Here is a 56,204-nt window from a genome sequence, read left to right as displayed (position 1 = left end):
CCGAACGCACCCCACATGCTTTTCAGCGCGGCGGGCGAATTGGCCACGGCCTTGAACATGTTGGGCGTGGCGCCGAAGGCGCCGTGGATTTGGGTCAGCAGCGCAGCGCGGTCGGGGGTGGTGCTGCTGGGATCGATCAGGGATACGCGGGTCATGGTCATTACTCCTGTTTGGGTAGGGGACGCCGCCGGGTAGTGGCGGGTTAAGGGAATCGTACGTACAATTCCTGGATGTATCGATCAATTATGTCCATAAAACATGTCCTGTAGTCCAAGCCATGAATGCTCCCATCCTTCCTCCTGTCGACCGCCTGTCCGCCTTGCTGGACCGCTTCCGCGTGCGCGCCAGCCTGTTCCACACGGGCGCGCTGTGCGGTATCCAGACCTTCGAGGCGCAACCGGGCAGGGGCTTTCTGCATGTGCTGCGTCAGGGCGAAATGGAAGTGCGGCATCTGCCAGGCGGGGTCGGCCCGCAGCGCATGGTGCTGACCGAACCGACGCTGCTGTTCTATCCCCGCGCCATGCACCACGAGTTCATCAATCCGCCCGTCGCCGGGTCGGACTTCACCTGCGCGGCGCTGGATTTCGACGGGGGCGAGCGCAACCCCCTTGTGCAGTCCTTGCCGCCGGTGCTGCGGGTGCCATTGAACGCAGTCGAGGGGCTGCGGCCCGCGTTGGATCTGCTGTTTGCCGAAGCCGACAACGTGCGTTGCGGTTCGCGCCTGCTGGCCGACCGGCTATTTGAAGTGGTGCTGATCCAGTTGCTGCGTTGGATACTGGATCACCCCGCGCAGGCCGGCGTCAGCGGGGGGCTGGTGATGGGGCTGGCGGACCCGAAGCTGGCCCGCGCGCTGGTGGCCTTGCATCAGGCGCCGCGCGAGCAATGGCCGCTGGAGAAGATGGCCGCCATCGCCGGCATGTCGCGCAGCGCGTTCGCAGCCGCCTTCAAGGACGCCACGGGCACCACCCCGGCCGCCTACCTGACCGATTGGCGCTTGAGCTTGGCGGCGTCGATGATGCGGTCAGGCCGCCCTGTGAAGCTGATTGCGGACGAACTGGGCTTTGCCAGCGCGTCGTCCTTGTCCAAGGCCTTCAGGCAACGGATGGGTGCCTCGCCGCGGGAATGGCTGGTGGCGAACCGCTAGGCCGCGTCATTTGCCAGACGGAACTGAACTCGCCGCAGGTTTATGCGCTGCCGGCTCTGAACTGCTTCCGGTAAGCGGACGGTGAAATCGCAAACGCGTGCGTGAAGTGCTGGCGAAATGACACCGACGACCCGAAGCCGACGGTTTCGGCGATCAGGTCCACGGCTTGTCCGCTGGTCTCCAGCAGCCGTTGCGCCGCAGCCAGGCGGTGGTTCAGCACCCAGCCGGTCACGGTGGCGCCGGTCTTCGCCTTGAACCGCCGCGTGAAGTTCCGCCGGCTCATGCCGGCCTTGTCGGCCAGCAGGTCCAGCGTCAGGGGCTGCCGCAGGTTTTCGATGGCCCAGTCGAGCGCGGCGCTGAGCATGTCCGCACCCTGCCGTTCAGGCAACGGTTGTTCGATGTACTGGGCCTGGCCGCCGTGCCGATGCGGCGCCACGACCATGCGGCGGGCGACGCGGTTGGCGATCTCGGCGCCGTGGTCGCGGCGCAGCAGGTGCAGGCAGCAATCGATGGCGGCGGCCGTACCGGCGGACGTGAGGATGTCGCCGTCATCGATGTACAGGGATTTGCGGTCCAGCCGGACCTTCGGATGGCGGCGTTGGAAGTCGTCGCCCCAGACCCAGTGCGTGGCGGCGGTGCGGCCGTCCAGCAGGCCCGCCTCGGCCAGCACGAACGTGCCCAGGCAAAGCCCGGCGATGCGGGCGCCCCGGGCGTGCCCTGCCCGCAACGCATCCAGCAAGGCGGGGGACGCGGAGGCTTCGGGGTCGTGCCAGGCGGGCATGATGATGGTGTGGGCCCGGGCCAGCGCCGACAGGTCGTGCTCGACCTCGATCTTGAAGCCCGACATCGTAGGGAGCAGCCCCTTGCGTTCCCCGCAGATCAGCAATTCATAGCGCGGCACGCCCAGCCGGGCCAGGTCGTCGCCGAAGACCATGCAGGGCACGGACAGGTGGAAAGGGCTGATGCCTTCAAAGGCGATGACGGCGACGGTATGCATGGCGGGCCACGGTAGGCGGATGGATTTGGCCCGATTCTAGCAATTGTTGTCCATCGGGCCACTATCGCGAAAGCGGGCCAAGCGAGACACTGGGGCTTCTTCCACTACCTGTTTCAAGAGGGCAAGCCGTGAACCATCCCACTATCCGCACCCTGGCCGGCGCCACCGCGCCGGCATCCATCGACGCATCCAGCACCGCATTGCTGGTGATCGATTTCCAGAACGAATATTTCAGCGGCAAGCTGCCCATTCCGGCCGGCAAGGCGGCCTTGGGCAACGCGCAACGCCTGATCGCGCACGCGGATCAGGCCGGCATGCCCGTCTACCACGTCCAGCACGTCACGCCCGCAGGCAGCCCGGTCTTCGCCGACCAAAGCCCGGCCGGCGACTTCCATGCCGAGCTGCAGCCGGGGCCGGGCCACCATGTCGTGCGCAAATCTTCGGTCAGCGTGTTTCCCACGACCGACCTGGACCAGCAATTGAAGGCGGCCGGCGTGAAGACACTGGTGATCACGGGCCTGATGACGCACGCTTGCGTCGCCGGCGCCGCGCGCGACGCCGTGCCGTTGGGCTATGGCGTGATCGTGGCGGCGGATGCCTGCGCGACCCGCGACCTGGACCGCGCCGATGGCAGCGTGGTCAGCCACGACAACCTGCACCGCGCCGCCCTGGTCAGCATCGAGGACACGTTCGGGGATGTCTTGACGACGGAACAGGTGTTGCAGCTGCCCGTGGCGTGATGGAAGGGATCAGCGGGGCGTGGCAGCCGCCGCAGGCTGGCCCTGGCCGGGATTCTTGCGGACCAGGACGATGCCCATGATCGTCAACACCAGGCCTCCGCCGATATAAGGCAGGCCAAAGATCAGCGCCCAGAAAAACAGGGCGGTGTTCGCGTCGCTGGCGGCGCGCGCGCCTGCGGTGGCGGCATCGTGCGCCGCGGGGTCCATCATCAGCAGGTTGACGGGTATGGTCAGCAACAGCGAGACGCCCAGCAGGGCGCAGCCCCAGCCGATCAGGCGTCGCATATTGGGAATGCGCACCAGCGCGGCCGCCGCCGCGACCGTCACCAGCAACGTGATGATCGCGCCTACTATCTGCATCTTTTCCACGGCCGCGGAGGTGTCGAGGTCCGCCGCTGGCCCGTTCAGGCCGAACGCGAGGATCAAGAGCGGATTGAACACGCTGTAGGCGGTTCTGCCGATCAGCAGGCCAAATGCAATGCTGGCAAGCCACTTGATCGCGGTTGGGGGCATCGAGGAATCCGGGTCGAGGGTTGGGCGCGGGGCACAAGGCGGGCACCGATTCCCCGAGGCGGAACCGGTGCCCGCGGCTTAGTAATAGATATCCACGTAATCGGTCAGGCGGCCGCAGCTTTCCATCTGCTGCAGGCGCCAGTACTTGCGCTTGCCGGTCGCCCGGAATTCATAGTCGCCCGTGCGCTCGCAGCGCCGGCCTTTATCCGGCGCGTCCAGGATCAGGATGGTGCCGCGGAAGGTGAAACGGTCGCTGTCGATTGAGACGATTTCACCGTTGATCTTCAACGTGCCTTCGAAGTTGGACTGCGTGCCGTCGATGCGGACCACGTCGTTCACGTCCTTCGCGGTCAGATGCCCGCGTTCCGCGGACCAGAGCCATTGCACGCTGACGCCGCTGTTGTTCAGCAGGCGCTCGTAGGCGGCCTGGTTCTTGATCTCGGTCTTGGATACCGGGGCAAGGGCCGTGGCGCTGTTTTGCTGGACGGGGGCGTTCTGCTTGACGGCGGGGGCGGTGCTTTGCTGCGCGGGGCCGTGGGCCCGGACCGCGCCGTCGTTTTGCGCCGCAATAATGGGGGATGCTGCGGCCAGGGCAAGGCCCAGCGCCAGAGGAATCAGCCGGGAAATCCGCTTGGTTCTCTTGGCAATCGTCAGGTCGCGATCAGGCGTCGTGTGCATGGTCATGAATTAGGTGGCAAAGGACAGCGCCGCCTTCGGTCGAGGGCGGCTACGGGCGCCTAAATTAGCATGCGAATTGCGTCTAATAATTGCCGGATTTTCGAGTTGTGTATCTATTGGTTAAGTTCGCCTGATGCAGCAGCCGGACCTGTTCGGCCAATTCCGGCTCCGGCCCGTCGACGTCGATGCCGACGACCACCTCATTGATCGCCAGGGGCCGCACGCGGGACGCCGGCGCGCCCCATTCGCGCATCCACTGCGAATACTGGGCGGACGAACTGGCATACACGATGCGGCCCAGGCCCACCCAGCCATGTGCCGCCGAACACATCGGGCAGTGTTCGCCCGAGGTATAGACGATGCACGAGGCGCGTTCGGAGGCCGGCACGTGATTGGCGGCCCAGCGGGCGATCTCGAATTCCGGGTGCTGCGTGTGGTCGCCGCCGGCCACATGGTTATGGTCTTCAAACAGCACCTTGCCGTCGGCGGAAACCAGGAGGGAACCAAAAGGCTCGTCGCCTGAATCCAGCGCTTGTTTCGCCAGCGCCACGCACCGCGCAAGGTGCTTTTTGTCCTGTTCGGTAATCACGGAAATCTCCTTGTCATGGAACGCGGCGTCGGCCGGGGCAGGGCTTCAAGGATATCGCGGTGCCGGCAGAGCAGGGTAGAGTGACGGGGTTATCAAGCAGACACGTCCAACCGGGAAATCCTCATGCTGATCGTCCATCATCTGGGAAAGTCGCAGTCCGAGCGCATCGTATGGCTGTGCGAGGAACTCGCCATCCCCTACGAACTGAAAGTCTACGACCGCGACCCGGTCACGCGCCTGGCGCCGCCTGAATACAAGGCCCTGCATCAGCTGGGCACCGCACCGATCATCACCGACGGCGATACCGTCCTGGCCGAATCCACCGCCATCGTCGAGTACCTGCTGGCCAAGTCCGGCACCGGCGGATTGACGGCGGCGCCCACCGACGCGAACTTCGCGGACTATCTCTATTGGTTCCACTTCGCCAACGGATCGCTGCAGCCCGCCCTGATGCGTTGCATGGTCCTGGCGCGCGCCGAGGTGCCGGCCGACAAGCCCGTGGCGCAGTTCGCCGATGCCCGGCGCAAACAGGCCTTGAGCCTGATCGACAAGCGGTTGGGCGCGAACGACTATCTGGCGGGCAACAAGTTGACCGCCGCGGACATCATTGCAGTGTTTTCGTTGACGACGATGCGGCTGTTCTATCCGTTCGACCTGTCGCCGTATCCGAACATTCTGGCCTATCTGCAGCGCATCGGCGCACGCGAGGCGTATCGCCGCGCCATGCAGAAGGGCGATCCGGACATGGCCCCGATGCTGGCCTGAGCGCGCATTACAGGGGCGGCGGCGGGCCCGCTGCCGCCCCGATCGGGTTACAGCAGCAGCGGCGAAATCTTGCTGCCGTCGACCGACACGCCGGCCATCAGGCCGCCGTTGTTCATGACGAACCCCACGATGGGCTGCTGGACGGTATTGGAATCGATGTTGCCGTTGGCGCCCACGTTCGCCACGGCGACGGTCGCGTCCGCCCCGATCGTCCAGCCGCTGCTGGCGCGGAACTTGGCCAGCGCGTCGTCCGTCATGAACAGCACCACCATGGCTTTGGATTGCGCGCCCGCTTGCAGGCCGATCGAACCGCCCGTGATGCTGTAGTAGCCGCTGTCCTGGCCGTTGACCCGGAGCTCGCCGGTTCCGTGTTGCGCGCCCACGATGAAGCTGGCGCTCAGCACGGCCGGAAACACCAGCACGCCGCGGGCTCGCGCGACCAGTTGCTTGGACTGCGGCGCGGCCTCGTAAAGCTTGGACAAGGTGGCGGTCGTGGCGGTATTCAGTTCCTGGCGCTTCTCGGCGGCGGTCGGCGACGCCTGCGGGCCGTTCATGGTGCAACCGGCAAGGAACACGCTGGCCACGCCTAGCGTCAGCGCGGCGACGCCAGTCTTACGCAATTTCGAAAATGAGTTGAGCATGTAGGCTTCCTTTGAGTTGCAAGCGTCCGGTTGCGTCAAGGATGACGCTACGGTGAAGATTACTCCCGCCCGTTGCCTTCGCACACGGTTTCGATCGCGGCGTGAAGAAAAATTCGTGCCCGCCATCGGTTTAACATCGCGCCATGCTTATCTACATCCTTCTCGTTTGGATCGGATTGTCCGTGGCGGTCGGCGTCGTGGCGGCCGGGCGGGGGCGCAAGGCAGTCGGCTGGACGATCCTTGCGTGCCTGATCAGCCCGGTCGTGGCGGGCATCTTCCTGATGGTCATCGACAACCGTTCGCCCCGAGCCGGGCAGCCTGTCGTGGCGGCGCATATCGATTGTCCGGGATGCGGCAAGCGCATCTTGCGCGACGCGCGCATCTGCCGGCATTGCGGCGGCACGGTGGCGGCCATGGCGGAACATAGCGAAGCGCAGCGGATCGCGGCACTGCGGCAGCTTGGGGTGTCTGCGCCGCTGGTGCAGCTGTCATCCGGCCATTGCGTGCACGAGGCGTTCCGCGGTACCTGCCTGGGGCCGCCGAACCGCGCCTACCCGCGGGCTGGCGCGGCCGATGGCCCGGCGTGGCTGGCGCTTTGGGACCAGGACGGCATGGTCTACGCCGCTCTGGAAGACGAAGACGGCCTGGAGTTCAACCGCTACAGTATCGAACGCCCGCGCGATATCGACGTGATCGCCCGCACCGAGCAAGGGTTCTGGCTGCACCGCTTTGATTTCCTGTACGAACGCGACATGCCGGACGACACGCTGCGGCAAGCCGCAAAGGCGGTCGGCTTCCGGTACCTGGACCGGTACCTGCACGAAAGGCGCGCCGCGGAAGCGCAGCTGGGCACATTCGCCAAGCATCGGGCATGGCTTCAAAACCTGATCGCGATGATCGACGGCGATGCCGGGCCCGGCGGATGAGTCGTTTGACGATATGATGACGGCGGCGTCGTGGCGTCGTCCGCGCGCCCGTCTACCCGTGCAGCGTTCACAAGGGCCTTCCGATGCGTCTGAACCAGTGCCAGAACTTCCACGACTTCCGCCGCATGGCGCACCAGCGGTTGCCCGGCCCGATATTCAACTACATCGACGGCGCCGCCGACGACGAAACCACCTACCGGCGCAACACCGACGCGTTCGAAGCCTGCGACCTGGTACCTGACGTATTGCGCGGCGTGGCCCAAGTGGACATGTCCGTGACCGTGATGGGCCAGAAGCTGGCGATGCCGGTCTATTGTTCCCCGACGGCCCTGCAGCGCCTGTTCCATCACGACGGCGAACGGGCGGTTGCAGCCGCCGCCGGCAAGTTCGGCACGATGTTCGGCGTGTCGTCGCTGGGCACGGTCAGCCTGGAAGAAGCCCGCAAGATCAGCGGCGGCCCCCAGGTCTACCAGTTTTACTTCCACAAAGACCGCGGCCTGAACCGCGACATGATGGCGCGCGCCAAAGCGGCCGGCGTGCAGGTCATGATGTTGACCGTGGACAGCATCACCGGCGGCAACCGCGAACGCGACAAGCGCACGGGCTTCGCCATCCCGTTCCGGCTCAACCTGGCCGGCATCGCCCAATTCGCCGCCAAGCCGGCCTGGGCGCTGAACTATGTCACGCACGAACGCTTCCGGCTGCCGCAGCTGGACGGTCACGTCGACATGGGCGGCGGCGCGATGTCGATCAGCCGCTATTTCACCGAAATGCTGGACCCGGCGATGACCTGGGACGACGTCGCCGACATGGTGCGGCAATGGGGCGGCCAGTTCTGCCTGAAAGGCGTCATGTCGGTGGAAGACGCCAAGCGGGCGGTCGACATCGGCTGCACCGGCATCGTGCTGTCGAACCACGGCGGCCGCCAGTTGGATGGTTCGCGCAGCGCGTTCGATCAGCTCGCTGAAATCGTCGACGCCGTGGGCGACCGGATCGACGTGATGATGGACGGCGGCGTGCAGCGCGGCACGCATGTGCTCAAGGCGCTGGCGTTGGGCGCCAAGGCGGTGGGCCTGGGCCGCTACTACCTGTTCCCGCTGGGGGCCGCCGGCCAACCCGGCGTGGAGCGGGCGCTGGATTTGATGCGTATCGAAATCGAGCGCGCCATGAAGCTGATGGGGTGCCGGACCGTCGCTGACCTTCAGCGGCGGCATTTGCGGTTCCGTTGAACGGTTGCGTTGCCGGCCGCCGCGGCATGCGCGGTGTCCGGCTTGCCGCGACAACGGGCAGTGACTCTACACGGGCGTGACGGCGCCGCGGCCAGAGAAGTGGCCCTCGATGTTCTCCATGAAAACCGTGAATTGCGCGTCGATGGACTCGGGCGACCAGCCCGCCAGGTGCGGCGTCAGGATCAGGTTATCCAGGCCGATCAGTTCGGCGGGCGGTTTGGGTTCGCTTTCGTAGACATCAATGCCCGCGCCCGCGATAACTCCTGCTGCCAAGGCAGACGCCAGCGCCGGCGTGTCCACAATGCTGCCCCGGCCCACGTTGACCAGAAAGCCGTCGGCGCCCAGCGCCTGCAATGCCGCCGCATTGATCACATGGTGGGTGGACGCGCCGCCCGGGGCGGCGCAGACCAGCACATCGCTCCATTCGGCCAGCGCCAGCAGGCTGTCGAAGTATTGGTAAGGCGAACCCGCCTTGGGATTGCGGTTGTGGTAGCCGATCGGCATGCGGAACGCGCTGGCGCGCGTGGCCAGCTTTTCGCCGATTGCGCCCATGCCGAAGATGCCCAGCCGCTTGCCCGACACGTTGGGAGGCGGCGTGATCGCCGTGCGCCATACCCCGTCACGGCAAAGCTGATCCAGCTTGCGGAAATTGCGCATGCAGGCAATCACCAGTCCCATCGCGTGGTCGGCAACGCACTCGTCGTTCGCGCCGCGGCCATTGGTGACGACGATCCCGCGTGCGCGGGCGGCGTCTACGTCCACGGTCTCGTGGCCGACGCCCATGCACGACACCAGTTCCAGCGTCGGCATGGCGGCGATTTCGGCGGCGGTCAGCCCGATGGTGCCGATGGTCAGCACGGCCTGAAAGCGCGAGGCGTGCGCGGCGACGGCGGCTTGCCGTTCTTCAGGCGTGGGCGCATAGGTGACGTCGTAGCGCTGCTTCAGGCTTTCCAGATTGGCGGGCACCACGGGGCATAGGACAAGCAGGGATGTCTTCATTTCCGGTCTGCAAAAAAGGCAAGGCCGGGCGGTGCCCGGCGGAAGGTTTGGCTAGGGGAAAAACTATATGCCTTTTCGCACGGCCTGTCCGCGTGGTTCGCCTTCAGCGTCAAGGCGCGGCCAATTCCGCCTCGCGCGGCAGCTTGGGCGCCGTCCAGCCCCGCAGGCTTTCGCGCAACAGCGACACCGCGGCCCGGCCGCTTTCGTTCAGCCGCGTTGACGCATACATGCCGAACTGCGCGCTCAGGGTTGACGCGCCGTCAGTCCCTAGCGAGATCACGCGCATGGTGTCGGGCCGCAGGCATTCGGTCGTCAGCACCGCCACGCCCAAGCCGTTTTCCACCGCCGCGATGGTGGCGCCCACGTTGTGGCTGGTCAGCGAGACCCGGAAGTCGCGTCCCGCCGCGGTCAACGCGTCAAACACCAGCCGGCGCCATGAACACGGCTCGGCGTACACGATCAGGTCCAGCGGCTGATCCGGGGCCGGCGCGTCGTCGATGCCGCACACCCAATGCAGATCCACCGACCACGTCTCGACGGGCTCGTCCACAAAGGCGGCGCAGACGCCTATCGCCACATCCAGCGTGCCCTCTTGCCAGCGCGTGGCCAGTCTTTCGCCGTCGTCCACCACGATCTCCAGATGCAGCTGGGGGCACGAACGCTTCAACCGGCCCAGCGCGGCGGGCAGGGCGGCTACCGCCACGTCTTCCGACAGGCCGATCCGGACGCTGCCGGCGACGGCGCGTTCCCGTAGCCGGGCCGACGCCGCTTCGCCCAGCGCCAGGATGCGGTTGGCATAGCTAAGCAGCAACTCGCCTTCGGTCGTGGGCGACATGCCGCGGCCCGTGCGGTGCAACAGCCGCTTGCCCACCATGTCTTCCAGCCGCCGGATTTGGGTGCTTAGCGCCGACTGCGCCCGCCCGGCCTGGTCCGCGGCGCGGCTCAGGCTGCCATAGCGGCAAACGGCCACAAAGGTACGCAACAGGGCAGGGTCGAAGTCGCCTGACATTATCAATCCGTTAAGTCTGAATTATGAGAATTCAGTCTACCTTTATCTCTTGCGGATGCCTAGGATCGAGTTGTCGCTAAACCGGCTAACCCGAATCACGGAGATTCCCCATGTCTGAACCCCGAAACCTGCGCGTCGTCCTCGCCTCCCGCCCCGTAGGGCGCCCCAAAACCAGCGACTTCCGCTTTGAACATGCGCCAATCCCCGAACCTGGCGATGGGCAGGTCTTGCTGGAGACCCTGACCCTGTCTCTGGACCCCTACATGCGCTGGCGCATCAGCGCAGCCAAATCGTACGCGCCGCCCATCGATATCGGCGACGTCATCGTGGGCGGCACGGTCGCCCGGGTCAAGGCGTCCCGCCACGCCCACTGGCGCGAAGGGGATATCGTGCTGTCCGAATCCGGCTGGCAACGCTACGCGCTATCCGACGGCAGCGGCCTGCGCCGCCTCGACCCCGCGCTGGCGCCGCCGTCCACCGCCTTGGGCGTATTGGGGATGCCGGGAATCACCGCATACACGGGTCTTCTCAACATCGGCCAACCCAAACCCGGTGAAACCGTCGTCGTCGCCGCCGCCAGCGGCGCGGTCGGCTCAGTCGTGGGCCAGATCGCCCGCATCAAGGGCGCGCGCGCCGTGGGCATTGCCGGCGGCCCTGAGAAATGCGCCTTCGTGAAAAATGAACTGGGCTTTGACGCGGTCGTTGACCACCAGGCGCCCGACTTTGCGGAAAAGCTGGCGCAAGCCTGCCCGGACGGCATCGACGTCTACTTCGAGAACGTCAGCGGCCAGGTATGGGACGCGGTGGTGCCGCTGCTGAACGATTTCGCCCGCGTGCCGGTGTGCGGCCTGATCGCGAACTACAACGACGACCCGTCGGCATCCAGCGGCCCCGACCGCTTGCCCGCCACAATGCGCCAGATTCTGGCCAAGAGCATCACGCTGCGCGGGTTCATCGTGTATGAGTTCATGGCCGCGCAGCAGGAGGAATTCCTGCGCCAGGCGGGGCAGTGGATCCAGGAAGGGAAGCTGCGCTGGCGCGAAGACGTGGTTGACGGGTTGGAGCAGGCGCCGGAGGCGTTCATCGGCCTTCTGGAAGGGCGCAACTTCGGCAAGCTGGTCGTGCGGGTGGCGCACTAGCGTCAACCGGCGTCATCGCCGGTCCGCCACGGCTTGCGGCGCCGCGCTTTCGGTTTAGGGACGACCCCGAACCGAGGGTCGCGCGCCAGCGCCAGCGCGACCAGCTGCGCCGCGGTTCCCTCGAAGGCTTCGTCGTCCTGTGGCAGGTATAGCCATTTTCCCAATTCCGGATGCGGAACCAGGTTTGGTAAATCCGCGATCAGCGCGGCCTGGCGTTCGTGCGAGGTGCAAACCATGACGCCGTTCCAGGGGGCTTCGCGGTCGGCCACTACTAGATACAGCAGCCCGTCCAGATACGCCGCATCGCAACCGAACATCTTCCGGCGCGTGTACTCGGCGTCCCGCTCCAGCGGTTCAAGGATCCACAGCAGGGAGTTCTGGCGCACAGGGCGCTGTTTCTTGGGCGGGGCGAAAGGGTCGGGATTGCGCATGGGGAAACTGTTTGTTGACTCAGCCTTGGCGGCCGGGATCCGCTTGCACCAGGTGCTGCCACGGGAAAACGTTCTGGGCGAAATGGCTGACGTAGCCGCCTTGCGTCGCCTGCATCACCATGAATTGCAGCGAGGGCCGCATGGCGCCCAGCGCCTGCAGTTCTTCCAGGCTAAGGCAGGTGTTGCGCAGACGCAGCGAATGCACGGGGTCAAGCGCGGGGCTGGCGAACAGCCTTTCATAGGCGGCGAAGGGCGTCACCGCGTCGGCGGGACGTGAATGCGCCCAGGTGAATTGCAGCTCGGTAGATTCCGTGAAATCCAGCAACCCCAGCGCAGGCAAATTGCGGGAGGCGGCCAGATTGTCGATGAACCCTTGAGTATCGGACCCGCCGCCGATCCGCAGCATCGACAGTTGCGGAAGCGGCACCTGAAAGAACGCGGCATCCGGCGCATTCGGCACGACCAGATCGGTCAGGTAGGGCGCTTTGGCGGCAAACCGCGCGATCTCGCCGCCTTCTTCCATGATGCTGCCGGCCTGCACGATCAAGGACGTGTTGTGGTCTTCCGGCGCAGTGGGGCGGATCGACAGGAACCGCAAGCGCGGAAACTGCACCCCGCTATCCAAGAGGGGCGTGAATTCCCACTCGCGCGTGCCGTTCGCGCCTTCGTCTGGGCCGGTGAACGCCAGGGACACCAGAGTGTCGGCCACGTCCTGCCGGGCCAGGCACGCCAGCGTCCATTCGAAGGGTTCGCTCCAGATATCGCCAAAGAACTCCACATGCAGGCCGCCGTGCAGCGGCGCAATCGCCAAGTACTGATACACGCTGGTCCATAGCGGCAGATCCGGCCGGTCGATGTCCCCGTCCAACTCGGCTGCCGCGTCGACGGTAAATGCGTGGATTCGGCGTTGCAGCGCCATCAGGGCCAGATAGCCGGGCGTGGAGAACAGGTGTGTCATCAAGGGCTTGGCGGATAGGAGGGGGGCGGGGCATGCGATGCCGGCAAGCGGCCAGTTTAGCGGCCTTGCTCCCCCTGTAACGGGGTCCGATCACCGCACTGCCTATAATTCCCCCAATCCCCGCTTTTTGACGGCAACCCTGCCGTGCCTCATGTCCACCTCGCCTGTACGCGTGCTGTCGGTCATCCCGCCGATGACGCAGTTGAATACCCCTTACCCGTCCACCGCCTACCTGACGGGCTTCCTGCGCTCGCGCGATGTCACAGCCTTCCAGGAAGACCTGGCGCTGGCGCTGGTTCTGCGCCTGCTGTCCACCGACGGCCTGCGCGCCGTGGCGGCGCGCATCGAGGCGATGCCGATCGCCAAGCACACGCCCCCCATCCAGGCGTTCGTGGCGATGCAGTCACGCTACTTGTCCACCATCGGCCCCACGATCGCCTTCCTGCAAGGCCGGGATTCCACCCTGGCGCACCGCATCGTCGGCCGCCATTTCCTGCCCGAAGGTCCCCGGTTCAGCTCATTGGACGTCTACCTGGACGAAGAGGGCGGCGACCCCTTGGGTTGGGCATTCGGCGCGCTGGGCTTGCACGACCGCGCCAAGCACCTGGCCACCCTGTACCTGAACGATTTGGCCGACGTGCTGCGGGACGCCATCGACCCCCGCTTCGAATTCGTGCGCTACGCCGAATCCCTGGCGGGCAGCCAGCCCACCTTCGACCCCCTGGCCAACGCCCTGGCGTCCCCGCCCACGCTGGTGGACGACACGCTGCGCGAACTGACGCTTGACGCGCTGGCCCGCCACACGCCGACCATGGTGCTGCTGTCGGTGCCGTTCCCCGGCGCCGTCTACGCCGCGTTCCGCATCGCCCAAACCATCAAGGCGCAAGACCCCAGCATCATCACCGTGCTGGGCGGCGGCTTCGTCAACACCGAACTGCGCGAACTGAAAGACCCGCGCGTCTTCGACTACTTCGACTTCGTCTGCCTGGATGCGGGCGAACGCCCCTTGCTGGCCCTGCTGGAACACGTGCAAGGCAAACGCTCACGCCAGCGCCTGGTGCGCACCTTCGTGCGAGACAAGGACTCGGGCGAGGTCAAGTACGTGAACCTGGTCGAACCCGACGTGGCGTTTGCCGAAGTGGGCACGCCCACCTGGGACGGCCTGCCGCTGGACCGCTACCTGTCGCTGCTGGACATGCTGAACCCCATGAATCGCCTGTGGAGCGACGGCCGCTGGAACAAGCTGACCGTGGCGCACGGCTGCTACTGGAAGAAATGCAGCTTCTGTGACGTCAGCCTGGACTACATCGGCCGCTACGAAGGCGCATCGGCCTCCGTGCTGGCCGACCGCATCGAAGCCATCGTCCGCGAAACCGGGCAGACCGGTTTCCACTTCGTCGACGAAGCCGCACCGCCCAAATCGCTGAAGGCGCTGGCCACCGAACTGATCGACCGCAACGCCGGGATTTCGTGGTGGGGCAACATCCGATTCGAAAAGACCTTCAGCCCGGAGCTATGCGAACTGCTGGCCGACAGCGGCTGCATCGCCGTATCAGGCGGCCTGGAAGTCGCGTCGGACCGGTTGCTGACCTTGATGAAGAAGGGCGTGTCCGTGGACCAGGTGGCCCGCGTCACACGCGCCTTCACCGACGCCGGCATCCTGGTGCACGCGTATTTGATGTACGGCTTTCCCACGCAAACGGTGCAAGACACCGTGGACGCGCTGGAATATGTACGGCAGCTGTTCGAAAACGGCTGTATTCAAAGCGGCTTCTTCCACCGCTTCGCCTGTACGGTGCACTCGCCGGTGGGGAAGAATCCCGAGGAATACGGGGTGACGCTACAGCCGCTGCCCGACGTGACATTCGCCAAGAACGATATCGGTTTTCATGATCCGACCGGGGTGGATCATGATGCATTGGGTAAAGCGCTGAAGAAGGCGATCTACAACTACATGCACGGCATCGGGCTGGAAGAAGACGTGCGGACGTGGTTCCCGTTCAAGGTGCCGAAGACGACGGTGTCGCGCAACCGGATCGCCCGGGCGTTGAGCCAGCAGGGGTAGGGCGGCGCGCTAATACCGGATTCGCACGGCAGCCGCGCTGCGTTCGGACGCTCCGCGGAACACCGCTTCAATATTGTTGCCGTCCGGGTCCAGCACAAACGCAGCGTAATAGCCCGGGTGGTAAGACCGTTCGCCCGGGGCTCCGTTGTCCCGGCCGCCTTGCGCCATCGCCGCGCGGTAGAACGCATCCACCATGGCCCGATCCTGCGCCTGGAATGCCAGGTGTATGCGGCCGGTCAGGTGGCCTTCCACCTCGTCGCTGTCGGACGTCGAGATAAACAGCTCATCCGCCCACAGATTGCGCTCGTCCGAGCCGCCAATGGGGATATTCAGCGCTTTGAAGACGGCGGTGTAGAAGGCCTTACTGGCGGCAAAATCGCGAACGACCAATCCGATATGGTCGATCAAGCGGCCGCGATATCGTTCCCGGTTCAGCATGCAACGCTCCTGGTCAATGAGACGGGGGGATGCGCTGATCGCCGCGGCCGATGCCGATATGGGGCGCGCTGGGGATGGAGTCCGGCGGCGGATTCAGCGAGGTTGAAATTGTAGATCCAGAGCGGCCATCTTTAGCATATTTAGTTAACAGGTCGCAGGCCGCCCATACCGCATCGCACGGTATCATCCCCAGCTGTTTCGAAGCCCCGCTGGTCCAACGGCAAGAAGGTTCACCAATGAAAAAAAGCCTCCCGCTCCTGCTTGGCATTTCCGTCCTGTTGACGGCGTGTGGCCCCAACAAGATCATCGTCGATCTGCCGTCGCCCAACGGGAAGTATCACGTCGAAGTCCGCAAATGCCCGCAATCCGGGTCTCTGACTTGGACCGAGAAAGCACAGGTTTCCGTTCTGGAGTCAGGCGTCTCGGAAGCATGCCAATCCGCCGTGAAAGCCCTGGTGCAATTCGACGCCCCTACGCCGGAAGAACAATTGCAGCTTGAGTGGTTGTCGGACACCGAGCTACGGGCCTGGCACCCATCGTTCAATCCGGAATACGGTCCGCAGTCCACGACGGATAAGCCCGGGATACCGATCAAGGTGCGCTTCGCGCCGAAAAAATGATCGGCTTACAGACCCTGCGCAAGCCCATTGGCGGTCTCCTCGACCGATTTGCCGTCATTGACCGCGTCTTTCAGTTCAGTGATGAACCAGGGCAGGACCAGCTTTGTGCTGCTATCTGACAGGCCAATACGCAGCCTTTCTTGCGAGGCGGAAACTGGGCTGGCGGTCGGGTCGGTGTCCTGGGCAGCCACAGGCTTGGTGGGCGCGCGTGCCGGGGCGGGCGGGACAGGCGCGGCCGTAGCAGCCGCCATGGCACTTAGCAGCACAGCGGCTGCCATCGGATGCATTCGGTGAAAGGTCGGCATGATGCATATCCTGTGAAGGCTAAAGATTCATCCCTCGACGCCCTGCAAACTTGTGATTACGCGGCGATGGAGAGGGACGCCACGCATTGTGCGACTGGGCCCGACGATTGCGTACCGCAGGGTTGTGATCGAGTGTGAAGATCTGTGGGAAGCCCCGGCCTTGAACCGCTCGTCGCCCTGTGCTTGGCGGTGGCTAAAAAATTAGCGCGGCGTGCGTTCAGAGCGTGACGGCTACGTCGATGGCTTAGCCCCGTCGCAATGGTCCCTGAACGCCTTCTCGCCCGCATCAGATATCTCTACCCACTTCTGATCCGGCGGCGCGTCCGCGACATAGCTGTCGTGCCAGTTCCACCATTTATAGGTCTGGGTTTGGGGATAGCCTTCAGGGGAATCCTCCCAGACCTCTTGCCGGCCTAGCGGCGTGATGTCCAGATAATTCCACGTCCCGCCCATCTGCTCGTCGCCGCGATTATTCAGAAAGTACGTGCGAAACACGCGAGTGCCATCGCGGAAGAACACGTTCGTCCCGTGCCATTCATCCACCCCGAAGTCTTGATCGAAACTATCGGTCAGCGTGAACCACGGCATCGTCCAGCCCATGCTGGCCTTCAAGCGGGCGATGTCGGCTTGCGGGGCCCGCGACACAAAGACCAGAGTCGTGTCGCGGGCATTCAAGTGGGCCAGGTGTGCGACCTGATCCGCCACCATCGAGCAGCCACGGCACGCATGTTCTGGCCAGCCATAGACCCCGGGTTCGAAGAAGGCGCGGTAGACGATGAGCTGTCGGCGGTTGTCGAAGAGGTCGTGCAGGGTGACGGAACCGTCAGGGCCCTCGAAGACATATTCGCGGTCGACGGGCGTCCAAGGCATGCGGCGGCGTTGCGCCGCCAACGCGTCACGGGCACGAGTTTGGGCTTTCTCTTTGAGTAGGAGCTGCTGCCGGGCGGATTCCCATTCGTCGGGGGTGACGATGGGGGGCGTCTGTATAGCGGGCCGGCTGGATTGGCCGGTAGCTTGGGTAGGCGTGGTCATGGCTGAAAACCCTCCGAAGTGCGGTGATGTAAAGACAGTTTTGCACCATCGGGGGGCGCCAGGGAGTAACAAATGTGGCGCTATTTCAGGGGCTTAGGCTGACAGAGGAGGGCGTCTGCTAGTCGTTTTGCGCGTCGAATTCGCTGCGGTTGAAAAGATCGAAGTACAACGTGTCGGACCACTCCAACCCCAACGGGTGCTCCGTTGTGCCCGCGTGCGTGCTGTCGAATTCATTGTCCAAATGCAAGCCGAAAAAGGCATCCAGCGGCGGCGTGCCGGTTTGCCGGGTCACCAATATCAGTTGTTGCGCTGCCTGTTGGACGTCTGCCGGAAGCGCATCCAGGGCAGCCCCTGCCTGTACGCATCGCATGATTTCCTGTTCCACGCATGCCTTCAACGGGGCTTCTTCAGATTCGGACATGGTGTCCAGTTCGACTGTTTCCAACAGCAGATACGTGTCGCGGTGGGCTTCCAGAAACGCGATCGTCTCGTCGAGACTGGAGAGCAGTTCGTCGATCGCCGGAGGGGGCGTGGTCGCCTGCGCCGTGTCTATTGATGCGTCTCGGCCTGGCGCAAACATCTGCTTCAGCCGGCTGATCAAGGACAATGATTGCGGCGGGACGGCAGGTTGCAGCCCATCTATCGATGGGTGCGCCGCCATAGCCCGGACAATCTCCGCGAAGCGCTTGACCCGTTCGAAGCCGGCATCGAAGCGGCTGCTGATGGCGTAGAGCCGCGTCTTTTCTTCGGACTCATCGCTATCGAATCCGTCGGCGATAAGCGATGCGCAAAGCTGCGGATCTCCCGACACGAGCAGGCGGTACATGAATGGCACGTCGTAAGGCCATTCGGACAGCCCGGAAATCGTCTCCGGTCGGTCCGAGTAGGAGCTGGGACGGTTGCTCAAGCTGTAGAGATAGGAACGATTGGCCATGGACGGAGTGAGAGAAGATGAAACCGTGGATAATAAATATGGTGTCAGACTGCAATTCTGCATTCGGCTGAAATAAATATGGTGTCAGACTGCAATTCTGCATTCGGCTGGAACCTGCTCCAGTTGAATAGCGGGGACCTGGCGGCCCATTTGCCAAACAAACGATACGTGCGTCGTTCTCTGCAACGGCAAGGAAATGCTGGCGAATCGCGCTTCGATGCGATCCCGCTCCCGTGCATCGATGCGTTCCCCAAGCACCAATGGCAGCCGCCGGCAACGGGCGAGTGCGTCGCCGACGCCAATCTGGAGCAGTTCAGCCGTCGCACGAGCCGCAGCAGCGATGCGGTCCGCAGGGCTCGTCATCAGTTGTAGATCGTACTCGGCGTAAAGATCACGGGAAAGTCCAGGCAATGACTTCGGTTCGTCACCACCGCTATAAAACTCCCCGCGGTCCAAAAATGCATCCTGCTCAGCATAGTGCTCAAGCGCAACCGCATAATCTTCAAGCTGTGAAGGCGGCTGTTGCCGCTTCTGCACGCTCAGCACGTCTGCGAAGGTGGCGGCCTCGAGGTAATTGATTAGCCCATGCTCGACGGCAAATGCGGGATGTTCCTCGCCTTCTTCATTGAGCACGAGTTCCGTCTCGTCTTCGCTGGAAGACAAATAGATCTGCGCGTCAACGAGCGGAACGCCATCGGTCGTGTAGACCCATGAATAGCGGTCCCATACATCCCTATCGTCGTGACAGGCAGCGATGGCTTCGATGCTGTCGAGAAGGCTTAAAAGCTTGGCCATGGAAAATCTATCTGTCGAAAGGAACGATGATGCCAGATCACGGTTCCGCTAACCCCGACCCTCAGTCTGACACCATTTTTTACCGAGTCGCGCGGCCGCAGGCTGCATCCTCACCCGTACACTACCCGATCATCAAGGAGCGATATGTCGATGCAAACGTTGGGCCGTTACGGAGTGGTGCTGTTTCTTGCTGCGCTGAGTTCGGGGTGTTCCTCAATCGTCGGCGAGTGCGGATTGGTCCGCAGCAGCTGCATGTATGAGGGGCAGTACGAGCAAGGCGAGGAAGACTACGCGGAAGCGGAAGCGAAGCGCTTGAACAAGCAGTCGACGGACCAGTTGCGTCGAAGCAATTGATGTCCGGGCAGGGCCTGAATAGGGTGCCAGACTGCATTTCGGCACAAGGCAGTCAGGTTTTCGCAAAGCGCTTTCCGCCCATCTGCTCATCCCCACGATTATTCAGAAAGTACGTACGGAATACGCGGTCTCCATCGCGAAAGAACACGTTCGTTCCGTGCCATTCGTCCACGCCAAAGTCCGCATCGAAACTCTCGGTGAGCGTAAACCACGGCATCTTCCAATCCATGCACGCTTTCATGCGGGTGATGTCGGTTTGCGACGCGCGCGAGGCAAATACCAGCGGGTGTCGCGGGCGTTCAAGTAGGCCAGATGCGCGACCTGGTCGGCCACCATGGAACACCCCCGGCACGCGTGCTCCGGCCAGCCGTAAACGCCCGGTTCGAAAAAGTCGCGATAGACGATCAACTGGCGGCGCTTGTCGAAAAGGTCGCGCAGCGTAAGCCGCCCATTCGGACCTTCAAAGACGTAGTCCTTGTCCACGCCCGTCCACGGCATGCGGCGGCGCTCGGCGGCCAAGGCGTCGCGGGCGCGGGTGTGGGCTTTCTCTTTCAGTAGCAGTTGCTGGCGAGCGGATTCCTATTCGTCGTGGGAAACGACGAGGGGCGTGCACATGGCGTTGGGGCTGGATTGATTGGCGGGGTGCGTGGGCGTGGTCATGGCGTTGAACCTCCAGGATGGGGTGGTGAATTCAGTTTTGCACCGGGGCACGCTTGGGGGAGTAACAAATCTGGCGTCATTTCATCGGCTTGGCACCCTGAATCAAGCCGGGTATATTCCCGCGTGACGGAAAGATTCCAGATTTTAAGAAACGTATAAAAATGATCGTCGGTATCGACCTCGGCACAACCAACAGCCTTATTGCCTATTGGAACGACGGCGCACCAAGGCTTATTCCCAATTCGCTTGGCAGCAGTCTTACCCCGTCGTGCGTCAGCCTGGACGAGGACGGGACAGTGCTGGTAGGCGAGGCCGCTCGCCAACGGCTACAGACGCATCCCGGCAGGTCGGCCTCCTTGTTCAAGCGTTATATGGGCAGCAACAAGGAATTCAGGCTGGGCAAGCAGCGCTTTCGGCCCGAAGAATTGTCGTCGTTGATCCTGCGTGCGCTGAAGGAAGATGCCGAAGCGCTGCTGGGCGAACCGGTCACCGAGGCAGTGATTTCGGTGCCCGCCTATTTTTCAGACGGCCAACGCAAAGCCACCCGGACCGCCGCGCAACTTGCCGGTCTTCATGTTGAACGCTTGATCAACGAACCGACAGCGGCGGCGCTGGCCTATGGCCTGCACCAGCGCAACAGCGAATCCCAGTTCCTGGTGTTCGACTTAGGCGGCGGCACCTTTGATGTGTCGTTGCTGGACATGTTCGAGGGCGTCATGGAGGTGCGTTCCACCGCAGGCGACAACTTCCTGGGCGGCGAGGACTTCACGCAAGAGATTGCGCGCTGGTTCTTGGACGCGTCCGGCATTCCGAGCAAGGCGCGAGACGACGCCCAGTTCATGGAGCACCTGACCGCGCGTGCCGAGGCCGTCAAGCGTCGCTTGAGCGATGCGCCAACGGCGGAACTTGCCGTGGAATGGCGCGGCAAACTTTATGCGCAGGAACTGTCCGACAGCCATCTTCAACAACTGATGGAACCCTTGCTGGCGCGCTTGCGCATTCCGCTGGAGCGCACCTTGCGCGATGCCGGCGTGCGGGCACACGACATCGACGAAGTGGTATTGGCCGGCGGCGCCACGCGCGCGCCCATGATCCGCACGCTGGTCACGCGCATGTTCGGCCGTTTCCCATCGGTGGCGCACAACCCGGACGAGGTCGTTGCGCTGGGGGCGGCCGTGATGGCGGGGTTGAAAGCCCGCGACGAAGACTTGCGCGAAGTCGTGATGACGGATGTCTGCCCCTATTCGCTGGGCGTGGAGATCGTGCGGGCGCTGCCTGGCGGCGAGCTTGCAGAAGGATATTTTTCGCCCATCATTGAACGCAATACCGTCATCCCGGCCAGCCGCATGGCGACGTATTCCCCTACCCATGACCGTCAGCCAAAACTGGTGATCCAGGTCTATCAAGGAGAGGCCCGGCTGGTGCGCGACAACATCAAACTCGGTGATCTCCATATTCCATTGGAGGGCGGCTCGCGCGAAGACGGCGCGGTGGATGTCCGCTTCACCTATGACGTCAACGGCATTCTTGAGGTGGAGGCCACGCGCCAACTGACGCAAGAGACCCATCGCCTGATCATTCGAGGCAACGAGGAATCGTTAAGCGACGACCAGATCGCCGCATGCTTCGAGGCCTTGGCGGAACTGAAGATCCACCCGCGCGACCTGCTTGAGAACCGCACGCTGCTGGCCGAGGCAGAGCGCGTGTACACCTTCCTGCGAGACCGTGACCGTGCCGCGATGGGCGCCGAGATCGGAGAATTCGAAACGGCGCTGGCCAGGCAGGATGCGCGCGTCACCGCCCAGGCTCGCGCCCGGCTGCGTGAAGCAATTAACTACTTTGAACGCGCCAAGGCGTTCCTGCCCCAACTGGACCTGAGCTGAGACTGCCCATGTTCGATGTTCTTGGCATTGCGCCTACCCGCGATTCAAAGGTGATCCGGCGCGCCTACGCCGCCGCGCTCAAGCAGATCGATCAGCAGACGCAACAGGCGGCGTTCGAAAGCCTGCGCGCCGCGTATGAGCGCGCATTGGACTGGGCCCGCCACGCTCAAGATGCGCTGCCCAGTGTTGTGGACGTGGCGCCTGCATCGGAGCCCGTCACGGCGTTGGAACCGGCCCAGACTCCCGACTCCCCCGAGCCGCCCGCCGATACGCCGGCGCCCGCGCGAGCAGCGGCTGATTTCCGTCCGCAGCAGCCGCAGATGAACGTGCAGGTGCGCCAGGCCAGCGGCGAGAACGGACGGCGTCTAGCCCGCCAGCGCGCTCGCGCCATCAGCCAATGGGTGCAGGCGCTGATGCAGGCCGACGATCAGCAGTTAGCCTCTGTCTGGACCCAGATCGATGCGGACCCGGCGCTTCTCCATTTGGATGCTGCATATGAAATGTCGTCGGCGCTATTGAAGGCACTGACGGAACGACCGGATGGCCGCATGCCGCTCTTTCGCGAGGCCAGCGCGCGCTACGGCTGGGGCCAGCACGAATCGAGATTGCCCGGCCGCAACACCGTTGTGCCACTGGTCCAGCAAGTGGAAGACGAGCGCGCCATTTGGCGCGGGCATCATCGCGACTACCGCAAGGAACACGAGCGAGTCATCCGCCGCATGCAGCGTGTGGCCAAGCCGTCCTGGCGCAAGGCCCGGCGCAACCTGGCTGCGCTTCATCGTATGCACAACCAGGTGCCGCTATGGCTGTCGCTTCAGTTGCCGCCTGGCCGCCGCGAGGCCTATCTGGACGCCGCCATGCGCGTGCCGCGTTACGCCCTGGTGCTCGCGGCCATACGCGCGGCGGTGCGCAAATGGTGGTGGGTCGTGCTGGTAGCCATCGTGCTGCTCGGCGCCTACCTTGACCGGGGAAAAACCCCGTCTGACGGGAAGGCGAATGTGCCAGCGTCGCGGTATACCCCCACGCGACCCTTGTCCACACTGAACGAGCAATCGTTCACGCTGACGCCAGAAGCAACCCGGCCGTCAGGGGAGCAGGTTTACCGTATTGAGGACCCCACCGCGCCGGGCGGCGGGAATTTTCAGCGCCGCTTGATCGTTCCGCCTCCCGTATACCCATTCTTTGCAGAGCTGATGAAGCAGGAAGGGACGACGGTGATCAGTTTGCAGATTTTCCCAAGCGGGCTGGTGGTTGCAAGCGTGGGCAACCCGTCGGGTAGCTCATACCTGGATGACGCCGCACTGGCCGCGGGCCGGTTGGCAAGAGTGGAGGGCGCTTTGCCGGACATCGTAACCAGGGTGCAGGTTCCCTTCACCTTCAAGCTGACGCGCAAGTAGCGCGAGGTCTGGAAATCGCGATGCTATGCAAGATCGCGAGCCTCTGTATTGGTTTTAGCAACGTCGAGTTAAAAATAATGAAAAGATTAAGCGTGAAGATCGCCCCAATTTTTGCTCTGGTTATCTTGGCGGGTTGTACCTCGGCCAAGCCTTGGGCGACTTATACCGGAACGCCCGAGACCACATCCACCATCACACTTGTGAATGCGGGAAAAAAGCAGTTGTGGCCCTTGGCGTTCGTCGATGGGGAAGCTTGCTACGGCGTTCGCTATGGCGTGTTTTCCGACGGAAAGTACGCGGGGATCATGGCGCCAGGTTCTGAAGTGACATTCGTTGCCGAGCGCGACAAGACGTTCTCCGTGTTGTACAAATTCATGAATCCAAGCCTGATGGGATTCAAGTTGTGTACCGGCGCATTGACGCTTATCCCAAGGCAGGGGCAATACACGCTTGTCGGAGTGGAGTCTGAAGACGGGGATAGCTGCGGGATGCGCGTCTTGGACGAGGCCAAGAAAGCCGTGACAACGGAAATCACGTCGCGCCAATTTCGACAACCATTTGCCGATAATGATGGCCCTTGGTGTCAGCCCATAGATGATGCGCAACGAGCGGCTTTGGAAAATAAAACCGAACGCAAGTGAGCATTGAACGGTTCAATGCGTCAGCCTGCGCTTGGTGTAGGGGGTGGATGGAAATTCGCTGTCAGACTGCAATTTCGCAGTGAACGCCAGGAGCGCAAAAAACGCTGCGAGCGCCAAAACCACCTATCACGGTGTCCACTAAAACTTGACCACTACACGCCGTCCGTTACGCGCTGGCCTGACTCTCCGCCTCGCCGATCCGGAAGACCTGGGATAGATCCCAGTCCCCCATGCCGCGCCGCACGGCATCCTGCAGCAGGCGGCGCACTTCCGGCAGCACGCGTTGGACGGTGGCGCTCGCTTCGGCCAGTTCGGCAATCGCGTCAAGATCCTTGAGTAATACGCGCACCGTGCCGGTGGCATGCTCGGGCGGGGTCACCATGCGCGGCCACAAAGTTTGCAGCAGCACGGAGTCGGCCCAGCCGCCTTGCAGGGCCGACGGCAGGGCTGCGGTGTCGATGCCGCTGCGCTTGGCCAGCACGAAGGCTTCGGCCAGGCCGGCGAGCGTGGTCGCAACGATGGCTTGATTGGCGAGCTTGGTGGTCTGGCCCGCGCCGACCTCGCCCATGCGCGTGACGCGCGAGGCGTATGCGCGCAGCAAGGGCGTCACGGCTTCGATCGCGTTCGCTGGTCCGCCCGCCATGATGGCCAGCTTTCCGTTCGCCGCGCCGTCCGTGCCGCCCGAGACAGGCGCATCGATCCACACGCCGCCGGTTGCCGCCGTCCAGCGCCGGGCCAGGGCGCGCGTGAGCGCGGGCGACAAGGTCGAGTGGTCGATGAGGCATGCGGGCGGTGTGGCGGCTTGCGCCAGCCCGTGCTCGCCGAACACCACGTCCTCCACGGCTTTGCCGTCGCCCAGGCAAAGCATGGCGATGTCCACGCTCTCGCCTAGCGCCTGAGGCGTGGCCTTTGCCACGGCCCCAGCAGTGGCAAGCGAGCCGAGCTTCGCGCTGGAGCGGTTCCAGGCGGCGACCTCGTGTCCCGCGGCCAGCAGCCGCCGGGTCATGGGGTCACCCATGCGGCCGATGCCGCAAAAGCCGATGCGCGGCGTCTTCGTCATTTTTGACCCCCTTGGGCTGAGGTTTCCCCAAGGGAAGCTTCATAAGGCCACGTCACAGCCCCGGAGTGGGTCACTGCGCCCAGCTTGGCTGGACGCACCAGCGCTTCATACTTCTCAAGCACGCCGCCCAGCCTGCCGCGCACGAATGGCTGGCTGACCTTCGCCCGCTCCGCAAGTTCCTCGTCGGAGAGTTCGACGTCCAGGCTTCCCTTGACCGCATCGATGTGGATGCGGTCGCCGTCGCGCAGCAGGCGTATCGGGCCGCCCGCCGCCGCTTCGGGGCCCACATAGCCGATGCACATGCCGCGCGTGGCGCCCGAGAACCGGCCATCGGTCAGCAACGCGACCTTTTCACCCATGCCTTGCCCGTAGATCGCGGCGGTTACGCTCAGCATTTCACGCATGCCCGGGCCGCCCTTGGGCCCTTCGTTGCGTATCACGAGCACGTCGCCTTCCCGATAGGTGCCGGCCGCGACCACCGCCATGCAGTCCTCTTCCGTCTCGAACACCCGAGCCGTGCCCGAGAACACCAGCTGCTTGAGGCCGGCGGTCTTCAGCGCGGCGCCGTCCGGGGCCAGATTGCCACGCAGGACCACCAGCCCCGCGTTGGGCGAGAGCGGTTCGTCATGCGGCTTGACCACGCGGCCGTCCGGGCCGGGGAAGGCGCGCAGCGCCGTTTCCAGCGCTTCGCCGCTTTGCGTGAGCGTGTCGCCGTGTATATGCCCGCCCGCGAGCAGGGCGTTGAGCACCGCCGGCACGCCGCCGACATGATGCAGGTCCACGGCCAGATAGCGCCCGCCCGGCTGCATGTCGCCGATGAGCGGCGTGCGCGCCAGGACTTCCGAGACGTCATCGAGCGTGAAGGGGATGCCTGCCTCGTGGGCGATGGCCGGGATGTGCAGCATGGCATTGGTCGACCCCCCGGTGGCGGCGACGGCCGCGCAGGCGTTTTCCAGGCTCTTACGGGTTACCAGGTCGCGCGGCAGCGGTCCGCCGTTGCGCAGCGCGCGCATGACGTTTTCACCGGCGCGGCGGGCAATCGCGATGCGTTCGCTGTAGACGGCCGGCACCATCGCCGAGCCCAGAGGGGCCAGTCCCAACACTTCAGCGACCATCGCCATGGTGTTGGCCGTGAATTGCCCCGGGCAGGAGCCGGCGGTCGGCGTGCAACGCTTTTCTATGCCGCGCAATGTTTCGGCCGACATATCGCCGCGCTGCGCCGCGCCCACGGCCTCGATGGCCGTCAGGATCGTGGCCTGCGAGCCGTCCGGGGCCACGCCCGGCAGCATCGCGCCGCCGAACAGGAACACGCCGGGGACGTTCACGCGCACCATGCCCATCAGGATGCCGGGCAGGGTCTTGTCGCAACCGGCCACGCCGACCAGCGCGTCGTAGCAGTGGGCGCGCACGAACAACTCGACGCTGTCGGCGATGGTCTCGCGCGACACCAGCGAGAACCGCATGCCCGAGTGATTCATCGACGTGCCGTCGGAGACCGAGATCGCCGAGCCGCGTATCGGCACGCCGCCGCCCGCTGCGATGCCGAGACGCACGTTGTCCGAGATCTGGTTCAGCGACATGGAACAGGGCGTGTTCTCGCCGAAGGTGTCGACGATGGCGACGAACGGCTTGTCGATGGCCTCGTCGTCCAGGCCCGTGGCACGCAGGAACGCACGGTGCGGCGCGCGCGTCACGCCCTCGGTGACGGTGCGGGAGCGGTGTTTGTGCAGATCTTTCATGGATAGAGTTCCTTGTATGGGGCGACTCAAGTGTTGAGCAGCAAGCCGTTTTCGATGGCCAGCACCTGACCGGTCATCGCCGGCGCACGGGCGGCGATGAACCAGGCCAGTTCCGCGACTTCCGACGGCTGCGACACCCGCTTGAGCGGCGCGTTCTCGCGCATGCCGTCGACCACGCGCGCGTAGGCCTCGTCGCCGAGCACGCGCCGCAGCAGGCCGTCGTCGACCATGCCCGGGGCAATGGCATTCACGCGGACGTGCGGGGCGAGACTGCGCGCGAGCGACAGCGTCAGCGAATTGACCGCGCCCTTCGAGGCCGCATAGGCGATGGACGATCCCGTGCCATTGAGAGATGCGAGCGAAGAGATATTGATGACGCAGCCCGACGCTGCGCCTGCCGGGCGCTCGCGCAACAAGGGAGCCGCGGCGCGCGTCATCTGGAACATGCCAATGAGGTTCACGCGGTAGACGCGCTCGAACTCGTTGGCGTCGATCGCTTCGAGGTTCCCGTGCGGAATCACGCTTGTCGTGCCCGCGCTGTTCACGACCGCGTCCAGACGTCCCCATCGTGCCGCGACGGCATCGACCATGCTGCGGCAGGCGGCGTCGTCGCCCACGTCGGCATCCACGACCAGGGTCTGGGCGCCCGCGTCGACGCACTGCGCGGCCACCGCCTCGGCCGCTGCGCGGGTGCCGTGGTCGAAATTGTTGATGGCCACGGCCCAGCCTTCACGCGCGAAACGCAGGGCCGTGGCGGCGCCGATGCCGCTGGCGGCGCCGGTTATCAGACAGACGGGCACGCTCATGCCTGACCTCGCTTCGTGCGCAGCGACAGCGCGATGAAGGCCCCGCCGACCAGCGCGCAGGCCAGCAGGATCATGCCGGGCAGCAGCTGCCCCGTGGTGTCCTTGAGAAAGCCGATGACATACGGGCTGACAAAGCCGGCCAGGTTGCCGACCGAATTGATCAGCGCGATGGCCGCTGCGGCGCCAGCGCCGCTCATCATCGCCGTGGGGATGCCCCAGAAGACCGGCGCGATCGAATTGATGCCGATGGCGGCGACGATGAGGGCGGCCATCGACCACCACAGGTGCTGGGCAAGCAGCACCGATACCAGCATGCCGACGGCGCCCAGCACACAGCACACGGCAACGTGGATGCGGCGTTCGTTGGTACGGTCCGCATGGCGCGCGATGAGTATCATCGCGACCGCGCTGACCAGCGACGGCACCGCCGACAGCAGGCCGATATTGCCCAGGTTGGCCACGCCGGCCGCTCGTATCATCGTCGGTAGCCAGAACACGAGCCCGTAGTTGCCCATGGCGATGCAGAAGTAGAGCAGGCCGAGCAGCCACACTTTGCGGTCGCCGAACACCTGCCGCACGCTATGGCGGGCGCGGGTGCTGTCGTCGGCGGCAAGATCCTGCGCCAGCAGGCGCTTCTCGTCCGCGCTGAGCCACTTCACCGTCTCGATCCGGTCCTGCAGCATGAAGAAGGCGGCAATCCCGACCAGCAGCGACCCGATACCTTCTATCAGGAACAGCCACTGCCAGCCGGCCAGGTCATGCAGGCCGCCGAACCGTTCCATGATCCAGCCGGACAGCGGGCCGCCGATGGCGCCCGACACCGGAATGGCCACCATGAACAGGGCAATGATCTGCGAGCGGCGGCTCGACGGGAACCAGGTGGACAGATACAGCACGATGCCCGGGAAGAAGCCGGCTTCAGCCACCCCCAGCAGGAAACGCAGTAAATAGAAAGACAGCGGTCCCTGCGCGAACATCGTCAGGCTCGAAATGATCGACCACGTGACCATGATGCGCGCGATCCAGATGCGCGCGCCCACGCGATGCAGGATCAGATTGCTGGGCACTTCGAAGATGAAGTAGCCCAGAAAGAAAATGCCGGCGCCCAAGCCGTAGACCGTTTCCGACATCGAGAGGTCGGCCAGCATTTGCAGCTTGGCAAAGCTTACGTTCACGCGGTCGATGTACGCGACGATGAACGACAGGAACAGGAACGGCATGATGCGCCAGGCCAGCTTGCGGTACAGCGCGTCGAGCTGCGCAGGATTCTGCGCGGCCTGCGCGCCAGCGTACGGCTGCGCGCCGCCGGAAAGGGACGTGCTCATGAGTGTTGTCTCCGTGGGTGTGTGCCATGGGGCACATCGAGTTATTTGGCAGCCTGCGAGTTCGGTTATGCGTGTGGCATCGGTCTGGGATCGCTCTTCGTTCCCAGCTATTCATCGATGCTTCATGAAAAGCCCGCGCTACAGTGCTGTCCGTTCGAAGGGTACGGGTTGCTCTTGCTCGGCGGCAAATCACACTTTCCGCATCTGGCATTACCATTTGGTTATGATTGGCGACTTGCGCCGTGGCGCTATGGCGACCGATACCCCTGTCTTCCCATTCCCGACATGTCCACCAGCACGCCGTCCGACAATTCGATAGAACGTTTTTTCCGCAGCGGCCTGAAGCTTGGGCATCTGCGCATCCTGGTGGCGCTGGGCGAGCTGCGTCAGGTGACGCGGGTGGCCGCCGCGTTCCACGTCACGCAGCCTGCCATCTCCAAGCAGATCGCGGAGATCGAGGAGGCGCTGGCCACGCCGGTCGTGCGCCGCGTAGGCAACGCCATCGAATTGACGCGCATAGGCCGCGTGCTGGTCGAACGCGGGCGCGAGATCCTGCGCCAGATCGAACTGGCGCGGCGCGACGTCAAGGCGCTGGCCTCTGGCACGGCGGGCCACGTCAGATTCGGCGCCGTCGTGACGATTCCCCAACCCTTGATCGCGCATGCCGTCGAACTGTTCACGCGGCGCGCGCCGAACGCCTCGTTCTCGTTCGTCGAAGCCACGCTCGACCGCCTGCTCAAGATGATGGACGAAGGCAACCTCGACCTGGCCCTGGGCCGCAACCGCGTGACCGGGTATCTGCCGGTAATGCGCCACGAGTCACTGCATCACGAGCCGTTCGTATTCGTGGTGGGCACGCGCCACCCATTGGGCGGTCCCGACACCCCCGTGGCCTGGGACGACCTGCAGGACGTGCGCTGGATCACGCCGATGCAGGGTTCGCCCGCTTTTGCGACCATGGTCGAAATTCTGGCCGAACATGGCGTGACCCTGTTGCGTCCGACCATTGAGTCCAGTTCCTTGGCGCTGAACCTGTCCTTGCTGCGCGACGGAGGATATGTCTCCATCCTGCCGCTGTCGCTCGCGCGCCGCTACGTGCAGCGCGGAACGATGCGGATGCTGCCGCTGCCACCGCTGGGGCCATTGGGCGAGGCCATTCTGTATTGGCGTGAAGACACGACGACGTCCACCACGGAGTTGTTTGCTGAGTGCTTGCGGGAGTCGTCTGTGGAATTGATCGATGCTGCTGGGGCGTAGCGGCTGATTGCCTTGCTTGGCCAAGGCTCGATTCGTTCTAAGTGGATCGGACTATCTCCGTATACCCTGGATGTTTCGATTATGGCTACCGCGGATGGCAAGACGGCCCGCCGCCGCCTTGGCCGACCTAAGACATTTCAACAGAACGAGTCCCATTATTGTCCGAACACTACCAGTTCCTGTGCCCCCGTGACCTGCATTTGCCGCCGCCCGACTGGCGGGTGCTGGAAACTAAGCTGCTGGAAGGCGGATACGTACTCGAACCGCGCGGCGACAATATCCCGTACCGCGCCTTGCTGAACCTGAGCTTCGGTCTGGCCACCTTGAACGATGGCTCCTACCAGCATCAGGAACCGTTGCGCGCAACAGGCGACGTGATCGCGATGTACGTGCGGGCAGGATATCTGCCTGCGGATATTCCCATCCGCCATAACGACACCATGGCCGAGACCCTGGAGCTGCTGGCCAGCCACGGCATCACGCCCGGGGAGCTGTATGCGGATAATGAGAGCAGCGATTGGAACAGCCCGCAATACTGCCTGGGGCCCGCGGCAAGACCCTATCTCACCCCCGACACCCAAGCCTCCTATGACGCGGATTCCAGGAATTTTCCGTTGATGCTCCTGGCCTACGACGGCCCTGAGCCGCACGTGGCGGTAGGGGAAAATCTCTCCGAGCCCAGCTTGCCGGGTTCAGACGAACTGCTGGAATCCATGCCGCCGTTCGACTCGCATGTTGATTTCATTGGGGCGGCTTACGAGGATCCGGCGGCGCAGTGGCATTGCGCGGAGAATGGCTGCGATTACCGGATACTGGAGCTGGATTGGCAATACAGCTTGGCGATGGGGTTTCGCATGGTGCGGACAGAATGGCTGGATGACGGCAGCGCCAGGGGGCTGGCCAGGCTGATCGAGGGGCTGACGGGGTTGGCGATGGTTTGCAGCCATCGGCATTTGTGAATGCAGGGTAGGGGATAGGCAGCTGGGCTGCCATTGCCTTGTTCTTGCAAGGCATAAACCTAGTGTGCAAATGAGAGGTGCCGCTACGGCTGTTCCAGCGGCCATACCTCGACGACGCCGTGCGCGACGGCGCAGGGCGTTTTCGACACCATCGCTATAGCTTCGGCGATGTCGGCGGCTTCGATGATGGCGAAGCCGGCTACTGGTAAGGCGGATTTCATGAATGGGCCGTTTTTTGTTTCGACCCGAGCGGCCTCGTGATTGCGCACTTGCACTGGCTTGCCTGCAATGCCCATCAGTGCACCGTCGTTCTGCAATTTTGCGTCGTGCGCATGCGCTGCGTTTCGGATGGCCTGCGGGGTGCGATCGTAACCCTCATGGCCGCCATATCCGATGGTCACAAACTTTGGCATGGATCGTCTCCTTAACGTGGATGAGGTTCCGGGCAGCCTGCAAAACCAATATGCGGGAAATGGTAAAGCATGGGCTGGGCTTAGGCACTAGCCCGAACATGATTTCTCACCTAGTGATGGATCCCAAGGTCTCGGAGACATGCTAGCCGTACTAGAGCTTGAGCGGTGTTGGTGGCACAAGACACTGCTTTAGCTGGTTGGTCTATTTTTGGCGTTGCTCCAGCGCCCCGTCCTCACTCTGCCTCTCAAGTAAAGTTCGGGTAATATCTGTAGATATTTGTCACGAACTGGTCTGTTCGCGATCACTTTTACCTAGGCGCTTAGATACTTTCTCGAGATTGTGAACCAACACGAGCGATGGCTCGTACGCATATTGGAGCAGAGCATGGAGTTGATGGAAAAACTCAGAGGCCTTTCCGAAAAAATTCGTCAGCAAGGCCCTGGCATCAAGACCGAAGAGGCGACGAAGAATGCGTTTGTGATGCCGTTCATTCACAACATACTGGGATACGACGTCTTCGATCCCAATGAGGTGACTCCCGAGTTCATTGCTGACGTTGGCACCAAGAAAGGTGAGAAGGTCGATTACGCGATTCTTCAGAATTCACAAATCCAGATCTTGATCGAGTGCAAGAAGTTCGGTGATCCGCTGAACATAAACCACGCCTCTCAGCTGTTCCGCTACTTTCACGTCACGACCGCGAGGGTATCCATTTTGACGAATGGGCAGGTTTATCAGTTCTACACCGATCTCGATGCCCCCAACAAGATGGACCAGAAGCCGTTTCTGGAGCTTGATCTACTCGATATCGACGACTACATCGTCCCCGAACTGAAGAAGCTCACCAAAGGTGCGTTTGATCTGGAATCGGTCATCAATGCGGCTGGCGAGCTTAAGTATCTGAGTCAGATCAAGAAAATTGTCGCCAATCAATTCGTTGCCCCTGAAGAAGATTTCGTCAAGCTGTTCGCTTCGCGAGTCTATGAAGGCGTGATCACACAACGAGTTCGAGACCAATTCTCGTCGTTGACGAAACGTGCTCTAGGTCAATTTTTGAATGACCAGATCAACGAGCGGCTCAAGTCGGCCATGAATAGTAATGCAGTCGCCTCGGTAGTGGCAGATACGCCTGAAGCTGAAGAGGTTGGAGATAAGTCAGACGACTCGATCACCACGACTCTTGAGGAAATCGAGGGCTACCACGTGGTCAAAGCAATTGTCCGAGCCGTGGTCGATGTCAAACGAGTCGTTCAGCGAGACACGCAAAGCTATATGGGCATACTTCTGGATGACAATAATAGAAAGCCCATTTGCCGTCTTCACTTTAATCGTTCGCAGAAATATGTAGGAATATTTGACGAGAACAAAAATGAAACTCGGCATCCCATCTCGTCTATTGATGAAATATACAATCTCTCTGATGCGCTTAGAAAAACTGTAAGTTTCTATGGGATAGATGTGACAGCTTGATGCGGGTGCTGGTCGGCTTGTCTCGTCTATCTACATAGAAGGGTGTCAGATCAGAAATTAACCCACGGATTTGTAGTCTGACACCTTTATTGAGAATATATCGATCCGTCATGCCGAAGAAAACCGCTATTAGTAAGTTCTTTCAAGAGGTTGGTTTCCCGTTGCGCGCGGTCCGATGGTCTTGGGGGGCACAGCACGGCAAGGCCATGCTGTTGCGTGTTTGGGCCGATGGAAAAAGCGCCGATGGACGCTTTGTCCAGGTTTTGGGAAAGTGGGAAGGCTCCAATGGCTTGAGTGAGCGCGTTCGCCAACTTGCAGAACTGGAGCGCGGGGGTGTCGCTGGCTATGTCGTTGTGGCTAAAGCTAAAGACCTGAATGCTCATCCTCGAGTTATCGAGGATTACGAAGAAGATGTCGTCCATGAGGTGAAACGACTCGTTCATAAACTAGACGGCCGTGTGTGGGCTGAGTTAGGGGCAACACTGGCCCCCACTCGGATAGCGGCGCACTCTAAGTCCTTCAGAACGGAATCCTGGTGGGATGTCGGGGCCGACGAAGGCTTAACTAGTCGGCTAGAGCGCTTTGCTCGGGCGCAGGTTAGACCGGAACAACGACTGTTTCGTGAGCGAGTCTTCAAGGCTTGCCGTGGTCGCTGCGTTGTCAGCCAATGTTCGATTCCTGAGGTTCTGGAGGCTGCGCACATGAAGGGGCGAAGTTGGAAAAACGGACACAATGCGCGCACTGATGGAGTTCTTTTGCGGAGAGACCTGCACGCGCTTTACGACAATGAGCTCTTGTGGTTTGGCAAAGGTGGCCGTGTGGAGTTCGCAAGTCAGGTGGCCGAAGAATACCCTGGTTTGAGTGGTGTAGTGGTCAAGTCCGATTTCTATTGGATCGGCACGAATACAATCCAAGTCAAAAAAAGGTGTCAGATTAAAAATTAATATGAGTGACAAAAATTTTCCGTAGGGTAGAGCAGTAAGCAAGCCTACTCAGAATCGACGACCTCAACTTGGGCCACTATTCATGGACGTTTTCATTCGCGACAGACGCGCTTTGGTCACTCTTCCAGACAAGGCTTATCCGTGCGTCGTGCTTGAGCGAGACAACTGGAACGATTACTTATATTTCACATTGTTTAAGGCACAGCTGCGGCTTGCTCCTGGGTCTGGAGCGGGCTGTGTCGAGAATCTTGGCGCCGTCAAGATCATGAAGTCGAACCAAGCAGAGGGCATAGACAACAGGCCGTTTGAGAAATTGGGCAGCGGGGACAAGATTCCGGCGCGGTTGTTGCGGGATGTTGGCTCGCTAGGGTCCGGTACCGATTACTACGACAAGCTAATGAAAGTGGATATCGACTTAGCGCGGGTGCTATTGAGTACTCTGCGCGATTGTTCGTATCTACCGGCTGTACGTAAGCATTTGCAGTCCGATGAGTGCTTCAAGATCTCATTGCTACGTGACTCGGAAGCCCGCATTTTGCTGGACACGGCCGGCGCCCGTTTTGGTGGGGGCTCCACACTGATTAGCAGCTTTTCGGCAGCAATCAAGCTCGAAGGCGCCAGCGCAGCCCACGAGTTTGCGTTTGACTTCGAATCCCTCGATGGAGTTCCGCGGCGGATGCATTCGATCGTTGGGTTAAACGGTGTTGGAAAAACACAAGTCATGGCGCGTTTGGCCATCCTGCTGAGTCGGTTTTCGAAGCAGGCGATTAAGGAGAAGCGGTCGGCTCTGCAGTCGGATGATTCCATCTCGCCTGTGCCATCCATTTACTCGGTCGTGGCCGTTTCGTTTAGCGCGTTCGACGAGTTCGAGCGGCCCACGCAACTGCAGGGTGAAGCGTTTCAGTACAGCTATTGCGGGCTGCAGCATCCTCAGGGGCGGCTAAAAAACAAAGATGACCTGCTAAAGGAGATTAGAGGTGTTTTGGCCCGAGACATGACACCAGAGAAGCGCGATCTATTGAAACGAGTCCTACAGAATTTGGTTCGGATTGATGATCTCGACTCGTTTGTCGAAGAGCCGGAGAACAATGAAAAAATGTACCAGCGTTTAAGCGCTGGTCAGCGACTTGCAGTCAACTGCATCATTCATATCATCTCCCGGATCGAACCGCGCACGTTGATCCTCTTTGACGAGCCAGAGCTTCACCTCCATCCGCAGTTGCTTACGGGGCTTGTCCAGGCGCTCAATGATGTGCTTGAAAATCAAGACTCATTCTCGATCGTTGCCACACACTCTCCGCTCGTCATTCAACAGTTGCCGAGGGAGTGTGTGCATGTCATCCGCCGTGATCGGATGACGCCGATGGTAGTTAAGCCGACTTTTCAGACTTTCGGAGAGAGTGTGTCGGAGATAACACGATTTGTGTTCGCGTCACCCGATACGGATAGGGATTATCGAGCAGTGCTCGAGCGAATGTTTGAAGACGATGGTGGTGACGCAGATGCCATACGCAAGCGGTTTGGCGGAAAACTTAGCCTGAACGCGGACATGTATCTCGAGTCATTGCGCGCTGCGAAGGACATTTGAATGCGGAATCAGAAGGCTGCCGATCTGGATGTCCGTGAGTATCTACCGACTATCATCAAGTCAAAGCACAAGGCGACAAGGACGACCCTAACCAACTTGCGAGACAGAGTTTTCGATCTGTGCGATGGATACGACAACGCGATAGACGCGATGGTGCCCCCTGCAAAGCAACCATGGGAAAAAGAGGAAAGCGCCGCGCTCGAGTCATGCTATGGCGTAGGAACCATTCCGCTTTCGACGCACAAGGACAACATTCTGTGTGCGCTCAAAGTCCAATCGGAGGTCAACCTTCAGCGGTGCGCATACTGCATGCTCAACGATCCTCGGACATGGGATCACTATTTGCCAAAGGAAGCATTTCCCGAGTATGCGGTCTACCACTCGAACCTGCTGTACATCTGCTTCGGATGCAATCATCGCAAATCCAAGCATTTTCACGATGCACATCTGCTCTATTGTCACCCGTATTTTTCCGTGGATGCAGACACTGCCCTTCTTCACTGCCTAGTGACAGTCGCGGAGGGTGCGCTCGGGATCAAGTACTACTGCGCAGGGATTGGCGCACTGCAGGTCGCAGGTGAAGTCGCACAACGGCACCTCGAGGGGCTCGGTTTAATCGATCGCTTTGCGGCAGAGGCCTCCAGCATGTTAAGCGGTTTAATCGGCGAGCTTAGACAGTACTTTCCTAATGGAGTGCCCGCTGCTTCACTTAATAGTGTGCTGCTTCGGCGTTACGCGGAAGCGCAGGAATGTCTGGGTATCAATGCCTGGGATAGCCGACTTTGGCACGGCGTGGCTCACTGCGTCGATTTTTTGGGCTACGTGAATGAGAAGATCCAATTCGAGGGTGCACCCGATCCCAACGGCTTCGATGTTCCCGCTCCGCTTGGCGCTTAGATAGTCGTAAATAACGTGGCAGAGTGCAATTTAGCAATGGGAAATTTGAGAAATTGTAGTCTGACACCTATATTTTGAACCTCCCGTTCTCGCTGGGAAAATCGCCCTAAAACACTAACATTTAATTCTTTCCAGGATTTCGACAGCAGATCATGATACCTTTTCTACTATCCGGGTAAGCAAAGAGGGGCGAGCGCAGGTAAAGGTGGAGACGGCGAGCAAGAGGCTTCGAGACCTCGCGGAGAAGTCGTAGGTGGGGGTGCTTGCTGTCGGCTAAGCATGCTCTTTGTGCTGTATGCTGCGTCTTGATTGACAATGAGTTTGCTAGAGTTGTCGCCGCGAAAATCGCTCCACCTCCCGCGCCAGCAAAAGATGTGCGCTTCTGACGGTGGAAGCGACGGTAAAGCTCTATGTCGAGCTTTGCCAACTCCTTCAACTACGTGGGCTTGCGAGGCCCGTTGATGATTGAGTGGGAATGAGGCAGTATATCTATCCTAACATGTTCTCCACTAATTTTCGCTAACATTGATTTAGATCGATCATGAAGATATTGTCAGTTTTTAATAATAAGGGGGGGGTCGGGAAAACTACCTTGACCTATCATTTGGCGCATTCTTTAGCTCAGCTTGGGCATAAGGTTCTGCTGCTGGATGCTGATCCTCAGTGCAATTTAACTATTTATTCAATCCCTGTTAATAAGATCCATCAAATCTGGGAAAGGGAGAATGATTGTGTCGAGCTGGGAATCGAAGAGTTTAGAAAAAATAGAACTCAAAAAGATATGGCCGCGCTGTTGAGCCAGCCGAGGTCATTACATTTTCTTCTTCAGCCAACCATAGACGGGGCGGGGGAGTTTGAGAAACTTCCTCCCCCATATAAGATTAATAAAAATCTCCATATTGTTCCCGGTAGATTATCTATTCATGAATATGAAGAGAAAATATCGACGCGCTGGAGTGATGCTTATCGAGGGGACGCTCTTGCAATTAGAACAATTACACGAATGCGTGGGATTGCTGAGGAGTATTCCAAGAATTTTCGCTACGACTACGTAATCATAGATACGTCTCCTAGCCTTGGGGCATTGAATAAGACGATCATTTCTACGGTGGATGGTTTTTTTGTTCCGGCCGCCCCCGATATGTTCTCTCTTTATGGCATTAGAAATATTGGAAATTCGCTTAGAAAGTGGCATGAGGAATTTGAGATAATATATAAACTTATCTCTAGTGAAAAAAGAAAACTGTTTCCAAAAAAGTTCGTTAGCTTTTTGGGTTATACGATTTATAATGCTAGAAAATATACTAAAGCTAGCATGAAATGGAATCTTGCTCAGGCTCATTTAAAGTATGCATTGGAGATTCCCAATGTAATTCATAATTACATTGGGGAGGATCTTCGCGTAGATATATCAGATGAGCTTCTGGCTGAGCCGATCGGTGGGGAATCTATTATGCATGGCCATAATACTTTTCCGACATTGGCGCAGCATTATCGTGTGCCTATGTGGGAAATTCCTAATGTTTCCGGGATTGATAAAGACCACCAAAATACGATTAATGGGCAAAAACCAGATATTTATGCCACTAGGGAAAAATATGCTGTATTTTCGCAGTCATTGATCTCTCGTATAAACTCTATTGGGTGAGTCATGAGCCACGCTGTATTCTTTGGCGAAAATGGGGCGCTGGATGACGATCAAGATTTGTTAGAGCTTTACCGAAAAAATAGAAGAGTTTTTGAGTTATTTTTGAATTCCGTCCAAAGCGATTTTTTATCTGCTAAAGAGCTGAATACTGGAGTGCCTTCCGTTGTGCACTCCGTCCGTAGTCGAATCAAGGATGATCATCATTTTTTAAGTAAGGTAAAACGAAAGAGAGCGATAGGTAGGGAAATAAATCCCGGTAATTTATTTGATGAGATCACCGATTTTGCAGGTATTCGTGTTTTGCATCTTTATCAGGATCAGTTTTCTGAAATAAATAAATTTATTCAAAGTAAAGTTAAGAGAAAGCACTGGAGGTTGTTGGAAAAGCCCATCGCATACACTTGGGATCCTGAGTCGGTTGCTTATTTTAAGAGTTTTAGGGTTGCGACATCTGTTAAGGAATCTTACTATACAAGCGTGCATTATTTGATCGCGCCGGCTAACCAGGAGAGAGATGGTGTTTGTTGTGAAATTCAAGTGAGAACGCTATTTGAAGAGGCGTGGGGCGAAATCGATCACTCAATAAATTATCCTGATAAAACGGAGAGTTTTGCAAATATTGAGCAGCTGCGGGTTCTGTCGAAGCTGGTTTCAACGGGGTCTAGGCTTGCAGATTCTATTTTCAAAATTCATAAAAAAGGGTGATTTTTTTGCAAATTTTCGCACCGACATTTGCTCGTATCTGTTTCTTTGTGACTTGGTATTTCTTGTAATCGTAATTCGGCTTTGGTTAAGAGGCCATAGTTGCCGATCGCCGTCTTGCGTATTGCAAGTGTCGAAGCGATGTCGGTGTATGCATTGCTCTTTAATGTTTGATCACACGTTTCGCCATGCCGGTTTGCCGTGGGCAATGTGGGATGATGAATTCCTGGCGTAACCCATAATTCGCACGCGCCGGCATAGTTGCTGGACGTGAGGATCAGACCGTCTCAGGACCCCTGACGCCCGTCGTCAGGCAGAATGCCGCGGAAGCCAAGCATGAGAGGCTCCGCCCACCGCGTATCCTGTGCCAGGGAAGCCGGTGAGCAGATGAATACCTCGGGCCCGAGCGCGCGGCCTTGTCGTAGGGGGCGAGCTCAAGAAGCGCTACCACCCCGCTGCCAACACACGCCCCTCGAAATTACGGTGTCAGACTGGAGTTACCAGGATTTAGTGGACAGGCGTAGTATCCAAATCGATCGGGGATGATCCATGTCTGGGAACAAGGCGCCAAGCAAAATAAGGCGAGCGTATAAGTTCATTGAAGCGCACAGCGACAAGTACAGTATTTCAGTTATGTGCCGAGTGCTTGGAGTCGCGCGCGCTGGCTATTACGCTTGGCTAAGTAATCCAGTATCTGATCGTGCACAGGAGGATGTTCGGCTTCTCCGCTTGGTAATCCCCCCGCAAAAGCGTTGTAGTCAGAAGTAGAATTTTCTCGTTGAGGAGTTCTACCGCATGAAGAAGTCGAGATTCACGGACAGTCAGATCATTGAAGCCATCAAGCGCGTGGAGGCCGGCCTTGCGGTGCCCGAGCTGTGCAGGGAGCTGGGCATCAGCTCGGCCACGTTCTACAAGTGGCGTTCCAAGTACGGCGGCATGGACGTATCGCTGATGGCGCGCATGAAGGAGCTGGAGACCGAGAACGCGCGGCTGCGCAAGATGTACGTCGAGGAGAAGCTCAAGGCCGAGATCGTGACGGAGGCGCTAGAAAAAAAGTGGTGAGGCCATCTCGCCGCCGTGAGATGGCCCAACGTGCCGTGCAAGATCGCGGCGTATCGATCCGGATGGCCTGCGAGGCGTTCGCGGTGAGCCAGACTTGCTATCGGTACATCGCCAAGACGGATGCCGAGAACGAGGATATCGCCAACTGGCTGCTACGTCTGACCGACAACCACCGCAATTGGGGCTTTGGTCTGTGCTTCCTGTATTTGCGCAATGTTCGAGGCTTCGGCTGGAACCATAAACGTGTGTACCGGATCTACCGCGAACTCGAACTGAACCTGCGGATCAAGCCGCGTAAACGGCTGGTTCGCCAGACGCCGGAGCCGCTGACCGTGCCGACCAACGTGAATCAGGTATGGTCGATGGACTTCATGCACGACCAGCTTGCCGATGGACGCAGCATCCGCGTGTTCAACGTGATCGATGACTTCAACCGCGAGGCATTGGGCATTGAGGTGGACTTCTCGCTGCCGTCCGAGCGCGTGATCCGCACGCTCAAGCAGATCATCGGCTGGCGGGGAAAGCCCTCAGCCATTCGTTGCGATAACGGTCCGGAATATCTGAGTGCAGCGATCGTTGCGTGGGCCGATGCATGGGGCATAAAGCTCGAATACATCCAGCCGGGCAAGCCACAACAGAATGCCTATGTCGAACGTTTCAACAGGACCGTACGCTACGAATGGCTATCCCAGTATCACTGGGACGATCTGGATCACGTGCAGCGGGTCGCCACACAGTGGATGTGGTCCTACAATCACGAGCGCCCAAATATGGCACTGGGCGGATTTACCCCAAAACAGCGGTTGGCCATGGCCGCGTAGCGTTCCTACTTCTGGCAATCGCTAAAACCGGGGGGATTACCCCCAAGCAAGCCCGCTCGATCTTCCGCAAATCATCAACCCGCACAACAGCAAACTCCGGATCATCGGGCGTGGCCCAACGGTCATAGGTAAAAGGGTGGTCGCTCATTTCGACGCTCCGGTGTAATTGACGCGATGAAAGAAAGGAGGCCGCCGTTGCAGCGGTCACTTGTTCTGTCTTTCCGGCTGTCAACCCGGGCGATCCTTTGGACCACGGGGCGAGTATGCCCCGTTAGGCGACGGACGCGATGCGGTTCCGTGCCAAATTGATCACGCTTTCTCTTACGTAAGCGCAATCGAGGAGGACTGCTGACCAGGGAAGTATCAGCGGTCCATCGCCAGCTAAAGCTATCTCTGGTTAATACCAATCAGCCAAGCAGATACCTACTCAGCGACGGCCGCCCCAGCCACCGGCACAAAAAACCGATCCTTCAATTCCTGCAACCCAATCCTCTCCAACATCTCCGTCAACCTCTCCGCAGGCTTCCGGTTCGGCAAATTCTTATACTGCGCCACGATCAGCTCATTCTTCATCGAATGCTCCCACCCCACCAGCTCCGTCACGCTAACCTGATACCCGTGCGCTTCCAGCTGCAAGCACCGCAGCACATTCGTAATCTGGCTACCAAACTCCCGAGTATGCAACGGATGCCGCCAAATTTCCGCCAGCGGATCAGCCAGCGCCTTGCCTTTATTCTTCCTTAGCACCGACGCCACTTCCGCCTGGCAGCAGGGCACGACCACGATGTACTTGGCCTTCTTCTCCAACGCGAAGTGAATCGCGTCGTCGGTGGCGGTGTTGCATGCGTGTAGGGCGGTGACGACGTCGATGGTCTTGGGCAGCCTGTCCGACGTGATCGATTCCGCGACCGACAGGTTCAGGAACGACATGCCGTCGAACTCCAGCCGCTTCGCCAGTTCTTCCGACGATTTGACGAGCTCTTCGCGCGTTTCGATGCCGTAGATGTGCGAGCCGCTTTTCGCCGCGTCCTTCTGTTCCTTGAAGAACAGGTCATACAGAATGAACCCCAGATACGACTTCCCGGCGCCATGATCCGCCAGCGTGACGTCGCCACGTTCCTGTTGAACGTCTTTCAGCAACGGCTCGATGAATTGAAACAGGTGATAGACCTGTTTCAGCTTACGGCGGCTGTCTTGGTTCATCTTGCCGTCGCGGGTCAGGATGTGCAGGGCCTTGAGCAGTTCGATTGACTGGCCGGGACGGATGTCGTGGGTTTTTTCGGACATGGGGAAAGGCAAAGCGCCCCGTTTGAGGCGGGGCGCGTAGAGGCGCGGAAAGCGTCAGTTTAACGAAAACGGCGAATCCGCTTATTCAGTAGTCAGTCCGGAAGAGGGCTCAATGTCCCACCTAGCCAGGACACCGCGGAGCCGGCTTTGCCGGTCCGCTGGTGTTGCCCCCTGGGGTTGTCCCCCGTGGGGCCGCGTAAGCGAGTAGGGGGAGGCTACTCAGGCCGCTACCGGAAACACCGGCTCGCCCAGATTCAGCATCAAACGATTCGCCCAAGCAAAGATCGCATCCGAGTGCAGCAGATCCAAAATCTCGCCTTCACTCAACCCCACGTCCTTCAGTTCCTGGACGCTGTTCGCGTTGACGTTCGCTTGCGCTTCGGTGATCTGGATCGAGAACTTGCCAATCGCCTGTTCACGCGCATTCGTCCCAGCGGTGATCGGATCTTCAAACACCTGCGCGATCACGTCATTGCGCTTGGCCAGTTGCTCAAAGCGCTGCGCATGGACCGATGCGCAGTACACGCATCCATTCACGCGCGACACGACGGTCGAGCCCAATTCCCGTTCCGCACGCGACAGACCGCCCGGCGCGTACATGATGGCGTTGAAGGCCGCCGAGCGCTGACGCAGGATTTCCGGTTGGTGGACCAGGAACAGGTAGTAGTCCGAGACCTTGGCCTTGGGGTGGCTTTCTTCCAGAACGGCGATTTGTTCCGGGGTGGCGGTGTCGACGTTGACGACGTCGAGCCAGGCTTTCCACTCCAGCACTTCGTTGGTGAAGCCGTGGGCTTTCAGGACGGCGCCGGGTGCGGTGGTGCCGGGTTTGGCGGCAACCGCGCCAGCTTCAGCCGCATTGGCGGGTACCGTCTGGCCTTCGGCCGCTTGAAGTGCCATCAAGCCTGCGACCAGACGGGTCTGGTACGACAGGAACGCGATCAGTTGCGACAGGGTGACGACCGCAGGCGTGGTGACGCCGGCTGCGGGCAGGGTCTTCAGTGCGGCTTCGTCGCCTTCGACGGGGTTTTCGATCAGCTTGCGCGTGAATTCCAACACGGCAGCCAGGCGCGGGGTGGAGGCGTCTGACGGCTTGCCGGATTCTGCGACGGCGATGTCGGCGGGGGGTGCGTCCGTTTCCGCCAAGCGGGCGCGGTAGTGCGAGGCCAGCAGCGGCGACGGGCTGATGCGGGTGGCGTACAGCGCGACAAGCAGGCGTTCGGTCAGCGACAGGCCGGGCAGTGCCGGGTCGAACAGGGCGTCGTAGCTGCCTTGCGTGGCGGCGGCGACTTTTTCGCGTTGGTGGCGGACCTGAAAAGTTTTGCTGCCGGGGGTCAGGCCGACGAGCTTGTCGACCAGATCATTGACGGCGTCATAGACGATGGGTTGTTGTGCCATGGGGATGTTCTCCTTGGTGTCTGATCAGCCGGCGTTGCCGGAAGTGCTTGCCGAACGTGCGGCAGCCGAATTAGCCGCAGCCGCCCGCGCCTTCACCGCTGCGTCCAAAAACGTCTTCACGCCTTCCCACGATTCCTGGTCGGCGCGCGCGTTGTCTTTGGGGTTCCCGCCGCTGGTGCTGATCTTGCCCGACACGGGGTGGGCGTAGACAAGCTGGGTGGTGGGCACGTACGGGAACAGGATCGAGTGGCCGCCGTTCTCGTAGTCCAGCCATTCAACCGGGTAGGGGTGTTTCACGTCGACCAGCTTGTCCTGCACCATCTTCGAGTACAGGCTGGACGGCCACGAGCCGTCGTCGGTGCCGGACAGCAGCATGACGGGGCCTTCGATGTCTTCCACGCGAATACGGGCGCGGGCGACGGCGTCGGGGTCTTGCAGCGCGGTCAGGATGGCTTTCTCGTGACGATGCGGCGAGGGGCCTTCGTCAAACGGCGCCCACGTCGCGGTGCGGTTGTTTTCCCAGACGTGGGGGATGGGCTTGCCGCCCAGCAACCAGGTCGGGCCTTCGCGGCCGATCTTGGGGTCGCAGGCGTTTTGGCCGCTGTGGACGACGGCGCCGGGTACGTAGGCGACGACGGCGGACACTTCCTTGGGGAAGGTGGCGCCCAGCAGCAGCACGAGTTCACCGCCGCGCGATTGGCCGCTGATGGCGACGAAGTCGTGCTTGGGCTGGACCTTCTTGCGCAGCCAGCGCAGGCCGGTCTGGAAGTATTCCAGCGGGGTGTTCGAGATGTAGTCGGACAGGCCCGGCGCCTTGAAGTAGGCGAGTGCAAAGGCGGCGTAGCCGCGGGACGCGTACAGCGCCGCGCGCGGTTCGTTGATGCCGCCGCCGGATCCGTTCAGGATCATGACGGCGGGATGCGAACCCGGCTTGCTGCCGGCCGGCAGGTACAGCGTGCCGACCAGGCCTTCTTCGCGCACGTCGTGGCGGGTGACGCCGTCCAGCGCCAGCCGTTGCGTGAGGCTGGCTTGCGCTTGCGCACCTGCCACGCGGGCGACCACGTCGGTGACCAAGGCTTCGGTGACCGGGTGGTTGAAGTGTTCGCGGCTGGGGGAATCCACGGGCGCTTGCGACCAGACGAGGCCCATCGGGGCCACGCCGGTGTAGTCGCCCGAGATAGGCGCGTCGCGGGTCAGGTCGACCACGCCGTCCTCGCCTGCCGTGAAGGCGGCTTGCGCCTGCCAGAGCACGCCGTTGCGGCGGGTCAGCGCGGTGATTTCCACCGTCTGGCCCGGCTCGACGTGCTCGACCCGGATCTGGCGCGGCACGTCGATCAACGCGTCCGCGGGGGTGATGGTTAGGGTCGGCACCATGGCTTATTTACCGGCCGGTTCTTTGGTGACCATCATGGCGGCCGTGCGGTCGCTGGTCATCGGGGTGACCTTCAGGCCCTTCTTGGTGGCCCAGATGTTCTTGTAGTGGAACAGCGGGAAGATGGCGACGTCGTCAGCCACCAGCTTGACCGAGTCGCGCAGGATGGCTTCACGCTTGGCCACATCGAATTCCGACGTGGACTGTTCCAGCGCAGCGTCCACCTTGGGGTTGGAGTAGTGGCCCCAGTTGGACGCGCCCAGGCCCTTCTTGGCGTCGACGGTGGCCAGGATGTTGACCAGCGCGTAGCTGGCTTCACCCGTGCCGTTGCCCCACGCCAGCATGCTGACGGCGAATTCGTTCTTGTTGGCGCGGCCCGAGTACACGGCCCATGGCACGACTTCCACTTGGGTTTTCACGCCTACGCGGGTCCAGAACTGCGCCACCGCTTGGGCCGTTTCCGGGCCTTGCGGGTAGCGGTCGTTCGGCACGTGCATGGTCAGCTTGAAGCCGTCGGGAAAGCCCGCTTCGGCCAGCAGTTTCTTGGCTTGCGCGACGTCGTTGGGGATGTCTTTCACGTCGGGGTTGTAGCCGAAGGTGCCCTTGGGCATCCACTGGTTGGCTTCGGTGGCCGCGCCTTGCAGTATGCGGTCGGAAATGGCCTTGCGGTTGATGGCCAGGTTCAGCGCTTGACGCACGCGCAGGTCCAGCAGCGGGTTCTTGTCCAGCGGCTTGCCGTTGTTGTCGGTGATGTACGGGTTGGGCGCGGGGTTGAAGCTGGGTTGCAGGATCATGACGCGCAGGCCGTCGTACGGGTACACCGAGATGTTGGCGGCCTTTTGCAGCTTGGCCAGGTCCGACACCGAGACCTTGTCGATCACGTCCACGTCACCGGCCAAGAGCGCAGCGGTGCGCGAGGCGGCGTTGTTGATGTAGCGGTAGTTGACCTTGTCCCAGGTGGCTTTGTCGCCCCAGTAGCCGTCGTTGCGTTCCATGATGACGCGGTCGCCCGGCGTGTAGGACACGAACTTGTACGGGCCGGTGCCAACCATGGCCTTGCCCGAGTTGTAGTCTTCGGTCGTGGACTTTTCACCGACGTGCTTGCTGACGACGTGTACGGATGCCAGGTTCAGCGGCAGGTCGGGGTTGGGCGCCTTGGTCTTGACGATAAGGGTCAGCGGGTCTTTGGCGGTCATCGTGTCGATGGTGCGCAGGTAGCCGGCGTACGTTGCCACGCTGCCCGGCACGGCGCGCGCGCGGGTGTAGGAATAGATCAGGTCGTCGGCGGTGAACGGCGTGCCGTCTTGCCACTTGACGCCTTCACGCAGCTTGAATTCCCAGGTGGTGGGGTCCAGCGGTTTCCAGCTGACGGCCAGGCCCGGCTGAAGCTTGTTCCACTTGTTTTCGATCAGCAAGTCCCAGAAGTGCAGGGCCACCGAGCGGTCGCCGGCGTGGTTGTTCAGCTGCGGGTCCAAGGACGACAGCGGGTCGGCAAAACCGATCGTCAGGTTGTCGGCGGACGCGACGGCAGAGGCGCCGAGGATGGCGGCGGTCAGGGTCGAAAGAATCAGGCGTTTCATGTTCGGGGTCCTTGGTAGGGGGGGAACGAGTTAAGTGTTCCGAAGGCTGCGTTGTCATTCAGGCCACTGAAGGAATTCAAGGCATTCAGGACAACGCGGCCAATTAGGTTCAGGCCATGTCGTTCAAATGACAGGCGCTTAAATGGTTGATGGCGATTCCCTTCAACGTGGGAACTTCGGTCTTGCAGCGCGGCATCGCATGCGGACATCGCGGATGGAAATGGCAGCCGCCGGGCGGGTTCAGCGGGCTGGGAATCTCGCCTTTGATCGCAGTAAAGACCTTGTGGCGCGACTTCAGGCTGGGAATTTCCGCCAGCAGCGCTTGCGTGTACGGGTGGTTGGGGCGCTGGAACACTTCGTCCACCGTGGCCGTTTCCACGACGCGGCCCAGGTACATGATGACGACGCGGTCAGACAGGTGTTCCACCACGCCAAGGTCATGGCTGATGAACAGATACGTCAGGTTCAGTTCTTCGCGCAGGTCCATGAACAGGTTCAGGATCTGGGCTTGGATGGAGACGTCCAGCGCGGCCACGGCTTCGTCGCACACCAGCATGGACGGCTGCACGGCTAGCGCGCGGGCGATGCCGATGCGCTGGCGCTGGCCGCCGCTGAATTGGTGCGGGTAGCGTTGGCGCAGGGCAGGGTCGAGCCCCGCGCGTTCCAGCTGGGCGCTGACGTAGTCGTCAAAGTCGCCATTGCCGACCAGGCCGTGGATGCGGGCCGCTTCGCCCACGATCTCGTCCACGCGCAGGCGCGGGTTAAGGCTGGCGTAGGGGTCCTGGAAAATCATCTGCACGGTCAGGCGCGCGGCATGGGCTTGGGCCGACGTCATGTCCGAGGGGCGCACGCCGTTGATGCGCACTTCACCGCCCGATGGCGTCAACAAGCCTGCGGCGATGCGGCCCAGCGTGGATTTGCCGCAGCCAGATTCACCCACCAGGCCGACGACTTCGCCGGGGTTCACGATCAGGTCCACGTTGTCGACCGCGCGCGTAATGGCGGGCGGCTTGGACAAGCCCATGCGCTGCATGGCGCGGCCGGCTGCGCCGACCTTTCTTTCGCCAAAGCGCTTGCTGACTTGCGAAAGGTCAATCAGCGGAGTGGGGGCGGCGGATACAGTCATGCCGTCACCTCGTTGTGGATCTGGATAGTCGGATGGAAGCAGCGCACGTCGTGTTCGGGCAGGGCTTGAGTGATGCCGGGTTGCTGGCCACAGGCGGCGGTGGCGCGCGAGCAGCGCGCGGAAAACGCACAACCGGCGGGCAGGTGCAGCAGGTTGGGCGTCATGCCGGGAATCTGGCGCAGGCGCTGGCCCCGCAGGTTATTGCTGGGCAGGCTGTCGATCAGGCCCACCGTGTAGGGGTGCTGCGGGCGGTCGAGCACGTCGTCGACCTTGCCGTGTTCAACGATGCGGCCGGCATACATCACGGCCACGTCATCGGCCAAGCCTGCCACGACCGACAGATCATGCGTGATCCAGATCAGGCTGGTGCCGTGCTGCTGCGCGAGCTTTTGCACTTCAGACAGAATCTGCGCCTGGATGGTGACGTCCAGCGCGGTGGTGGGTTCGTCGGCAATGATCAGGTCAGGGCGATGCAGCATGGCGATGGCAATGGCCACGCGCTGGCGCATGCCGCCAGACAGCTGATGCGGGTAGGCCAGCAAGCGTTCTTCGGGGCTGGGGATGCCCATCATGCCCAGCGTGTCGCGCGCCAGCGTGCGCGCTTCGCGCTTGCTCATCTTGTTATGCGCGCGCACCGTTTCGATCATCTGCACGTCCACCCGCAAGACGGGGTTCAGCGTCATCATCGGATCTTGAAAGATCATGGCGATGCGGTTGCCTTGCAGGCGGCGCAGTTCGCGCGGGGCCAGCTTGGTCAGGTCGCGGCCTTGAAACAGCACTTCGCCGCCCACGATGCGGCCCGGCGCGTCGACCAGACCCATGATGGAAAAGCCCGTCACGGATTTGCCCGAGCCGGATTCACCGACCAGGCCCAGGATTTTGCCGCGCTCCAGCGTGAACGACACGTCGTCCACGGCGGGCAGCACGCCCGCGCGGGTATGGAAGTGCGTGCGCAGGTTGCGCACTTCAAGCGTGGCCGGCGCGCCGGTAGCGGTGCGGTCGGTCATTTGTGAGTCCTTGGGTTCAGCACGTCGCGCAGGCGGTCGCCCACCAGGTTGATGGCGACGATGGTGATCAGCAGCGCGATGCCGGGGTAGAAACTGATCCAGTATTCACCGGACAGCATGTATTGAAAGCCGTTGGAAATCAGCAGGCCCAGCGACGGTTCGGTCACCGGCACGCCCAGGCCCAGAAAGCTCAACGTGGCCTCCAGCGTGATGGCGCGCGCAATCTGCAAGGTGCCAATGACGATCAGCGGCGGCAGGCAGTTGGGCAGGATGTGCTTCAACATGATCCGCCAGTTGGGAATGTCCAGGCAGCGGGCGGCTTCAACGTATTCACGGCGGCGTTCCACCAGTGCCTGGCCGCGCGCGGTGCGGGCGTAATAGGCCCATTCCAGAATCACCAGCGTCAGCACCACGTTGCCCACGCCCTTGCCCAGATAGGCCAGGATCATCATGGCAACCAGGATGGACGGGAACGACAGGATCAGGTCGACCAAGCGCATGATGAACGCATCAACCTTGCCGCCCGCGTAGGCGGCCAGCAAGCCCAGCAGCGTGCCGACGATGCCGGCGATAACGGCCGAGCCCACGCCCACCATCAAGCTGATGCGCAGGCCATACAGAATGCCGGACAACAGATCGCGCCCTTGGCCGTCGGTGCCCAGCCAGTAGTGGAAGGTGTCCAGGCCGTTCATGGAACCCGGCGGCATGCGGGAATCCAGCACGTCGATTTGCAGCAGGTCATACGGATTCTGCGGCGAGATCCACGGCGCAAAGATGGCGGCCAGGATCAGCAGGGTGGCCACGGCCAGGCCGAACACCGCCGTCTTGGACGACATGAATTCGGTCAGGTTGCGGCGCCAGGGCGATTCGCGGCGCAGGGCGGGAACCTTCTCAGGGGTTGCAGTGGTGCTCATGCCGAGCCCTCCAGCCGTACCCGGGGGTCCAGCACTTTATAAAGAATGTCGACGATCAGGTTCAGCGTCACGAACAGGCACACGACCACAATCAAATAGGCCACGATGACGGGGCGGTCCAGCGCGTTCAGGCTGTCCAGGATCAGCTTGCCGGCGCCCGGCCACGAGAAGATGCTTTCCGTGATGACGGCGAACGCAATGGTCGAACCCAGCTCCAGGCCCAGCACGGTCACCAGCGGGATCATCGTGTTGCGCAGCACGTGTACACAGACCACACGAAATGGCGACAAGCCTTTGGCGCGGGCGAACTTCACGAAGTCCAGCGGCATCACGTCGCGCACGCCAGCGCGCGTCAGGCGGATGACGAGCGAAATCTTGAACAGCGACAGGTTCAGCGCGGGCAAGATCAAATGGCGCCAGCCATCGGCAGTCAACCACGACCACTGAAAGCCCAGGAATTCCACCGTCTGCCCACGGCCGCTGGCGGGCAGCCAGCCGAGCGACACGCTGAACGTCATGATCAGCATCAGCGCCACCCAGAAGGTGGGCAGCGAGAAGCCGACGATGCTGCCGGCCATGATCATTTTCGAAAAGCGGCTATCGGGGTACAGGCCGGCAATCAAGCCCAGCGGCAGGCCGATGATGACGGCCAGACCCAGCGCGCTAATCGCCAGTTCAAGCGTAGCGGGCAGGCGCTGGATGACGAGTTCAATGGCGGGAATGTTGTAGACGAAGCTGTTGCCCAGGTTGCCGTGCAGCGCCCCGTTCAGAAAGCCCAGGTATTGCTGCCACAGCGGTTTGTCCAGGCCAAGCTCCGCGATGATGCGGGCGCGGTCGACCTGGTCGACGTCTTGGCCGATCAGGATGTCCACGGGGTTGCCGATGGCGTGCAGGCCCACGAAGACGATCAAGGTCATCAGCAACACCACCACCGCCGCTTGCGCGACACGGCGTATCAACCAACCGGTCATTGCGTGGTCTCCGCTTGCGAGGCCGGGGTGGCGATTGCCGCGGGCGGTGGGGCAGGCGTCCATTCATCGCCGAACACTTCCGGTTCCGAAAACGCTTCCATGTTGGCGTAGTACGTTTCGACGTCTTCGCGATAGAACAGGCCGGCGATGCCTTGCGCCAGACGCTTGGCGCCGTCGCTGATGGCGGGGATGTCGCCCGAGATCGTGCCTTGCGTCAGCGCAGCGGGGTAGGAAAAGCAGTGCACGCGGTCCAGACCCGGGCAGGCGCCGGGGACTTTTTCTTGCAGCTCGAAGACGGCGCCCAAGTCGGGCGAGTCATGCAGTTCCTGGTCTTCTTCGCCGGCGGGCGGGGTGTAGCGATCGCCCCAGTTGCGCACGTGAGGCGCCAGCGGCGCGAATTCCGGGCGCACGGTCCAGTCGATACGAAAGCCCGTGGAGAAGATCAGGAAGTCCAGCACGAACAGGCCTTTGGGCGTGGTGACGTGGATGTCGTCGCCCACCATTGCCAGGTCTTGCACGCCACAGCCCAGGTTGAAGCGGGCGTTCGGGAAGCGCGACACGCGCAAGGTGCTGCCGCGCGGGGGCGGCACTTGCGCGGCGTTGATGTAGTGGCGGATCTTCCACTTCCATTCGTCGGGCAGGGTCAGGTGGCCGTGGGTCAGGCCGGGGTTGCCCGCGCCTTTGCCTTTGTTCACACGCGGAATATCGTTGCGGCGGATCAGCAGGTCGACGCTGGCGGCGCCGGCTTCCAGCGCCGTGCCGGCGCTGTCCATGGCGGACGCGCCCGCGCCCACGACGCCGACGCGCTTGCCGGCCAGCGTGGCGTAGTCCATCACGTCGGACGAATGCGCCCAGCGGTCACGCGGCAGTTTCTTGGCAAAGTCAGGCACATAGGCGCCGCCCAGGCCGTCGCGGCCGGTGGCCAGCACAACACGGCGGGCCAGCACGGTGTTGCGGCCGGCGGGCGATTCCACGTCCAGCTGCACCAGACGGTCGGCACGCGGCTGCACCGACAACACGCGGTGTTCGTTGCGCACGTCCAGGTTCAGCACGCGGCGATACCAGCGCAGGTAGTCCATCCATTGCAGGCGCGGAATCTTGTCCAGCGCGTCCCATTCGGCCGAGCCGAATTGCGCTTCGAACCAGGCGCGGAACGTCAGCGCGGGCAAGCCCAGGGCAGGGCCGGTCAATTGCTTGGGCGAACGCAGCGTTTCCATGCGGGCCGTCGTGGCCCACGGGCCTTCATAGCCTTCGGGCGCCTGGTCAAAGATCGGCGCGGTAATGCCCAGATGCGTCAACGACGCCGCCGCAGCCAAGCCGGCCATGCCGCCGCCAATGATGACGACGTCCAGCACTTGCTGGCCGTCCACCAGGCGCGGGGCGACCCAGCTCTTGGCGGGGATCTCCAGCCAGGACAAGTCTTGCCGCAGGCGCGCTTCCAGCGCGGCTAAGCCTTGCGGCGGGGTGGCGATGGGCTGATTCATAGTGCGGGGGTTTCCAAAACAGGGGCGTCATCACCGTAGATCGACTGCAACAGCGCCGAATGCTCGCACGCGTCGTGCAGCACAAAGCCCGGCAGCAGGGCGGCGGCGGCATCGGCCAGCGCGTCGGCCATGGCCTGGCAGGCCGGCGTCAGGGGTTGCGACTGCGGGGTGATGACCCCAAAGAAAAAAGGGATGTCCAGGTCGATGGGCCGGATCGCCACGCCCGGCATCGGGACGCCGTAAGCGGTGATCGGTTCCAGCACCGACACGCCAAGGCCCGCGCGGACGGCGGCCAGGGCGTTAACGGACGAATTGGTTTCGATGGTGCCGGGCGCATTGCCGTCGGGCGCCAATGCGGCGTCCAGCCGGCGGCGCAGGCGATAGGGATTGGCCATCGTGATCAGGCGGCGTCCGGCCAGGGCCGTGACGGGCACGACGTCTTGGACGGTCAGTGCATCGCCCTCTGGCAACGCGACCACACAGGGCGCCTGCCCGATCCAATGCACGTTCAGCCCGCGATGTTCAAGCGGCAGGCTGGTCGCGCCCAGTTGCGCGGCGCCGGTCAGCACCGCGTGCACCACGCGTTCGGGGGAGGCGCTGCGCACCTGGATGCGGGTGGCGTCGGTTTGGGGCTCGATGCGCTTGAGCGCCTCGGGCAGCAGCCCGGCCGCCAGGGCCGAGGTCGCGGCCAACAGCAGCGGCTTGGCCTGCCCGCGGGCGATCTCTTCGGCGCGGCTGCGGATCTGCTGCAAGCCGGCCAGCGCGCGTTCCACATCGTCATACAGCAGGAAGCCCTGCTCGGTAGGCGTGACGCGGGGGCCGCTGCGGCTGAACAACGCATAGCCGATCTCCGCTTCCAGTTCTTGCAGCAAGCGGCTGATGGCCGGCTGCGAACGCCCGAGCAAACGCCCGGCAGCGGTGACGCTACCTGTAGACATGACGGCCGCGAAGGCCTCGAGTTGACGTAATTCCATCTGTGTTGCTTTATGCTCAGGACGAATTCTTGCCCGGCAAGTATGCGCGCTGCAAATAGTTAAAAGGCATAAGCAAATTCCCTAATAGGGGATTTCCTTATGCCTTTTCATTACTTCTAGTTATTTCAATGACTTAGTGAAATCGGCTCAGGCGATCATACGCAGCTGGGCAACTGCATAGTGTTCGTCATGCCCCCACCGCCGTGCCATAGGATCTCGTTTTGGGGCCGATCTGAAATCCCGCCGGTCGGAGGCGCATCCCCACGGTAAGGTGCGAGTCATGCAGGCGCAGGCCTCCAACCGCTGCCGCGGTACGTGCTTTGTTCCATGCGTACTCAAATCGCATGGCAAGCGGCTTGTGCGGGCGTTCCGGCAGTTGCCAGAGCGATGGAAGCCGTGGGCGGTTGGCGATTTCCCGATTACTACGACCCATTGCCGTGGCTCAAACTCTGTTTCGGAAAGGCATAAGGGGACTGCAATCGTCTCATTTTTCACTGCATGCAATTAACTAAAAATCCTTAAAATTTCTAAAGACTGCATAGAACTGCTCAGAAAATGAATGCAGGCCCTGCGCTTCAGAAGATCCCTGTTGTGGGGGCGGCCGCTGTCGGCCCAAAATTAATCTATACGGTTTGGTTTGCGGGGTGCCCACGTTTGTCGCCAGAATCTCACTGTTAAGTATTGTCAACAAAAGAATCGCAGATATGCTTCCGCGATATTGTGTTGTTGATTACTGCCCGACAGGAGCTAGAAGGGCCAGAAAACTAAACAAAGCTGTTTTGGACGATTGGCAAAGTGAGGGAGAACGACGTGTTGCTGCAGCAAGGCAGGCGTGAACAACAGACCTGGCCCACCGTGCGCCAGGTAACACTAGCCTTGGCCGTCGTCTGGTTGGCGCTGGTGGCCGGCCTTGGGTGGTGGATTTCGCAGAGAATCGTGACAGCGCAGTTAGCTAGATGGGCGGCAAGCGCCGATTACGAGACTAAAACGACTGCGCGCGTGATGGACCGGTTGTTCACCGAAATGGTGAGCGTGGCCAATATGGTGGCGCGGCAGGGTCTGGTGATTGAACTGGCCATGCGTTATCGGACAGATGCCCCAGGCGCCGCCGAGCTGACACGGCAGGAGCGTGCTGCGCAGTTCGCGCGCGACCCGTTGGTGGGCAAGGTCGGCGACTTCATGAACGCGCTGGCCAGTGATCTGCGTTACGCTCGCATTTACATGAATAACATGTCGGACGACACCGTGTCGGCCAGCAATTGGGCCGAGCCCGACAGCATCGTGGGCATGATTTATTCGGGTCGGCCCTACCTCATTGATGCGTTGCGTACCGGCAATGGCCATTCTTTCGGTATTGCTCGTTTGAATAAATCCCCATCCTATTTCGTGGCCAGTCGTATCGAGGACTCGAACGACGTGCCGTTGGGCTCAGTCACGGTTAAGTTTGACGCGCCAGAAGTTGCGCTTTATTTGACAGGTCGACATGTCGCGTTAATCGTCAACCGCCAGGGGCGCGTGATCACGGCGTCCTCAGAGCCGTTCATGCTACGCAACGTCGCGGCGCTTCTGCCGCCAGGCACGGTACTTCCGCCGGACGGCGAAGAAGATCTAGGCGAACTCATGGATGTGCGCGCGACAGGCGGTTCAGACATCGCCGACCAGTGGCTCATCGACGGCAGGCCCTATCTGCTGCGGCGCCAGCCGTTGGCGGGTACGCAATATCAGTTGCTCACGCTGGCCACGTTGGACCACCTGGCATCCATGCGCAGACAGCACTTTTGGATGGCTGGGCTGGTCGCGGTGTTCGGCTTGGTCCTGATCCTGCTATCAGGCCATGCGGCGAGCCAGATCTTGATGCGCCGACAGGACGAACGGTACGCGGCCAACTATGACGCGCTGACCGGCCTGCCGAATCGACGCGCAGTGTTGACTGAATTGGAGCGGTTGTTCGCTCTGGCGAAGCGGACGCAGCAGTGGGTTCTGGTGGCGTTTATCGATCTGGATGGGTTCAAGCCGATCAACGACACCTATGGGCACGAGGCCGGCGACAGGTTCTTGATCGAGGTGGGCCGGCGTATGTCGGCCGGTCTACGTGCGAGCGATATGCTGGGTCGATGGGGCGGCGACGAGTTCGTTGTGGTTGGACTAGTGGCTCCGTTCAGGTCCGACGATCCGCGAGGGGCAGTCGACGAGATGCGCAACCGGTTGGCGCAGCCGCTGATCGGTACCTATACCTCAGCCGAATATAGTTTCGACTATCGAGGTGCAAGCTTTGGCATCGTTAGCGTGGATCCTGCCGTCAGTTCGTTGCATGCCGCCCTCAAGGAAGCCGACCAGCTTATGTATGCGGACAAACAGGTACGGCGGGCGCAGCAAACGACCAAGGGTGGGCAGGCTTGTAAATCTGTTTGGAAGACAGACTCAAACATAGATGGCGGCTTGCTGAACAAGGTATGACGTTCAAGGACCGCGGATGTCCACTCCGACGGGGAGCATTGGTTGAAAATCGGCGCCTCCCGACCCATTACCGCCGCTCGAGAGTGGTGTGCTAACCCGTACTTTGCACCTATAGCGAGAATTGCTGCGCACCCTTGTCGCCGATCCAGCGCCAGTAAGTAAAGGCGCTGTTTGCCATTTGCCCGGATCTAAAACGTCATTCTGAAACCTGCGGTCGCGGTGACGATGTAGCTGCCCGAGAAATCCGCGTCGGCGTCGACTTGGCCGTAGATCGCATAGCGATCGCCCCAACCGTAATTGGCCCCGGCTCCCACGCTACCCCAGGTTCGCGCCATTCGGCTGGCCACCGGTACGTCGGCCACGTTCACACGGGTTCCGTTCAGGAATTCATGTTTCACGTTGACGACGCCATAGACGCTCGATTCCCGATTCGCGCCACCCGTTTGCCAATTGCTTTTGTAGTCCAGCGCCATTCCGACGCGGGCCAGCAGGCTGTCGCCCTCGTCGCTTTCGACGCGTGTGCCGAATTTATCGTTGAAGCGGTCGAAACGGGTCGATGCGTAGGTCAACTGCGCCTGCGGGATCAGGGCCAGTCGCTCGCTCAACCCCAACGCCTTGCCCCCTTCAATACCCAGCCCGTAGCTGTTTGCCTGGTTGCCGCCTTTCAGCCTGCCGGCCAGCCGGGAATTCAGGTCGCTGTCGTACCTGGTGGCCTGGGCCTGGGCGTCGATATAGAAGCCATTCTTGCCGTACCAAGTCAGCGTCGGTGTCAGGCCGTAGGCAGTGGTATCGATCGTGCCGTTGCCATACGCCGAGGACACGTGCGTGTCGGCCTTGCCGTAGTGAAAGGCGATGCCGCCCACCAAGCGGGACCCTTCTTCTTGGCCAGCCAGGATACGGTCAACACCAAATTGCGCCTTCCAGCTGTCGATGTCCTGGCGTGCGCCCGTGGTGGAAGTGGAGGGGTCAAGCCGGCTCGTCGTGCCCTCCATTCGACTCCATACGCCATTGCGGCCGACGTCCGCCGAATCATAGAGGCGATTGCCGACCCGCTGGCGCAGGG

The 56,204-nt window shown here is 61.4% G+C and carries 53 protein-coding genes and 1 pseudogene (2 of these 54 cut by a window edge); 22 read left to right on the top strand and 32 right to left on the bottom strand.

Translation table 11 applies throughout. The annotated features are described in order from the left end of the window. Positions 1–155 carry the beginning of a carboxymuconolactone decarboxylase family protein gene (locus A9973_RS10075; protein ID WP_183013615.1) on the bottom strand. 391 nt of this gene lie to the left of the window's left edge, so the window shows 155 of its 546 coding nt (coding positions 1–155); its start codon is at positions 153–155; its stop codon lies beyond the left edge, outside the window. A gap of 122 nt (positions 156–277) precedes the next feature. Here A9973_RS10075 and A9973_RS10070 point away from each other — a divergent pair, with 122 nt between their 5' ends. Next, positions 278–1,144 carry an AraC family transcriptional regulator gene (locus A9973_RS10070; protein ID WP_183013614.1) on the top strand — a complete coding sequence of 289 codons (867 nt, stop codon included), beginning with the start codon at positions 278–280 and terminating at the stop codon, positions 1,142–1,144. Positions 1,145–1,184: 40 nt separating this feature from the next. Here A9973_RS10070 and A9973_RS10065 read toward each other — a convergent pair whose 3' ends face one another. Next, positions 1,185–2,141, bottom strand: a complete 957-nt coding sequence (locus A9973_RS10065; protein WP_183013613.1) for a GlxA family transcriptional regulator — start codon at positions 2,139–2,141, stop codon at positions 1,185–1,187. 128 nt (positions 2,142–2,269) lie between these two features. Here A9973_RS10065 and A9973_RS10060 point away from each other — a divergent pair, with 128 nt between their 5' ends. After that, on the top strand, positions 2,270–2,881 hold the full coding sequence (locus A9973_RS10060; RefSeq protein WP_183013612.1) for a cysteine hydrolase family protein: 612 nt from the start codon (positions 2,270–2,272) through the stop codon (positions 2,879–2,881). Positions 2,882–2,890: 9 nt separating this feature from the next. On the opposite strand, the gene A9973_RS10055 is transcribed toward A9973_RS10060, so the two are convergent. The 3 genes from A9973_RS10055 to A9973_RS10045 form a co-directional block, all read right to left on the bottom strand. Beyond that, on the bottom strand, positions 2,891–3,394 hold the full coding sequence (locus tag A9973_RS10055; RefSeq protein ID WP_183013611.1) for a hypothetical protein: 504 nt from the start codon (positions 3,392–3,394) through the stop codon (positions 2,891–2,893). Positions 3,395–3,472: 78 nt separating this feature from the next. Continuing rightward, on the bottom strand, positions 3,473–4,078 hold the full coding sequence (locus tag A9973_RS10050; protein ID WP_255469102.1) for a hypothetical protein: 606 nt from the start codon (positions 4,076–4,078) through the stop codon (positions 3,473–3,475). Positions 4,079–4,154: 76 nt separating this feature from the next. Continuing rightward, entirely contained in the window at positions 4,155–4,661 is a 507-nt protein-coding gene (locus A9973_RS10045; RefSeq protein WP_183013610.1) for a nucleoside deaminase, read from the bottom strand. A gap of 123 nt (positions 4,662–4,784) precedes the next feature. Between A9973_RS10045 and A9973_RS10040 the strand changes: the two genes are divergently transcribed. Beyond that, entirely contained in the window at positions 4,785–5,426 is a 642-nt protein-coding gene (locus A9973_RS10040) for a glutathione S-transferase family protein (RefSeq protein WP_183013609.1), read from the top strand. Between the two features lie 47 nt (positions 5,427–5,473). On the opposite strand, the gene A9973_RS10035 is transcribed toward A9973_RS10040, so the two are convergent. Next, entirely contained in the window at positions 5,474–6,067 is a 594-nt protein-coding gene (locus tag A9973_RS10035) for a YSC84-related protein (protein ID WP_183013608.1), read from the bottom strand. Positions 6,068–6,210: 143 nt separating this feature from the next. On the opposite strand from A9973_RS10035, the gene A9973_RS10030 reads away from it, so the two are divergent. Both A9973_RS10030 and A9973_RS10025 read left to right on the top strand, forming a co-directional pair. Continuing rightward, on the top strand, positions 6,211–6,993 hold the full coding sequence (locus A9973_RS10030; RefSeq protein WP_183013607.1) for a hypothetical protein: 783 nt from the start codon (positions 6,211–6,213) through the stop codon (positions 6,991–6,993). 83 nt (positions 6,994–7,076) lie between these two features. Next, positions 7,077–8,222 (top strand): alpha-hydroxy acid oxidase, encoded by a 1,146-nt coding sequence (locus A9973_RS10025; protein ID WP_183013606.1) that lies wholly within the window; start codon positions 7,077–7,079, stop codon positions 8,220–8,222. Between the two features lie 66 nt (positions 8,223–8,288). On the opposite strand, the gene A9973_RS10020 is transcribed toward A9973_RS10025, so the two are convergent. Together A9973_RS10020 and A9973_RS10015 are read right to left on the bottom strand one after the other, a co-directional pair. Continuing rightward, positions 8,289–9,221 (bottom strand): 2-hydroxyacid dehydrogenase, encoded by a 933-nt coding sequence (locus A9973_RS10020; protein ID WP_183013605.1) that lies wholly within the window; start codon positions 9,219–9,221, stop codon positions 8,289–8,291. Positions 9,222–9,330: 109 nt separating this feature from the next. Further along, positions 9,331–10,230: a LysR family transcriptional regulator gene (locus A9973_RS10015; RefSeq protein WP_183013604.1), complete on the bottom strand. Its 900-nt coding sequence runs from the start codon at positions 10,228–10,230 to the stop codon at positions 9,331–9,333. A gap of 110 nt (positions 10,231–10,340) precedes the next feature. Here A9973_RS10015 and A9973_RS10010 point away from each other — a divergent pair, with 110 nt between their 5' ends. Beyond that, positions 10,341–11,369: an NADP-dependent oxidoreductase gene (locus tag A9973_RS10010; RefSeq protein WP_183013603.1), complete on the top strand. Its 1,029-nt coding sequence runs from the start codon at positions 10,341–10,343 to the stop codon at positions 11,367–11,369. 2 nt (positions 11,370–11,371) lie between these two features. Here the strand turns inward: A9973_RS10010 and A9973_RS10005 are convergent, their stop codons facing one another. Further along, positions 11,372–11,800 carry a hypothetical protein gene (locus tag A9973_RS10005; protein ID WP_183013602.1) on the bottom strand — a complete coding sequence of 143 codons (429 nt, stop codon included), beginning with the start codon at positions 11,798–11,800 and terminating at the stop codon, positions 11,372–11,374. A gap of 19 nt (positions 11,801–11,819) precedes the next feature. Next, positions 11,820–12,758: a hypothetical protein gene (locus A9973_RS10000; protein ID WP_183013601.1), complete on the bottom strand. Its 939-nt coding sequence runs from the start codon at positions 12,756–12,758 to the stop codon at positions 11,820–11,822. A 151-nt stretch (positions 12,759–12,909) separates the two neighbouring features. Between A9973_RS10000 and A9973_RS09995 the strand changes: the two genes are divergently transcribed. Beyond that, complete coding sequence (locus tag A9973_RS09995) at positions 12,910–14,823, top strand: radical SAM protein (RefSeq protein ID WP_183013600.1); 1,914 nt, start codon at positions 12,910–12,912, stop codon at positions 14,821–14,823. A 9-nt stretch (positions 14,824–14,832) separates the two neighbouring features. Here A9973_RS09995 and A9973_RS09990 read toward each other — a convergent pair whose 3' ends face one another. Next, a complete protein-coding gene (locus A9973_RS09990; protein ID WP_183013599.1) occupies positions 14,833–15,261 on the bottom strand; it encodes a VOC family protein in 429 nt (142 codons plus the stop codon). 236 nt (positions 15,262–15,497) lie between these two features. Between A9973_RS09990 and A9973_RS09985 the strand changes: the two genes are divergently transcribed. Then, the gene (locus A9973_RS09985; RefSeq protein ID WP_183013598.1) at positions 15,498–15,881 is read left to right on the top strand and encodes a hypothetical protein; all 384 of its coding nucleotides are present in this window, start codon (positions 15,498–15,500) and stop codon (positions 15,879–15,881) included. Positions 15,882–15,886: 5 nt separating this feature from the next. Here A9973_RS09985 and A9973_RS09980 read toward each other — a convergent pair whose 3' ends face one another. The 4 genes from A9973_RS09980 to A9973_RS09965 form a co-directional block, all read right to left on the bottom strand. Continuing rightward, the gene (locus A9973_RS09980) at positions 15,887–16,186 is read right to left on the bottom strand and encodes a hypothetical protein (protein WP_183013597.1); all 300 of its coding nucleotides are present in this window, start codon (positions 16,184–16,186) and stop codon (positions 15,887–15,889) included. Positions 16,187–16,417: 231 nt separating this feature from the next. Next, positions 16,418–17,218, bottom strand: coding sequence for a DUF899 domain-containing protein (locus A9973_RS09975; protein WP_183013596.1), 801 nt, complete (start codon positions 17,216–17,218; stop codon positions 16,418–16,420). 118 nt (positions 17,219–17,336) lie between these two features. Then, positions 17,337–18,152 carry a hypothetical protein gene (locus A9973_RS09970; RefSeq protein WP_183013595.1) on the bottom strand — a complete coding sequence of 272 codons (816 nt, stop codon included), beginning with the start codon at positions 18,150–18,152 and terminating at the stop codon, positions 17,337–17,339. Between the two features lie 84 nt (positions 18,153–18,236). Further along, entirely contained in the window at positions 18,237–18,947 is a 711-nt protein-coding gene (locus A9973_RS09965; protein ID WP_183013594.1) for a hypothetical protein, read from the bottom strand. Positions 18,948–19,091: 144 nt separating this feature from the next. On the opposite strand from A9973_RS09965, the gene A9973_RS09960 reads away from it, so the two are divergent. Beyond that, complete coding sequence (locus A9973_RS09960) at positions 19,092–19,301, top strand: hypothetical protein (RefSeq protein WP_183013593.1); 210 nt, start codon at positions 19,092–19,094, stop codon at positions 19,299–19,301. 73 nt (positions 19,302–19,374) lie between these two features. Here A9973_RS09960 and A9973_RS09955 read toward each other — a convergent pair. Continuing rightward, positions 19,375–19,862: pseudogene (locus A9973_RS09955) on the bottom strand (DUF899 family protein); the annotation flags it as partial. Between the two features lie 260 nt (positions 19,863–20,122). On the opposite strand from A9973_RS09955, the gene A9973_RS09950 reads away from it, so the two are divergent. Genes A9973_RS09950 through A9973_RS09940 form a run of 3 tightly spaced genes read left to right on the top strand, consistent with a single transcriptional unit; the run spans position 20,123 to position 23,882 of the window. Next, positions 20,123–21,844, top strand: coding sequence for an Hsp70 family protein (locus A9973_RS09950; protein WP_183013592.1), 1,722 nt, complete (start codon positions 20,123–20,125; stop codon positions 21,842–21,844). An 8-nt stretch (positions 21,845–21,852) separates the two neighbouring features. Further along, the gene (locus tag A9973_RS09945) at positions 21,853–23,241 is read left to right on the top strand and encodes a TonB family protein (protein ID WP_183013591.1); all 1,389 of its coding nucleotides are present in this window, start codon (positions 21,853–21,855) and stop codon (positions 23,239–23,241) included. A gap of 20 nt (positions 23,242–23,261) precedes the next feature. Continuing rightward, on the top strand, positions 23,262–23,882 hold the full coding sequence (locus A9973_RS09940) for a hypothetical protein (RefSeq protein ID WP_183013590.1): 621 nt from the start codon (positions 23,262–23,264) through the stop codon (positions 23,880–23,882). Positions 23,883–24,048: 166 nt separating this feature from the next. On the opposite strand, the gene A9973_RS09935 is transcribed toward A9973_RS09940, so the two are convergent. From A9973_RS09935 to A9973_RS09920, 4 genes are read right to left on the bottom strand one after another with little or no spacing between them, the layout of a single operon-like run. Continuing rightward, positions 24,049–24,942 (bottom strand): NAD(P)-dependent oxidoreductase, encoded by an 894-nt coding sequence (locus tag A9973_RS09935; protein ID WP_183013589.1) that lies wholly within the window; start codon positions 24,940–24,942, stop codon positions 24,049–24,051. Continuing rightward, positions 24,939–26,681, bottom strand: coding sequence for a dihydroxy-acid dehydratase (ilvD, locus tag A9973_RS09930; protein WP_183013588.1), 1,743 nt, complete (start codon positions 26,679–26,681; stop codon positions 24,939–24,941). Before ilvD ends, A9973_RS09935 begins: the two co-directional genes overlap by 4 nt. Positions 26,682–26,707: 26 nt before the next feature. Then, the gene (locus A9973_RS09925; RefSeq protein ID WP_183013587.1) at positions 26,708–27,487 is read right to left on the bottom strand and encodes an SDR family NAD(P)-dependent oxidoreductase; all 780 of its coding nucleotides are present in this window, start codon (positions 27,485–27,487) and stop codon (positions 26,708–26,710) included. Further along, on the bottom strand, positions 27,484–28,812 hold the full coding sequence (locus A9973_RS09920; RefSeq protein ID WP_183013586.1) for an MFS transporter: 1,329 nt from the start codon (positions 28,810–28,812) through the stop codon (positions 27,484–27,486). Before A9973_RS09920 ends, A9973_RS09925 begins: the two co-directional genes overlap by 4 nt. A gap of 285 nt (positions 28,813–29,097) precedes the next feature. Here A9973_RS09920 and A9973_RS09915 point away from each other — a divergent pair, with 285 nt between their 5' ends. Both A9973_RS09915 and A9973_RS09910 read left to right on the top strand, forming a co-directional pair. Next, positions 29,098–30,069, top strand: a complete 972-nt coding sequence (locus tag A9973_RS09915; protein WP_183013585.1) for a LysR family transcriptional regulator — start codon at positions 29,098–29,100, stop codon at positions 30,067–30,069. Between the two features lie 158 nt (positions 30,070–30,227). Then, positions 30,228–31,028: a hypothetical protein gene (locus tag A9973_RS09910; RefSeq protein ID WP_183013584.1), complete on the top strand. Its 801-nt coding sequence runs from the start codon at positions 30,228–30,230 to the stop codon at positions 31,026–31,028. An 83-nt stretch (positions 31,029–31,111) separates the two neighbouring features. Here the strand turns inward: A9973_RS09910 and A9973_RS09905 are convergent, their stop codons facing one another. After that, positions 31,112–31,441 carry a YciI family protein gene (locus A9973_RS09905; RefSeq protein ID WP_183013583.1) on the bottom strand — a complete coding sequence of 110 codons (330 nt, stop codon included), beginning with the start codon at positions 31,439–31,441 and terminating at the stop codon, positions 31,112–31,114. Between the two features lie 385 nt (positions 31,442–31,826). On the opposite strand from A9973_RS09905, the gene A9973_RS09900 reads away from it, so the two are divergent. The 7 genes from A9973_RS09900 (at position 31,827) to A9973_RS09870 (ending at position 40,574) form a co-directional block, all read left to right on the top strand. Then, positions 31,827–32,912 (top strand): type I restriction endonuclease, encoded by a 1,086-nt coding sequence (locus tag A9973_RS09900; protein WP_183013582.1) that lies wholly within the window; start codon positions 31,827–31,829, stop codon positions 32,910–32,912. Between the two features lie 110 nt (positions 32,913–33,022). Beyond that, positions 33,023–33,856, top strand: a complete 834-nt coding sequence (locus A9973_RS09895) for an HNH endonuclease signature motif containing protein (RefSeq protein WP_183013581.1) — start codon at positions 33,023–33,025, stop codon at positions 33,854–33,856. An 82-nt stretch (positions 33,857–33,938) separates the two neighbouring features. After that, on the top strand, positions 33,939–35,444 hold the full coding sequence (locus tag A9973_RS09890; protein ID WP_183013580.1) for an AAA family ATPase: 1,506 nt from the start codon (positions 33,939–33,941) through the stop codon (positions 35,442–35,444). Continuing rightward, the gene (locus A9973_RS09885; protein ID WP_183013579.1) at positions 35,445–36,341 is read left to right on the top strand and encodes a hypothetical protein; all 897 of its coding nucleotides are present in this window, start codon (positions 35,445–35,447) and stop codon (positions 36,339–36,341) included. A gap of 541 nt (positions 36,342–36,882) precedes the next feature. Continuing rightward, positions 36,883–37,989 carry a ParA family protein gene (locus A9973_RS09880; protein WP_183013578.1) on the top strand — a complete coding sequence of 369 codons (1,107 nt, stop codon included), beginning with the start codon at positions 36,883–36,885 and terminating at the stop codon, positions 37,987–37,989. Between the two features lie 3 nt (positions 37,990–37,992). Further along, positions 37,993–38,694 (top strand): RelA/SpoT domain-containing protein, encoded by a 702-nt coding sequence (locus tag A9973_RS09875; protein ID WP_183013577.1) that lies wholly within the window; start codon positions 37,993–37,995, stop codon positions 38,692–38,694. Between the two features lie 792 nt (positions 38,695–39,486). After that, a protein-coding gene (locus A9973_RS09870) for an IS3 family transposase (protein WP_183013576.1) occupies positions 39,487–40,574 on the top strand; the annotation gives its coding sequence in 2 pieces (ribosomal slippage) (positions 39,487–39,739 and positions 39,739–40,574; 1,089 coding nt in all). A gap of 423 nt (positions 40,575–40,997) precedes the next feature. On the opposite strand, the gene A9973_RS09865 is transcribed toward A9973_RS09870, so the two are convergent. The 10 genes from A9973_RS09865 to A9973_RS09820 form a co-directional block, all read right to left on the bottom strand. Further along, on the bottom strand, positions 40,998–41,861 hold the full coding sequence (locus A9973_RS09865; RefSeq protein WP_183013575.1) for an SAM-dependent methyltransferase: 864 nt from the start codon (positions 41,859–41,861) through the stop codon (positions 40,998–41,000). 219 nt (positions 41,862–42,080) lie between these two features. Continuing rightward, positions 42,081–43,256, bottom strand: coding sequence for a CMD domain protein (locus tag A9973_RS09860; RefSeq protein ID WP_183013574.1), 1,176 nt, complete (start codon positions 43,254–43,256; stop codon positions 42,081–42,083). A gap of 24 nt (positions 43,257–43,280) precedes the next feature. Next, positions 43,281–44,630: an acyl-CoA thioesterase/bile acid-CoA:amino acid N-acyltransferase family protein gene (locus A9973_RS09855; protein ID WP_183013573.1), complete on the bottom strand. Its 1,350-nt coding sequence runs from the start codon at positions 44,628–44,630 to the stop codon at positions 43,281–43,283. 3 nt (positions 44,631–44,633) lie between these two features. Then, positions 44,634–46,208 (bottom strand): ABC transporter substrate-binding protein, encoded by a 1,575-nt coding sequence (locus A9973_RS09850; protein ID WP_183013572.1) that lies wholly within the window; start codon positions 46,206–46,208, stop codon positions 44,634–44,636. Between the two features lie 109 nt (positions 46,209–46,317). Further along, the gene (locus tag A9973_RS09845) at positions 46,318–47,334 is read right to left on the bottom strand and encodes an ABC transporter ATP-binding protein (protein WP_183013571.1); all 1,017 of its coding nucleotides are present in this window, start codon (positions 47,332–47,334) and stop codon (positions 46,318–46,320) included. Continuing rightward, positions 47,331–48,341 carry an ABC transporter ATP-binding protein gene (locus A9973_RS09840; RefSeq protein WP_183013570.1) on the bottom strand — a complete coding sequence of 337 codons (1,011 nt, stop codon included), beginning with the start codon at positions 48,339–48,341 and terminating at the stop codon, positions 47,331–47,333. Before A9973_RS09840 ends, A9973_RS09845 begins: the two co-directional genes overlap by 4 nt. After that, the gene (locus tag A9973_RS09835) at positions 48,338–49,255 is read right to left on the bottom strand and encodes an ABC transporter permease (RefSeq protein WP_054425430.1); all 918 of its coding nucleotides are present in this window, start codon (positions 49,253–49,255) and stop codon (positions 48,338–48,340) included. Before A9973_RS09835 ends, A9973_RS09840 begins: the two co-directional genes overlap by 4 nt. Continuing rightward, positions 49,252–50,226, bottom strand: a complete 975-nt coding sequence (locus tag A9973_RS09830) for an ABC transporter permease (protein WP_175169190.1) — start codon at positions 50,224–50,226, stop codon at positions 49,252–49,254. Before A9973_RS09830 ends, A9973_RS09835 begins: the two co-directional genes overlap by 4 nt. Continuing rightward, complete coding sequence (locus A9973_RS09825) at positions 50,223–51,710, bottom strand: NAD(P)/FAD-dependent oxidoreductase (protein ID WP_183013569.1); 1,488 nt, start codon at positions 51,708–51,710, stop codon at positions 50,223–50,225. Before A9973_RS09825 ends, A9973_RS09830 begins: the two co-directional genes overlap by 4 nt. Next, on the bottom strand, positions 51,707–52,684 hold the full coding sequence (locus tag A9973_RS09820) for a LysR family transcriptional regulator (RefSeq protein WP_183013568.1): 978 nt from the start codon (positions 52,682–52,684) through the stop codon (positions 51,707–51,709). The genes A9973_RS09825 and A9973_RS09820 overlap by 4 nt, the downstream gene beginning before the upstream one ends. Before the next feature lie 795 nt (positions 52,685–53,479). On the opposite strand from A9973_RS09820, the gene A9973_RS09815 reads away from it, so the two are divergent. Further along, on the top strand, positions 53,480–55,141 hold the full coding sequence (locus tag A9973_RS09815; protein WP_370539472.1) for a diguanylate cyclase domain-containing protein: 1,662 nt from the start codon (positions 53,480–53,482) through the stop codon (positions 55,139–55,141). A 188-nt stretch (positions 55,142–55,329) separates the two neighbouring features. Here A9973_RS09815 and A9973_RS09810 read toward each other — a convergent pair whose 3' ends face one another. Next, on the bottom strand, positions 55,330–56,204 hold the end of the coding sequence (locus A9973_RS09810) for an autotransporter outer membrane beta-barrel domain-containing protein (protein ID WP_183013566.1). The gene runs 1,837 nt beyond the window's last position; only the last 875 of its 2,712 coding nucleotides appear in the window; its start codon lies off the right edge, out of view — the gene reads right to left on this strand; the stop codon is at positions 55,330–55,332.

It is taken from the genome of Achromobacter sp. UMC46, assembly GCF_014170335.1.
GTDB lineage: Bacteria > Pseudomonadota > Gammaproteobacteria > Burkholderiales > Burkholderiaceae_B > Achromobacter.
The sequence above is the reverse complement of the archived record's forward strand: the minus strand, read 5'-3'. Positions and strand labels throughout refer to the sequence as shown.

What these genes read in the sequence shown, in the direction of transcription:
- A9973_RS09975 (WP_183013596.1), bottom strand. Translation starts at nt 17,218, where the DNA reads ATGACCACGCCTACCCAAGCTACCGGCCAATCCAGCCGGCCCGCTATA.
- A9973_RS09995 (WP_183013600.1), top strand. Translation starts at nt 12,910, where the DNA reads ATGTCCACCTCGCCTGTACGCGTGCTGTCGGTCATCCCGCCGATGACG.
- A9973_RS10035 (WP_183013608.1), bottom strand. Translation starts at nt 6,067, where the DNA reads ATGCTCAACTCATTTTCGAAATTGCGTAAGACTGGCGTCGCCGCGCTG.
- ilvD (WP_183013588.1), bottom strand. Translation starts at nt 26,681, where the DNA reads ATGAAAGATCTGCACAAACACCGCTCCCGCACCGTCACCGAGGGCGTG.
- A9973_RS09890 (WP_183013580.1), top strand. Translation starts at nt 33,939, where the DNA reads ATGGACGTTTTCATTCGCGACAGACGCGCTTTGGTCACTCTTCCAGAC.
- A9973_RS09960 (WP_183013593.1), top strand. Translation starts at nt 19,092, where the DNA reads ATGTCGATGCAAACGTTGGGCCGTTACGGAGTGGTGCTGTTTCTTGCT.
- A9973_RS09905 (WP_183013583.1), bottom strand. Translation starts at nt 31,441, where the DNA reads ATGCCAAAGTTTGTGACCATCGGATATGGCGGCCATGAGGGTTACGAT.
- A9973_RS10050 (WP_255469102.1), bottom strand. Translation starts at nt 4,078, where the DNA reads ATGACCATGCACACGACGCCTGATCGCGACCTGACGATTGCCAAGAGA.
- A9973_RS09925 (WP_183013587.1), bottom strand. Translation starts at nt 27,487, where the DNA reads ATGAGCGTGCCCGTCTGTCTGATAACCGGCGCCGCCAGCGGCATCGGC.
- A9973_RS09860 (WP_183013574.1), bottom strand. Translation starts at nt 43,256, where the DNA reads ATGGCACAACAACCCATCGTCTATGACGCCGTCAATGATCTGGTCGAC.
- A9973_RS10025 (WP_183013606.1), top strand. Translation starts at nt 7,077, where the DNA reads ATGCGTCTGAACCAGTGCCAGAACTTCCACGACTTCCGCCGCATGGCG.
- A9973_RS10030 (WP_183013607.1), top strand. Translation starts at nt 6,211, where the DNA reads ATGCTTATCTACATCCTTCTCGTTTGGATCGGATTGTCCGTGGCGGTC.
- A9973_RS10065 (WP_183013613.1), bottom strand. Translation starts at nt 2,141, where the DNA reads ATGCATACCGTCGCCGTCATCGCCTTTGAAGGCATCAGCCCTTTCCAC.
- A9973_RS09855 (WP_183013573.1), bottom strand. Translation starts at nt 44,630, where the DNA reads ATGGTGCCGACCCTAACCATCACCCCCGCGGACGCGTTGATCGACGTG.
- A9973_RS09980 (WP_183013597.1), bottom strand. Translation starts at nt 16,186, where the DNA reads ATGCCGACCTTTCACCGAATGCATCCGATGGCAGCCGCTGTGCTGCTA.
- A9973_RS09875 (WP_183013577.1), top strand. Translation starts at nt 37,993, where the DNA reads ATGAGCCACGCTGTATTCTTTGGCGAAAATGGGGCGCTGGATGACGAT.
- A9973_RS10010 (WP_183013603.1), top strand. Translation starts at nt 10,341, where the DNA reads ATGTCTGAACCCCGAAACCTGCGCGTCGTCCTCGCCTCCCGCCCCGTA.
- A9973_RS09990 (WP_183013599.1), bottom strand. Translation starts at nt 15,261, where the DNA reads ATGCTGAACCGGGAACGATATCGCGGCCGCTTGATCGACCATATCGGA.
- A9973_RS09950 (WP_183013592.1), top strand. Translation starts at nt 20,123, where the DNA reads ATGATCGTCGGTATCGACCTCGGCACAACCAACAGCCTTATTGCCTAT.
- A9973_RS10070 (WP_183013614.1), top strand. Translation starts at nt 278, where the DNA reads ATGAATGCTCCCATCCTTCCTCCTGTCGACCGCCTGTCCGCCTTGCTG.
- A9973_RS09920 (WP_183013586.1), bottom strand. Translation starts at nt 28,812, where the DNA reads ATGAGCACGTCCCTTTCCGGCGGCGCGCAGCCGTACGCTGGCGCGCAG.
- A9973_RS09830 (WP_175169190.1), bottom strand. Translation starts at nt 50,226, where the DNA reads ATGACCGGTTGGTTGATACGCCGTGTCGCGCAAGCGGCGGTGGTGGTG.
- A9973_RS09825 (WP_183013569.1), bottom strand. Translation starts at nt 51,710, where the DNA reads ATGAATCAGCCCATCGCCACCCCGCCGCAAGGCTTAGCCGCGCTGGAA.
- A9973_RS10040 (WP_183013609.1), top strand. Translation starts at nt 4,785, where the DNA reads ATGCTGATCGTCCATCATCTGGGAAAGTCGCAGTCCGAGCGCATCGTA.
- A9973_RS09965 (WP_183013594.1), bottom strand. Translation starts at nt 18,947, where the DNA reads ATGGCCAAGCTTTTAAGCCTTCTCGACAGCATCGAAGCCATCGCTGCC.
- A9973_RS09985 (WP_183013598.1), top strand. Translation starts at nt 15,498, where the DNA reads ATGAAAAAAAGCCTCCCGCTCCTGCTTGGCATTTCCGTCCTGTTGACG.
- A9973_RS09945 (WP_183013591.1), top strand. Translation starts at nt 21,853, where the DNA reads ATGTTCGATGTTCTTGGCATTGCGCCTACCCGCGATTCAAAGGTGATC.
- A9973_RS09865 (WP_183013575.1), bottom strand. Translation starts at nt 41,861, where the DNA reads ATGTCCGAAAAAACCCACGACATCCGTCCCGGCCAGTCAATCGAACTG.
- A9973_RS09880 (WP_183013578.1), top strand. Translation starts at nt 36,883, where the DNA reads ATGAAGATATTGTCAGTTTTTAATAATAAGGGGGGGGTCGGGAAAACT.
- A9973_RS09940 (WP_183013590.1), top strand. Translation starts at nt 23,262, where the DNA reads ATGCTATGCAAGATCGCGAGCCTCTGTATTGGTTTTAGCAACGTCGAG.
- A9973_RS09915 (WP_183013585.1), top strand. Translation starts at nt 29,098, where the DNA reads ATGTCCACCAGCACGCCGTCCGACAATTCGATAGAACGTTTTTTCCGC.
- A9973_RS10015 (WP_183013604.1), bottom strand. Translation starts at nt 10,230, where the DNA reads ATGTCAGGCGACTTCGACCCTGCCCTGTTGCGTACCTTTGTGGCCGTT.
- A9973_RS09840 (WP_183013570.1), bottom strand. Translation starts at nt 48,341, where the DNA reads ATGACCGACCGCACCGCTACCGGCGCGCCGGCCACGCTTGAAGTGCGC.
- A9973_RS10020 (WP_183013605.1), bottom strand. Translation starts at nt 9,221, where the DNA reads ATGAAGACATCCCTGCTTGTCCTATGCCCCGTGGTGCCCGCCAATCTG.
- A9973_RS09835 (WP_054425430.1), bottom strand. Translation starts at nt 49,255, where the DNA reads ATGAGCACCACTGCAACCCCTGAGAAGGTTCCCGCCCTGCGCCGCGAA.
- A9973_RS09935 (WP_183013589.1), bottom strand. Translation starts at nt 24,942, where the DNA reads ATGACGAAGACGCCGCGCATCGGCTTTTGCGGCATCGGCCGCATGGGT.
- A9973_RS09845 (WP_183013571.1), bottom strand. Translation starts at nt 47,334, where the DNA reads ATGACTGTATCCGCCGCCCCCACTCCGCTGATTGACCTTTCGCAAGTC.
- A9973_RS09895 (WP_183013581.1), top strand. Translation starts at nt 33,023, where the DNA reads ATGCCGAAGAAAACCGCTATTAGTAAGTTCTTTCAAGAGGTTGGTTTC.
- A9973_RS10000 (WP_183013601.1), bottom strand. Translation starts at nt 12,758, where the DNA reads ATGACACACCTGTTCTCCACGCCCGGCTATCTGGCCCTGATGGCGCTG.
- A9973_RS09885 (WP_183013579.1), top strand. Translation starts at nt 35,445, where the DNA reads ATGCGGAATCAGAAGGCTGCCGATCTGGATGTCCGTGAGTATCTACCG.
- A9973_RS09820 (WP_183013568.1), bottom strand. Translation starts at nt 52,684, where the DNA reads ATGGAATTACGTCAACTCGAGGCCTTCGCGGCCGTCATGTCTACAGGT.
- A9973_RS09970 (WP_183013595.1), bottom strand. Translation starts at nt 18,152, where the DNA reads ATGGCCAATCGTTCCTATCTCTACAGCTTGAGCAACCGTCCCAGCTCC.
- A9973_RS09850 (WP_183013572.1), bottom strand. Translation starts at nt 46,208, where the DNA reads ATGAAACGCCTGATTCTTTCGACCCTGACCGCCGCCATCCTCGGCGCC.
- A9973_RS10055 (WP_183013611.1), bottom strand. Translation starts at nt 3,394, where the DNA reads ATGCCCCCAACCGCGATCAAGTGGCTTGCCAGCATTGCATTTGGCCTG.
- A9973_RS09900 (WP_183013582.1), top strand. Translation starts at nt 31,827, where the DNA reads ATGGAGTTGATGGAAAAACTCAGAGGCCTTTCCGAAAAAATTCGTCAG.
- A9973_RS10005 (WP_183013602.1), bottom strand. Translation starts at nt 11,800, where the DNA reads ATGCGCAATCCCGACCCTTTCGCCCCGCCCAAGAAACAGCGCCCTGTG.